This window comes from Kitasatospora sp. NPDC058115, assembly GCF_042884635.1.
Taxonomy (GTDB): Bacteria; Actinomycetota; Actinomycetes; order Streptomycetales; family Streptomycetaceae; genus Kitasatospora.
Genome location: NZ_JBHVTL010000037.1, coordinates 9,878 through 67,548, shown reverse-complemented (window position 1 = coordinate 67,548; position 57,671 = coordinate 9,878). Strand labels below are relative to the sequence as shown.

The 57,671-nt window shown below is 74.5% G+C and carries 45 protein-coding genes (1 of these 45 cut by a window edge); 10 read left to right on the top strand and 35 right to left on the bottom strand.

Features of this window, described 5'->3' with window-relative positions; all coding sequences use genetic code 11:
- From ACFVVL_RS31350 to nrdR, 6 genes are all read right to left on the bottom strand, one after another.
- Positions 1–286, bottom strand: the 5' portion of a protein-coding gene (locus tag ACFVVL_RS31350; RefSeq protein ID WP_380288444.1) for a roadblock/LC7 domain-containing protein. 161 nt of this gene lie to the left of the window's left edge; only the first 286 of its 447 coding nucleotides appear in the window; it begins with the start codon at positions 284–286; its stop codon lies off the left edge, out of view.
- Positions 286–1,923, bottom strand: a complete 1,638-nt coding sequence (locus ACFVVL_RS31345; RefSeq protein WP_387681171.1) for a sensor histidine kinase — start codon at positions 1,921–1,923, stop codon at positions 286–288. The genes ACFVVL_RS31350 and ACFVVL_RS31345 overlap by 1 nt, the downstream gene beginning before the upstream one ends.
- 188 nt (positions 1,924–2,111) lie before the next feature.
- Positions 2,112–2,675, bottom strand: coding sequence for a Clp protease N-terminal domain-containing protein (locus ACFVVL_RS31340; protein ID WP_387681168.1), 564 nt, complete (start codon positions 2,673–2,675; stop codon positions 2,112–2,114).
- Between the two features lie 3 nt (positions 2,676–2,678).
- Positions 2,679–2,918, bottom strand: coding sequence for a helix-turn-helix domain-containing protein (locus tag ACFVVL_RS31335; RefSeq protein ID WP_380288438.1), 240 nt, complete (start codon positions 2,916–2,918; stop codon positions 2,679–2,681).
- Between the two features lie 132 nt (positions 2,919–3,050).
- Complete coding sequence (locus tag ACFVVL_RS31330; RefSeq protein WP_387681165.1) at positions 3,051–5,933, bottom strand: vitamin B12-dependent ribonucleotide reductase; 2,883 nt, start codon at positions 5,931–5,933, stop codon at positions 3,051–3,053.
- Positions 5,934–6,149: 216 nt separating this feature from the next.
- Positions 6,150–6,647, bottom strand: coding sequence for a transcriptional regulator NrdR (gene nrdR / locus ACFVVL_RS31325; protein WP_380288434.1), 498 nt, complete (start codon positions 6,645–6,647; stop codon positions 6,150–6,152).
- 344 nt (positions 6,648–6,991) lie between these two features.
- On the opposite strand from nrdR, the gene lexA reads away from it, so the two are divergent.
- Positions 6,992–7,873: a transcriptional repressor LexA gene (gene lexA / locus ACFVVL_RS31320; protein ID WP_380288432.1), complete on the top strand. Its 882-nt coding sequence runs from the start codon at positions 6,992–6,994 to the stop codon at positions 7,871–7,873.
- Between the two features lie 77 nt (positions 7,874–7,950).
- Here lexA and ACFVVL_RS31315 read toward each other — a convergent pair whose 3' ends face one another.
- The 5 genes from ACFVVL_RS31315 to ACFVVL_RS31295 are packed head-to-tail and all read right to left on the bottom strand — an operon-like array spanning position 7,951 to position 15,737.
- On the bottom strand, positions 7,951–10,083 hold the full coding sequence (locus ACFVVL_RS31315) for an ATP-dependent DNA helicase (RefSeq protein WP_380288430.1): 2,133 nt from the start codon (positions 10,081–10,083) through the stop codon (positions 7,951–7,953).
- Between the two features lie 12 nt (positions 10,084–10,095).
- On the bottom strand, positions 10,096–11,919 hold the full coding sequence (locus tag ACFVVL_RS31310; RefSeq protein ID WP_380288428.1) for an IucA/IucC family protein: 1,824 nt from the start codon (positions 11,917–11,919) through the stop codon (positions 10,096–10,098).
- Entirely contained in the window at positions 11,897–13,285 is a 1,389-nt protein-coding gene (locus tag ACFVVL_RS31305; protein ID WP_387681159.1) for a lysine N(6)-hydroxylase/L-ornithine N(5)-oxygenase family protein, read from the bottom strand. The genes ACFVVL_RS31310 and ACFVVL_RS31305 overlap by 23 nt, the downstream gene beginning before the upstream one ends.
- 14 nt (positions 13,286–13,299) lie before the next feature.
- Positions 13,300–14,001, bottom strand: a complete 702-nt coding sequence (locus ACFVVL_RS31300) for a GNAT family N-acetyltransferase (protein WP_380288464.1) — start codon at positions 13,999–14,001, stop codon at positions 13,300–13,302.
- The gene (locus ACFVVL_RS31295; RefSeq protein WP_387681156.1) at positions 13,893–15,737 is read right to left on the bottom strand and encodes an IucA/IucC family protein; all 1,845 of its coding nucleotides are present in this window, start codon (positions 15,735–15,737) and stop codon (positions 13,893–13,895) included. Before ACFVVL_RS31295 ends, ACFVVL_RS31300 begins: the two co-directional genes overlap by 109 nt.
- Before the next feature lie 328 nt (positions 15,738–16,065).
- On the opposite strand from ACFVVL_RS31295, the gene ACFVVL_RS31290 reads away from it, so the two are divergent.
- A complete protein-coding gene (locus ACFVVL_RS31290; RefSeq protein ID WP_380288422.1) occupies positions 16,066–17,256 on the top strand; it encodes a trypsin-like serine peptidase in 1,191 nt (396 codons plus the stop codon).
- Positions 17,257–17,334: 78 nt separating this feature from the next.
- Here the strand turns inward: ACFVVL_RS31290 and hflX are convergent, their stop codons facing one another.
- The 5 genes from hflX to miaA all read right to left on the bottom strand — a co-directional run bounded on the left by hflX (position 17,335) and on the right by miaA (position 24,209).
- Complete coding sequence (hflX, locus tag ACFVVL_RS31285) at positions 17,335–18,843, bottom strand: GTPase HflX (protein ID WP_380288420.1); 1,509 nt, start codon at positions 18,841–18,843, stop codon at positions 17,335–17,337.
- Positions 18,844–18,995: 152 nt separating this feature from the next.
- Positions 18,996–21,296, bottom strand: a complete 2,301-nt coding sequence (locus tag ACFVVL_RS31280) for a RelA/SpoT family protein (protein ID WP_380288418.1) — start codon at positions 21,294–21,296, stop codon at positions 18,996–18,998.
- Positions 21,297–21,550: 254 nt separating this feature from the next.
- A complete protein-coding gene (dapF, locus tag ACFVVL_RS31275; protein WP_387681151.1) occupies positions 21,551–22,462 on the bottom strand; it encodes a diaminopimelate epimerase in 912 nt (303 codons plus the stop codon).
- Between the two features lie 71 nt (positions 22,463–22,533).
- The gene (locus ACFVVL_RS31270; protein WP_380288414.1) at positions 22,534–23,019 is read right to left on the bottom strand and encodes a hypothetical protein; all 486 of its coding nucleotides are present in this window, start codon (positions 23,017–23,019) and stop codon (positions 22,534–22,536) included.
- A 230-nt stretch (positions 23,020–23,249) separates the two neighbouring features.
- On the bottom strand, positions 23,250–24,209 hold the full coding sequence (gene miaA, locus ACFVVL_RS31265) for a tRNA (adenosine(37)-N6)-dimethylallyltransferase MiaA (RefSeq protein ID WP_387681147.1): 960 nt from the start codon (positions 24,207–24,209) through the stop codon (positions 23,250–23,252).
- 136 nt (positions 24,210–24,345) lie between these two features.
- On the opposite strand from miaA, the gene ACFVVL_RS31260 reads away from it, so the two are divergent.
- On the top strand, positions 24,346–24,603 hold the full coding sequence (locus ACFVVL_RS31260) for an antitoxin (RefSeq protein WP_380288410.1): 258 nt from the start codon (positions 24,346–24,348) through the stop codon (positions 24,601–24,603).
- Between the two features lie 52 nt (positions 24,604–24,655).
- Here ACFVVL_RS31260 and ACFVVL_RS31255 read toward each other — a convergent pair whose 3' ends face one another.
- Positions 24,656–25,354 (bottom strand): class III extradiol dioxygenase subunit B-like domain-containing protein, encoded by a 699-nt coding sequence (locus ACFVVL_RS31255; RefSeq protein ID WP_380288408.1) that lies wholly within the window; start codon positions 25,352–25,354, stop codon positions 24,656–24,658.
- A gap of 101 nt (positions 25,355–25,455) precedes the next feature.
- Entirely contained in the window at positions 25,456–26,958 is a 1,503-nt protein-coding gene (miaB, locus tag ACFVVL_RS31250) for a tRNA (N6-isopentenyl adenosine(37)-C2)-methylthiotransferase MiaB (protein ID WP_387681142.1), read from the bottom strand.
- A gap of 74 nt (positions 26,959–27,032) precedes the next feature.
- On the opposite strand from miaB, the gene ACFVVL_RS31245 reads away from it, so the two are divergent.
- A complete protein-coding gene (locus tag ACFVVL_RS31245) occupies positions 27,033–28,040 on the top strand; it encodes a TAXI family TRAP transporter solute-binding subunit (RefSeq protein ID WP_380288404.1) in 1,008 nt (335 codons plus the stop codon).
- Between the two features lie 51 nt (positions 28,041–28,091).
- Here ACFVVL_RS31245 and ACFVVL_RS31240 read toward each other — a convergent pair whose 3' ends face one another.
- Both ACFVVL_RS31240 and ACFVVL_RS31235 read right to left on the bottom strand, forming a co-directional pair.
- The gene (locus ACFVVL_RS31240) at positions 28,092–29,504 is read right to left on the bottom strand and encodes a sensor histidine kinase (RefSeq protein ID WP_380288402.1); all 1,413 of its coding nucleotides are present in this window, start codon (positions 29,502–29,504) and stop codon (positions 28,092–28,094) included.
- 6 nt (positions 29,505–29,510) lie between these two features.
- Entirely contained in the window at positions 29,511–30,266 is a 756-nt protein-coding gene (locus ACFVVL_RS31235; RefSeq protein ID WP_380288400.1) for a response regulator transcription factor, read from the bottom strand.
- Between the two features lie 440 nt (positions 30,267–30,706).
- On the opposite strand from ACFVVL_RS31235, the gene ACFVVL_RS31230 reads away from it, so the two are divergent.
- The 5 genes from ACFVVL_RS31230 (at position 30,707) to ACFVVL_RS31210 (ending at position 35,937) form a co-directional block, all read left to right on the top strand.
- Positions 30,707–31,480 (top strand): amino acid ABC transporter ATP-binding protein, encoded by a 774-nt coding sequence (locus ACFVVL_RS31230; protein ID WP_387681137.1) that lies wholly within the window; start codon positions 30,707–30,709, stop codon positions 31,478–31,480.
- A 128-nt stretch (positions 31,481–31,608) separates the two neighbouring features.
- A complete protein-coding gene (locus ACFVVL_RS31225; protein WP_380288396.1) occupies positions 31,609–32,520 on the top strand; it encodes a glutamate ABC transporter substrate-binding protein in 912 nt (303 codons plus the stop codon).
- Between the two features lie 59 nt (positions 32,521–32,579).
- Positions 32,580–33,230, top strand: coding sequence for an amino acid ABC transporter permease (locus tag ACFVVL_RS31220; protein ID WP_387681133.1), 651 nt, complete (start codon positions 32,580–32,582; stop codon positions 33,228–33,230).
- The gene (locus ACFVVL_RS31215) at positions 33,227–34,078 is read left to right on the top strand and encodes an amino acid ABC transporter permease (protein WP_380288392.1); all 852 of its coding nucleotides are present in this window, start codon (positions 33,227–33,229) and stop codon (positions 34,076–34,078) included. Before ACFVVL_RS31220 ends, ACFVVL_RS31215 begins: the two co-directional genes overlap by 4 nt.
- A 134-nt stretch (positions 34,079–34,212) precedes the next feature.
- Complete coding sequence (locus ACFVVL_RS31210) at positions 34,213–35,937, top strand: FAD-dependent monooxygenase (RefSeq protein ID WP_387681129.1); 1,725 nt, start codon at positions 34,213–34,215, stop codon at positions 35,935–35,937.
- Positions 35,938–35,991: 54 nt separating this feature from the next.
- On the opposite strand, the gene rny is transcribed toward ACFVVL_RS31210, so the two are convergent.
- The 7 genes from rny to ACFVVL_RS31175 all read right to left on the bottom strand — a co-directional run bounded on the left by rny (position 35,992) and on the right by ACFVVL_RS31175 (position 43,811).
- Positions 35,992–37,443 (bottom strand): ribonuclease Y, encoded by a 1,452-nt coding sequence (rny, locus tag ACFVVL_RS31205; protein WP_387681126.1) that lies wholly within the window; start codon positions 37,441–37,443, stop codon positions 35,992–35,994.
- Between the two features lie 220 nt (positions 37,444–37,663).
- Positions 37,664–38,734 carry a regulatory protein RecX gene (locus ACFVVL_RS31200; protein ID WP_387681123.1) on the bottom strand — a complete coding sequence of 357 codons (1,071 nt, stop codon included), beginning with the start codon at positions 38,732–38,734 and terminating at the stop codon, positions 37,664–37,666.
- 4 nt (positions 38,735–38,738) lie between these two features.
- Positions 38,739–39,851, bottom strand: coding sequence for a recombinase RecA (gene recA / locus ACFVVL_RS31195; protein WP_380288384.1), 1,113 nt, complete (start codon positions 39,849–39,851; stop codon positions 38,739–38,741).
- Between the two features lie 200 nt (positions 39,852–40,051).
- Entirely contained in the window at positions 40,052–41,329 is a 1,278-nt protein-coding gene (locus tag ACFVVL_RS31190; protein ID WP_387681119.1) for an AI-2E family transporter, read from the bottom strand.
- Positions 41,330–41,408: 79 nt separating this feature from the next.
- Positions 41,409–41,603 (bottom strand): DUF3046 domain-containing protein, encoded by a 195-nt coding sequence (locus ACFVVL_RS31185; RefSeq protein ID WP_380288380.1) that lies wholly within the window; start codon positions 41,601–41,603, stop codon positions 41,409–41,411.
- Positions 41,604–41,642: 39 nt separating this feature from the next.
- Complete coding sequence (locus ACFVVL_RS31180) at positions 41,643–42,194, bottom strand: GNAT family N-acetyltransferase (RefSeq protein ID WP_380288378.1); 552 nt, start codon at positions 42,192–42,194, stop codon at positions 41,643–41,645.
- A 54-nt stretch (positions 42,195–42,248) separates the two neighbouring features.
- Positions 42,249–43,811, bottom strand: a complete 1,563-nt coding sequence (locus ACFVVL_RS31175; RefSeq protein WP_387681115.1) for a S8 family serine peptidase — start codon at positions 43,809–43,811, stop codon at positions 42,249–42,251.
- A gap of 242 nt (positions 43,812–44,053) precedes the next feature.
- Between ACFVVL_RS31175 and ACFVVL_RS31170 the strand changes: the two genes are divergently transcribed.
- Positions 44,054–48,739 carry an ATP-dependent helicase gene (locus ACFVVL_RS31170; RefSeq protein WP_387681112.1) on the top strand — a complete coding sequence of 1,562 codons (4,686 nt, stop codon included), beginning with the start codon at positions 44,054–44,056 and terminating at the stop codon, positions 48,737–48,739.
- A gap of 63 nt (positions 48,740–48,802) precedes the next feature.
- Here ACFVVL_RS31170 and ACFVVL_RS31165 read toward each other — a convergent pair whose 3' ends face one another.
- The 8 genes from ACFVVL_RS31165 to ACFVVL_RS31130 form a co-directional block, all read right to left on the bottom strand.
- A complete protein-coding gene (locus tag ACFVVL_RS31165) occupies positions 48,803–49,039 on the bottom strand; it encodes a hypothetical protein (protein ID WP_387681109.1) in 237 nt (78 codons plus the stop codon).
- 100 nt (positions 49,040–49,139) lie between these two features.
- Positions 49,140–49,508 carry a helix-turn-helix transcriptional regulator gene (locus tag ACFVVL_RS31160; RefSeq protein WP_350551437.1) on the bottom strand — a complete coding sequence of 123 codons (369 nt, stop codon included), beginning with the start codon at positions 49,506–49,508 and terminating at the stop codon, positions 49,140–49,142.
- Positions 49,509–49,890: 382 nt separating this feature from the next.
- The gene (locus ACFVVL_RS31155; RefSeq protein ID WP_387681106.1) at positions 49,891–50,418 is read right to left on the bottom strand and encodes a CinA family protein; all 528 of its coding nucleotides are present in this window, start codon (positions 50,416–50,418) and stop codon (positions 49,891–49,893) included.
- Between the two features lie 94 nt (positions 50,419–50,512).
- Positions 50,513–51,151: a CDP-diacylglycerol--glycerol-3-phosphate 3-phosphatidyltransferase gene (pgsA, locus tag ACFVVL_RS31150; protein ID WP_380288368.1), complete on the bottom strand. Its 639-nt coding sequence runs from the start codon at positions 51,149–51,151 to the stop codon at positions 50,513–50,515.
- The gene (rimO, locus tag ACFVVL_RS31145; protein WP_380288366.1) at positions 51,148–52,620 is read right to left on the bottom strand and encodes a 30S ribosomal protein S12 methylthiotransferase RimO; all 1,473 of its coding nucleotides are present in this window, start codon (positions 52,618–52,620) and stop codon (positions 51,148–51,150) included. Before rimO ends, pgsA begins: the two co-directional genes overlap by 4 nt.
- A gap of 96 nt (positions 52,621–52,716) precedes the next feature.
- Positions 52,717–53,589 carry a helix-turn-helix domain-containing protein gene (locus ACFVVL_RS31140; protein WP_387681102.1) on the bottom strand — a complete coding sequence of 291 codons (873 nt, stop codon included), beginning with the start codon at positions 53,587–53,589 and terminating at the stop codon, positions 52,717–52,719.
- A gap of 286 nt (positions 53,590–53,875) precedes the next feature.
- Positions 53,876–56,563, bottom strand: a complete 2,688-nt coding sequence (locus tag ACFVVL_RS31135) for a DNA translocase FtsK (RefSeq protein WP_387681099.1) — start codon at positions 56,561–56,563, stop codon at positions 53,876–53,878.
- 122 nt (positions 56,564–56,685) lie between these two features.
- The gene (locus ACFVVL_RS31130) at positions 56,686–57,324 is read right to left on the bottom strand and encodes a response regulator (protein WP_380288360.1); all 639 of its coding nucleotides are present in this window, start codon (positions 57,322–57,324) and stop codon (positions 56,686–56,688) included.
- Positions 57,325–57,671: the final 347 nt, after the last annotated feature.

Genomic DNA, 57,671 nt, shown 5'->3' with positions numbered 1-57,671 from the left:
CGCCCTCCCCGGCCGCCACGATGCACAGCACGCCGCCGTGGAACTCGGTCATCGACTGCCGGACCCCGCCGGTGCCGTCGCCGAACTCGATGGACGCGCCGTGCGCCAGGCTCTGCAGGCCGGAGGCGATGGCGGCGAGCTGGTCGGCCCGGTCGTCGCCGAGGCCGGAGGTGTGGCAGAGCTTGAGGCCGTCGGCGGAGAGCACCAGGGCGTGCCGGGTGCCGGGGGTGTTGGTCAGCAGGTTTTCCAACAGCCAGTCGAGGTCGCGGTCGGTGACACTGCTCATCAGGAGTCCTTCTCGGTGACGGGGGGAACGTCGGACGCGGGGTCGGCGGCGGACCGGGTGCCCGGGGTCTCCGCGGCCGGTGCGGTGTCCACGGCCGGCCGGGCTGCCCGGCGGAACGCGCCGAACCGGGCGGCGGCATCCGCCGCGCCGGGGCGGGCGGTCCGCTCGGCCGGGGCGGCCGCGGGGGCGGCCGCGAGCGTCTGGCCGCGGCGGCGCTGCGGCAGGCCGCTGTCGGTGACCCTCGGTGCGGGGGCCGGAGCGGGAGCGGGGGGCGCGGCGGGGGTGAGCACGGGGCGCGCGGCCCGTTCGGCGGGCGTGGGTGCGGGTGCGGACACGGGTGCGGCGAGCGGCGCCGACGCGGGCTGGGTGACCAGCTGCTGCGGGATCAGCATCACCACGCCGGTGCCGCCGCGCGCGGACGGCCGGAACGAGATCTGCAGCCCGTGCTTGCGGGCCAGCACCCCGACCACCGCGAGGCCGATCCGGGTGCCCGCCGACAGCGTGGTGAGGTCCAGCGGCTCCGCCGAGACGGCCCGCTCGGCACGGCGCAGCCAGCTGTCGCTCAGGCCCAGGCCGCTGTCCTCGACGGTGATCGCCAGACCGGCCGGCACCTCCTCGACGTAGACGTGCACCTCGGCCGGCGGGGCGGAGAAGGTGGTCGCGTTGTCCAGCAGTTCGGCCAGCGCGTGCATCACGCCCTCGGCGGCGAACCCGGCCACCGCGGCCGTGCTCGCGTTGTGCAGCCGCACCCGCCGGTAGGCGCCGATCCGGCCGAGCGCGCCGCGCAGCACCGACTCCACCGGGATCGGCCTGCCCCAGCGCCGGCCGGAGCGGGCGCCGGTGAGCACCGCGATGCTGTCGGCCATCCGGCCCGCCTGGGCGGTCGCGTGGTCCAGGCTCAGCAGGTCCCCGAGGACCTCCTCGTCGTGCCGGTGCTGCATCTCGCGCAGCTCCGCGTGCATGCTCGTGGCGAGCGCCTGGACCCGGCCGGCGGCGGTCGCGCAGACCGCCAGCGCGGCGGCCCGCTGCCGCTCGCCGCGGCCGATCTCCTCGGCGACGGCACGCAGCAGCGCGCGCTGGGGGTGCTCACGGTGAGCGGCCAGCGCGCCGTCCACGGTCGCGCCGGTGCGCAGCCGCTTCACCACCTCGGGCAGCACCTCGTCGGCCAGCCGGTCCAGGACGGCCCGCTCGGCGCGCTCCGCCGCGGCCTCCGCGCGGGCCCGGGCCGCGTCCGCGCGGGCGGCCGTGACCTCCTCCTCGGCCCGCCCGAGCGCGGTCCGCGCCTCGTCCCGCTCGGCCTCCGCGGCGGCGGCCCGCGTCCGGGCGGAGGCCTCGCCCTGCCGGGCGGCCCCGGCGACGACCAGCGCCGCCATGGCCTCGTCGTCCTTCCCGGCCAGTTCCGCCTCCAGCCGCCGGGCCCGCTCGGTGGCGCTGCCGGCCTGCCGGACGGCGATCAGCCAGAGCACGGCGGCCGCCGCCACGGCGACCGCGGTCAGCGGCTGCCCGGCGTCGACCGCCCGCATCATCCCGACCGGCCCGACCACCGCCGCCAGCAGGGCGGCCGCCGCCGTCAGGGCCTTGGTGCGCGCGTCGGGTCGACGGAGCGGCCCGCCGTCGGGGTGGGAGGGTTCTGTCATCGGTGCGGTGTCCTCGGCAGAAGTCGGGCGAATGCGCGACCGCCCGGCCGACGTCGTGGAACGTCTCCGGGCGGCAATTCGGTTCACGCAGTCGGCCGATCATATCCATTCAGACGATGCACTCAACCGATAAGTTGACGGTCAGTCTCCTCTCGCAACGCTCCGTATACCGCGCCGCCCCTCCCGTCTCACCTCATCGCCGCCTCCACCGCGCGCCGCACGGCGGCGAAGTCCAGGCCGTGCGCGGCGATCACCCGCGCCCCCAGTCCCTCGCCCTCGCGGAGCAGACCGAGCAGCAGGTGACCCACCGCGATGTGACCGGACTTCAGCCGCAGCGACTCGCGCAACGACAGCTCCAGCACCTTGCGCCCCCGCGAGGTGAACGGACTGCGGCCCGCCCGGCCCTCGGACCGGAACCACCCGCGCCGCCTCGGCTCCTGCTCCGGCGGCGCGTCCAGGGCCCCGGCCCCGAAGACGGACTCCACCGCCTCGCGCACGGCGTCCAGGTCCACCCCGATCGTGGCGAGCGCCCGCGCGTCGTCGCCCTCCCCCAGCAGCCTCCGGACGGCGTGCCGGGCCGCGGCGCGGTCGAGCCCCGCCTCGATCAGCACCCGCGCCGCCGGGTCCGCCGGCTCGGCCAGGACCGCCAGCAGCAGGTGCTCGGTGCCGACGTGGCCGTGCCGCAGCTCCGCCGACTCCTGGCCGGCCCGGACGACCACCCGCCGGGCCTCCTCGGTGAAACGCTCGAACATCGTTCAGTCCCCGCCCTTCCCGCTTCCGTCGAGCCCGCGCTTCGCGTACTTCTTGTGCACCGCCTGCCGGGTCACCCCCAGGCAGGTCGCGATCTCCTGCCACGACCAGCCCTGCCCCCGCGCGCTCGTGACCTGCAGCGCCTCCAGCCGGTCCGCCAGGTCCCGCAGGGCCCGGACGGCCCGGAGCCCCACCGCCGGATCCCGGCTGCCGGCCGCGGCCGCCAGCTCTCCGCTCTCGCTCATGCTGTCAACCTAGGTTGACATCGGACCGGCGTCAACCCTGGTTGACGCAAACGACTGAAGGCGGGGCGAGGACGTCATGTCCTCGCCCCGCCTTCAGCGGTGGCTCACCTCACCGGGAGGTGCGGGCCGTGCTCAGCTGCAGCCGCTGGTGGAGCCGCAGCCCTCGCAGAGGTAGCAGCTGCCGGCGCGGCGCATCTTGGTGCCGCAGGAGAAGCAGAGCGGCGCGTCGGCGTTCAGGCCCAGCTGGATCTCGATCAGCTCGGTCGAGTTGTGGGCCTGGGCCGGGGTGGCCTTCGGGGCCGGGGCCGGGGCGGCGGCCGGCTTGACGGCGGGGGCGACCGGGGCGGACTGGGCGAGCGTCTCGGTGTCCAGCTCCTCCTCGGCCTCCAGCGGCTCGTAGGACCCGGTCTCCAGGTGACGCTGGCGCTCCTCGACGGAGTGGATGCCGAGCGCCGAGCGGGTCTCGAACGGCAGGAAGTCCAGCGCCAGGCGGCGGAAGATGTAGTCGACGATCGACTGCGCCATCCGCACGTCCGGGTCGTCGGTCAGACCGGCCGGCTCGAAGCGCATGTTGGTGAACTTCGAGACGTAGGTCTCCAGCGGCACGCCGTACTGCAGGCCGACCGAGACGGCGATGGAGAAGGCGTCCATCATGCCCGCGAGGGTCGAACCCTGCTTGGACATCTTCAGGAAGACCTCGCCGAGGCCGTCGTCCGGGTAGGAGTTGGCGGTCATGTAGCCCTCGGCGCCACCGACCGTGAAGGAGGTGGTGATGCCCGGGCGGCCCTTGGGCAGGCGCTTGCGGACCGGGCGGTACTCGACGACCTTCTCGACCGCGGCGGCCGGGGCCTCCTCGGCCTTCTCGTCCTTCTTCTTGGCCGAGAGCGGCTGGCCGACCTTCGAGTTCTCGCGGTAGATGGCGAGCGCCTTGACGCCCATCTTCCAGGCCTCGAAGTAGATCTCCTCGACGTCCTCGACGGTCGCGGAGGCCGGCATGTTCACCGTCTTGGAGATGGCGCCGGAGATCCACGGCTGGATCGCGGCCATCATCCGGACGTGGCCCATCGGGGAGATGGAGCGCTCGCCCATGGCGCAGTCGAAGACCTCGTAGTGCTCGGTCTTCAGGCCCGGCGCGTCGACCACGTTGCCGTGCTCGGCGATGTGCGCGACGACCGCCTCGATCTGCTCGTCCTGGTAGCCGAGGCGCTTCAGGGCGCGCGGGACGGTGCCGTTGACGATCTGCATCGAGCCGCCGCCGACCAGCTTCTTGAACTTGACCAGCGCGAGGTCCGGCTCCACGCCGGTGGTGTCGCAGTCCATCATCAGGCCGATGGTGCCGGTCGGGGCGAGCACCGACGCCTGGGCGTTGCGGAAACCGTTCTGCGCGCCGATCCGGAGCACGTCGTTCCAGGCCTCGGTGGCCGCGGCCCAGACCGGGGCGTCCAGGTCGTCGAAGGAGACGGCGGCCTTCGAGGCGTCCGCGTGCTGCTTCATGACCCGCTGGTGCGGGGCGGCGTTGCGGGCGTAACCGTCGTACGGGCCGACCACACCGGCGAGTTCGGCACCGCGGCGGTAGGCGGTACCGGTCATCAGCGAGGTGATGGAGCCGGCCAGGGCGCGGCCGCCCGCGCTGTCGTAGGCGTGGCCGGTGGCCATCAGCAGGGCGCCGAGGTTGGCGTAGCCGATGCCCAGCTGACGGTAGGCGCGGGTGGTCTCGCCGATCTTCTCCGTCGGGAAGTCCGCGAAGCAGATGGAGATGTCCATCGCGGTGATGACCAGCTCGACGACCTTGGCGAAGGTCGCGGCGTCGAACGAGTCGTCGTCGCGGAGGAACTTCATGAGGTTGAGCGAGGCGAGGTTGCAGCTGGAGTTGTCCAGGTGCATGTACTCGGAGCAGGGGTTGGACGCGTTGATCCGGCCCGACTCCGGGCAGGTGTGCCAGTGGTTGATGACGGAGTCGTACTGGATGCCGGGGTCGGCGCAGGCCCAGGCGGCCTCGGCCATCTTGCGGAAGAGCTTCTTCGCGTCGACGGTCTCGATGACCTCGCCGGTCATCCGGGCGCGCAGGCCGAATTCGGTGCCGTTCTCGACGGCGGTCATGAATTCGTCGCTGACGCGGACCGAGTTGTTGGCGTTCTGGTACTGGACGGAGGTGATGTCGTCCCCGCCGAGGTCCATGTCGAAGCCCGCGTCGCGCAGGGCGCGGATCTTCTCCTCCTCCTTCACCTTGGTCTCGATGAAGGCCTCGACGTCCGGGTGGTCGACGTCCAGGACGACCATCTTGGCCGCGCGGCGGGTGGCGCCGCCGGACTTGATGGTGCCGGCGGAGGCGTCGGCGCCGCGCATGAAGGAGACCGGGCCGGAGGCGTTGCCGCCGGAGGAGAGCAGCTCCTTGCTGGAGCGGATCCGGGAGAGGTTCAGGCCGGCGCCGGAGCCGCCCTTGAAGATCATGCCCTCTTCCTTGTACCAGTCGAGGATCGACTCCATGGAGTCGTCGACGGACAGGATGAAGCAGGCGGAGACCTGCTGGGGCTGCTTGGTGCCGACGTTGAACCAGACCGGCGAGTTGAAGCTGAACACCTGGTGGAGGAGGGCGTGGGTCAGCTCGTGCTCGAACACCTCGGCGTCGTCCGGGGTGGCGAAGTAGCCGTTCTTCTCCCCGGCGGCGCGGTAGGTGAGCACCACGCGGTCGATGATCTGCTTGAGGCTCCACTCGCGCTGCGGGGTGCCCACGGCGCCGCGGAAGTACTTGGACGTGACGATGTTGACCGCGTTCACCGACCAGAAGTCGGGGAACTCGACGCCGCGCTGCTCGAAGTTGATCGAGCCGTCGCGCCAGTTGGTCATCACGACGTCGCGCCGCTCCCAGCGGACCTCGTCGTACGGGTGCACGCCAGGAGTGGTGTAGATGCGCCCGATCTTCAGCCCGCCCTTGGGGGCCTTGCCGGCGCCGGCCTTGGCCGCCGTCTTGTCGGACTTCGACCCGCGTGCGGAACCGCTCGTGGTGTCTGTCACTTCTGTTCCTCCTCCTGGTTGGGCAAACGCCCGGAGTGCCCCGAAAAGTCCGGGCACGGCTGGTTCGCTCTTCCGGTGTGCGGGCAGGCGGGAGTCCTCGCCGGCCGCGCACGGTTTGTCATGGTCTGTGCGCCGTTTTCGGGCACACGTCGGCCCTTGCGGGGGCCGGGGGGTGCTGCCGACCCCGGGAAGGGGCCGGTGAAGGGTCCGGGCCTGCTAGGGCGCGGCGGCGGCGACGGACACCGGAGTGCCGTCCGCCGCGGGGGCGGGCCGCTCGGCGCGGAGTTCCGCGATGGCGGCCTCGAAGTCTTCCAGTCCGTCGTACGCCTGGTAGACGCTGGCGAAGCGCAGGTAGGCGACGACGTCGAGTTCCTTCAGCGGGCCGAGTATGGCCAGCCCGACGTCATGGGTGGTGAGCTCGGCGTTGCCGGTGGCCCGCACGCACTCCTCGACCCGCTGGCCGAGCTGGGCGAGGGCGTCCTCGGTGACCGGGCGGCCCTGGCAGGCCTTGCGGACGCCGGAGATGACCTTCTCCCGGGAGAACGGCTCGGTGACGCCGCTGCGCTTGATGACCATCAGGGCGGCCGTCTCCACCGTGGTGAAGCGGCGGCCGCAGTCCGGGCACTGCCGACGACGGCGGATGCAGCTGCCGTCCTCGGTGGTCCGGCTGTCGACGACGCGGCTGTCGGAGTGCCGGCAGAAGGGGCAGTGCACCTGAGGATCCCTCCCTGGCAGGACGTGCGGACTGGTCGAGTCTATGCGATCCGGGGGCGCTGGTAGCAACCCGATCTTGAGGCCTCGACCACAAGTACTGGGCCACGGAGAGGACTGTAGCCACTACATCTAGGTCTGTGGCGGAAGTCGGCCCACGGGCGTGTCGGCGCGGACTAAGATTCCGGGGACGCCTTCGGATCGAACATTTAATCGATGTACAACAAAGCCTTGATCGAGTCAGCCAACTCCCGAATAATTCACTCGAACGTGTGTTTGGCGCAACCTTTCGATACGAGGTGCGTTGGGCTGGAAAAAGGAGAGGACAGCCGTCGAGAGGGGCCGCCGTGAACACCGTCGAAAGCAACACCATCCCGGTGCAGGAACACTCCCAGCTCAAGGTGGGGCAGCGCACCACGAATCAGCAGAGTGTGGACATCACCATGGACCGTAGCGAAGACCACCGCCTCCCGGGCCCGGGCCTCGCCGGCGTCGGCCGCGTTCCGGACCAGCCCATCGAACACTCCCCCGCGCTGGACGACGCCCACCCCGCCCCCGCCCGCTCGGCGCCCGGCCGCCCGCCCGGCATCCGCACCGACGAGGCCGGCCTCACCGAGCGCCAGCGCCGGGTGATCGAGGTCATCCGGGATTCCGTCCAGCGGCGCGGCTACCCGCCGTCCATGCGCGAGATCGGCCAGGCCGTCGGCCTGTCCAGCACCTCGTCGGTGGCCCACCAGCTGATGGCGCTGGAGCGCAAGGGCTTCCTCCGCCGGGACCCGCACCGCCCGCGCGCCTACGAGGTCCGCGGCGTCGAGGTGGCCCGGCCGAACACCGCCGAGACCGCCGGGCGCCCCTCCACCTCCTACGTGCCGCTGGTCGGCCGGATCGCCGCCGGCGGGCCGATCCTGGCCGAGCAGACGGTCGAGGACGTCTTCCCGCTGCCGCGCCAGCTGGTCGGCGAGGGCGAGCTGTTCGCGCTCACCGTGCGCGGCGACTCGATGATCGAGGCGGCCATCTGCGACGGCGACTGGGTCACCGTCCGCCGCCAGCCCGTCGCCGAGAACGGCGACATCGTGGCCGCGATGATCGACGGCGAGGCCACCGTCAAGCGCCTCAAGCGCGAGGACGGCCGGATCTGGCTGATGCCGCACAACCCGGCCTACGAGCCGATCAACGGCGACAACGCGACCATCCTGGGCAAGGTCGTGGCGGTGCTCCGCCGGCTCTGACCGCCGCCCCCGGCCCACCAGGCCCCCCGGACGGGAAGGGGCTCCCCGCAGACCGCGCGGAGCCCCTCCGGCCCGTCTCAGCCCCGCTTCACCACCGGCCGCACCGGGGCCGCCGAGGCGTCGATCGCCGCGAGCGAGCGGCGCACCTGGTTGCGGTCCGTGGTGTACCAGAACTCCGGCATCGAGGAGCGGAAGAAGCCGCCGTACCGCTTGGTCTCCACCCGCGGATCGAGCACCGCCACCACGCCCCGGTCGTCCGCCGCGCGCACCAGCCGGCCCGCGCCCTGCGCCATCAGCAGCGCCGCGTGGGTGGCCGCGACGGCCATGAAGCCGTTCCCGCCGCGCTGTTCCACGTCCTTCTGCCGGGCGCTCATCAGCGGGTCGTCCGGACGCGGGAACGGGATCCGGTCCATCACCACCAGCTGGCACGCCGACCCGGGCACGTCCACGCCCTGCCAGAGCGACAGCGTGCCGAACAGGCAGGTGGTCGCGTCAGAGGCGAACTCGCGGATCAGCTCGCCCAGGGTGTCCTCCCCCTGGAGCAGGATCCGGTGGTCCAGCCGCTCCCGCATCGCCTCGGCGGCCGTCTGGGCACCGCGCATCGAGGAGAACAGCCCGAGCGTGCGCCCGCCGGCCGCGCCGATCAGCTCGGCCAACTCGTCCAGCATGTCCGGCCGTTCGGGATCCCGCCCGGGGTCGGCCAGATGCCTGGCGACGTACAGGATGCCCTGCTTGGGGTACTTGAACGGCGAGCCGACGTCGATCCCCCGCCAGTGCGGCACCGGCTCGTCGCCGAAGCCCGCGCCCGCCGCCTCCGGGTTGTCGCCCGCGGTGCGGACGTCCGGCAGCCGGGCCTCGGAGGGCAGGCCGACCGAGGCCGCCACGCCGTTGAAGTCCCCGCCGAGCTTGAGGGTGGCCGAGGTGAGCACCACCGAGCGTTCCTTGTACAGGCCCTCGCGCAGCAGCCCGGAGACGCTCAGCGGGGCGACCCGCAGTGAGGCGGTGCCCAGCCCGTAGCGGTCGCTGCGCTCGATCCAGACGACGTCGTACTCGGAGTCCTGGAGAAGCCGGTCGGCGGTCTCGTGCAGCGCCTCGGCGGAGGCCATCGCCTGCTTGCGCACGGCGTCCTCGTCGCTGAGCCCCTTGTCCCTGGTCTCGCCGAGCGAGGTGATCACCTGCCGGGCGGCGTCCCGGATCGCGGTGACGGCGTACCCGAGGTACTCGGGCAGCTCCTCGACCCGGCCGGGCTGGGCGGTCTCCATCAGGCCGTGGTAGTTCTCGGCGGCGGCCTGGAGCGCGTCCACGGCCTTCTCGTTGGCGAGCCGGGCGGCCCGCTTGACCGCGCGGTTCACCGCGCCGACGGTCAGCTCGGCGGTGGCCGCGCCGGTGACCCGGTTGACCAGCTCGTGGGCCTCGTCGATGATCAGCAGCCCGTGCTCGGGCAGCACCGGCGCGCCCTCGATCGCGTCGATCGCGAGCATCGCGTGGTTGGTGACCACCACGTCGGCGAGCTTGGCCCGCTCGCGCGCCTTCTCCGCGAAGCACTCCTGCCCGTACGCGCAGCGGGTGGCGCCCAGGCACTCCTTCGAGGTGACCGAGAGCTGGGCCCAGGCCCGGTCGGAGACGCCGGGGGTCATGTCGTCCCGGTCGCCGGTCTCGGTCTCGTCGGCCCAGTCGCGCAGCCGGAGCACCTCCTGGCCGAGCTTGCCGGCCGGCCCGCCCATCGCCTCGACCGGGTCGAACAGGCCCTCGCCCTCGTCGCTCGGGGTGCCCTCGTTGGCCCGGTGCAGGCACAGGTAGTTGGAGCGGCCCTTGAGCATCGCGAACAGCGGACGGCGCCGCAGCACCGGGTGGAGCGCCTCCACGGTGCGCGGCAAGTCCCGCTCGACGAGCTGGCGCTGGAGCGCCAGGGTGGCGGTCGCGACCACCACGCGGTCCCCGTGGGCGAGCGCCGGCACCAGGTAGGCGAGGGACTTTCCGGTGCCCGTGCCGGCCTGCACCAGCAGGTGCTCGTCGTGGTCGACGGCATCGGCGACGGCCTCGGCCATCCGGAGCTGGCCGGGGCGCTCGACGCCGCCGACGGCCGCGACCGCGGCGTGCAGCAGCTCGGGGACGCGGGCGCGGGGGACGGCCTCGACCGGGGCGTCCTCGGAACTCCCGGCCGGGTCGGCGTCCTCGGCGGGGAGCTGGGATTCGGAGTCGTTCGTCATGACCCTCCCACCCTACGGGGCGGGGGTGACAATCCGGTCCCGTTGTCCGGGCAACGGCGCCGCCCCGTCCTCGGCGAGCGGGTTGGGCACCGTGCCGTGCCGGGCGGCGTGCGGGCGGTGCGGGCGGTCCCCGTAGCCGTCCAGCAGCAGCCGGTTGCGGTTCAGGCAGAGCCGGTCGATCCTCGGCCGGAACAGGTCGAACAGCGCGAACCGGTCACCGAGTTCCGGGAATCGCGCCTGGTGGCGCAGCACCTCGGCGCGCAGCAGCGCCCAGAACTCCGCCTCGGCCAGGCCGGTCCGCGCCTCCAGCAGTGGCGCCAGGTAGCGGAACACCCCGATGAAGAGCCCGGAGTGCAGGAACTGGCACAGGCCCTGCGGGTCCTCGCGCAGCAGCACCTCGTCCACCTCGGCGGGCAGGCCGCGCAGCTCCGGGAGGTCCTGGTCGCTGAGGTTGACGTCGTCGACGAAGTCCTTGACCGCCAGCCGGACCGGCACGTCCCGCTCGTCGAAGACGACGATGGCGTTCTCGCCGTGCGGGGAGAAGACCAGGCCGTACCGGTAGAGGAAGTGCAGCAGCGGCGGCAGCAGCGCGGCGAACAGCCGGGCGGTCCACGCGGCGGGGGCGAGCCCGGAGCGGGCGATCAGCTCGGCGGCGAGCGGCCGCCCGTCGCGGCCGGTCTGCAGCAGCGCCGCCAGGGTGCGGGCGCGTTCACCGGGCGCCAGCGCGGGGCCGAGCGGCTCGCGCCAGATCGCGCCGAGCAGTTCCTTGTACTGGTACGGCGCCTCGGGCAGCTCGCGGTAGAGCGGGTGGTCGACGGTGACGGAGGCGATCTCGCCGAGCAGCACCACCCGGCACTCGTCGCGCAGGAACGGGTCGGCGTCGCGCAGCCCGTGGATCCAGGCGGTGACGGCGGGTGCGGCCCGGGTGCGCTCGGTGGGCAGGCCGCGCCAGACCAGGGTGTTGAGGATGGCGAGCGGCAGCTTGACGGTGCAGCGCTCCGGGCGGCTCTCGTTGAAGAACGAGCGGATCGACTGCTGGGGCAGCCGCAGGTCGCCGTCGGTGCCGAGCGGGACGATCTCGCCGGAGGCGATCCACGGCGCGAACAGCGGCAGCACGGTCTCGTCCCACTGCCAGGGGTGCACCGGCAGCAGCAGGTAGTCGTCGGCGGCGGCGCCGAGCGGGGCGCGCAGCGCGTCCGGGTCGTCGAGCTCGCGGCGGTACAGCGACGCGGGGTCGGCGAGGCCGGCCACGCCCCGGTACTCGGCGAGCCGGCGGTGGACGGCGATCCAGGGCAGTGGGCGCGGGGTGCGGGCCTCGGGGGCCCAGCGGGCGGCGTCCGCGGCGGAGAAGCCGATCCGGCCCTTGTTGGGGACGATCCACGGGTGGCCGCCCTGCCGGCCCTCCAGCTCGGTGTGGCCGAGGTCGGCGAGTTCGGCGGCGGTGAGCCCGGTGGCGAGCAGGTGGGCGTCGGCGGTCAGCGTGGCGGTGAGTTCGCGCAGCAGGTGGCCGGTGGTGTCGCCGCGCAGGCCGAGGGCGTGCCGGGCGTGGATGAGGAAGCGCAGCGGGTCGGGGCCGCCGGGCGCGTCGCAGCCGACGGAGCCGGGGTCGACGTGCCAGCTGTCGTAGGCGCCGCGCCGGGCGGTGAAGCGGTACTCGGCCCCGGGCAGCTTGAGCGCGTAGCCGTCGGGGCCGGTCCCGACGGGGGCGACGAGCTCCTCGTAGGCGAACTCGCCGAGCATCTTGGCCAGCAGTGCGCGGCCGGCCCGCTGCCAGGGCCCGGCGGTGAGCTGCGGCGGCAGGTACAGCGGCGGTTCAGCGGCCGGCGGTTGCGGCACGGGTCGGCTCCTGGGGTCGGGGGCGGGCGGGGACGGGAACGGGTGCGGCCGGCGGCGCGAAGCCGGTCCAGGCGGTGCGCTGCGGCAGCCGGTGGACGGTCCGCCCGGTGACGGCGTTGAGGATCACCGCGGCACGGTGCGCGCCGAGGCCCAGGTCGGGGGTGCCCACCCCGTGGGTGTGCAGCTCGCCGTTCTGGACGTACAGCCCGCCGGTAACCTCCGGCAGAGTGGCCACCCGGTGGTCCAGGCCGACCCGGTAGCGGCCCGCGGCGTCCCAGTCGACGAGGTGGGCGAGCGGTTCCAGGGCCGCCGGGCGGGCGGCCCGGTAGCCGGTGGCGAGCACCACGGCGTCGGTGCGCAGCACGTGACCGGTGCCGGAGTCGGTGTGCCGGCAGTCGAGTTCGAGCCCGCCGCAGGGCCCGGAGCGGGCGTCGGTGACGGCGGTGCCGGGGGTGATCTCGACCGGTGCCTCGCCGACCGCCCGGCCGACGGTGCGCGCGTAGAGGTGGTCGTGGATCTCGGCGAGGGTCTCGGCGGAGGCGGCCTTGTGCAGCTGCCACTGGGCCTCGACCAGGCCGTCGCGCACCGCCGCCGGCAGGCCGTGGAAGTACCGGGTGTAGTCGGGGGTGAAGTGCTCCAGGCCGAGTTTGGAGTACTCCATCGGGGCCAGCGCCCGGGTGCGGGTGAGCCAGCGCAGCCGCACGCCGTCGCCGTCGTGGCGGCGCAGCAGGTCGAGGAAGACCTCGGCGCCGGACTGCCCGCTGCCGACGACGGTGATGTCCCGGGCGCCGGCCAGGGCGGCGCGGCGGTCGAGGTAGTCGGCGGAGTGGAAGACCCGGGGGTGGCCGTCGAGGGCGGCGAAGGCGGCGGGCCGCACCGGCAGGGTGCCGACGCCGAGCACGACGTTGCGCGCCTCGACGGTGCGCACCCGCCCGCCCGCGCTCCCGCGCAGTTCGGCGCGGTACCGGTCGCCGGTCCAGTGCAGGGCGGTGACCTCGGTGCCGAAGCGGCAGTTGGCCAGCCGTTCGGCGGCCCAGCGGCAGTAGTGGTCGTACTCGTGACGGGTGAGCTGGAACCGTTCGGTGAAGTAGAAGGGGAACAGCCGGTCCTGCTCGCGCAGGTGGTTGAGGAAGGACCACGGGCTGGTCGGGTCGACCAGGGAGACCAGGTCGGCGAGGAACGGCACCTGCATCCGGGCGCCGTCGACGAGCATCCCGGGGTGCCAGCGGAACTCCGGGCGCCGGTCGCAGAAGAGGGTGCGCAGGCCGGGGACGGGCTCGGCGAGCGCGGCGAGCGAGAGGTTGAACGGGCCGATGCCGACGCCGAGCAGGTCGTACGGCCCGGGCGGGGGTGCGGGGGTGTCCATGAGGCGGTGCAGTCCTAGGCGGGGTGCGGGGTGCGGTCGCGGACCATCAGGGCGGCCCGTTTGCCGGGCAGGTCGAGTTCGGCGGCGAGCCGGAAGCCGGCCCGGCGGAAGGCGTGGACGGAGCGCCGGTTGCGGACGTCGGGTTCGGCGACCACCCGGGTGCAGCGCGGCCGGTCCCGCAGCAGGCGGTCGGCGAGGGCGGCGAGCAGGGTGGCGCCGAGGCCCCGGCCGCGGCTGCCGGCGGGGCCGAGCAGCAGGTGGAGGCCGGTGTCGTGGGGCAGGGCCGGGTAGTGCGCGGCGAGCGGGTCGAGGTCGGCCCGGTAGACCTCCCAGTAGCTCATCGGGGTGCCGTCGAGCAGGCCGAGGCAGGGCAGGCTGTGTCCGTCGCCGTCGAGTTGGCCGCGCAGGTGCCGTTCGGTGACGACGGGCGGGCCGGCGAGTTCCCAGAAGGCGGCGACCTCGGGGTCGTTCATCCAGCCGGTGAGCAGGGCGAGGTCGGCGGGGAGCCGGACGCCGCGCAGCCGGAACTCCCCGGCGGGGGTGGGCATCGGGCCCCACCCTGCCGGGTCCCCGGCCGTGCCCGGCCGGGCCGTCGTGCCGGTGGCGCTCATGCGCCGGCCACCGGGTTGGGGATGTCGACGTACACGGACTGGGTGGCGACCGGCCCGACCAGTTCGTCCAGTCCGTGGATCCGGGTGAGCAGGTTGGCCTTGCAGGGCAGGGTCGGCGCGTCCAGCAGCAGGCCGGGCAGCGCGGAGCCGGTGGCGGTGGCGGCGGGCCCGGCGAGGAAGCGCCGGAGCGCGGCCAGTAGGACGGCCTCGTCGGCGAGTTGCTGGGAGCCGAGCGCGCCGACCAGTCCGAGCACGTGGTTGATGCCCAGGTAGTAGGCGAAGTGGTGGTCGATCACCGGGTCGTCGAGGAAGGTGTCGCTGTGCGCGCCGAGGCCGGGCAGCCGGGCGGCGAGCCGGGCGGCGGCGCTCCGCCGGTAGTAGTAGCCCTGGTTGTCGCGGTAGCGGCCGCCCTCCGGCCAGCCGGCGGCGTCCAGCAGCACCAGGCTGTTCTGCTGGTGGGCCTCCAGGGCGATGCCGCCCACGCCGTCCAGCCAGAGGACGGGCAGGACGACGGCGTCGAGGTAGCGCAGGAACCATTCGGCGGTCACCGTGGGCAGTGGGCGTCCGGTGCGGGCGGCGAGCCGGCGCAGCAGGTCGCCCAGCCGGGAGGGGACGGCGGCGTCGGTGCCGGCGCGGGCGGTGTGCGGACGTTCGGCGACCAGCCCGGCCACGCAGTAGGCGCGGTCCCCGGGGGCGAAGGGCTGGGCCCGCAGCACGGTGTCCAGGCCGCCGGGGTCCCCGAGGCCGGGGTGGTCGACGCCGATCCAGGCGGGGTCGCGGACGATGTCGAAGCCGGGGTGGACGGCCCGCCACTCGGCGCCGAGGCCGCTCTCCAGCAGCCGGTGCATCTCCAGGCCGCGGTGCAGTTCCTTGCGGAGGTTCTCCCGGCGGGAGTTGGTGATCCGCAGGCCGAGGGAGAGCTTGAGCATCCAGGGGGTGCCGGGCCGGTAGACGGTGCGCACCGAGGAGGTGGGGTACCAGGGGTCGCCGGCCGGGCCGAGGTCGTGCAGCCGGCCCTCGGCGAGCAGCGCGGCGACGGCGGGGCGGTGGGCGAGTTCGCGGGCCTGCCAGGGGTGCAGCGGCAGGGCGGCGGTGCCGGGCGGCAGCAGGCCGGGGTCGTCGAGCAGCCGGGCGGTGATCCGCTCGGCGTCCTCGGCGACGGCGGAGCCGGCTGCGAGCAGCTCGCGGTCGACGGCCCACCAGTGCAGTTGGAAGGAGCCGTGCAGTTCGGGCGAGTAGGCGGCGCTCTGGGCGGGGCCGAGGCCGTCGCGGCTCTTCGGGGTGGGGTGCATCGGGTGGCCGAGCAGCAGGGACTGCTCGGCGGCGAGGAATTCCGAGCGCTCCGGTCCGCCGGGCACCGGGGCGGTGGCGGCGCGGTGGTGGGCGAGGATGTCGGCGGTGCGGACCACCGAGTCGGCGACCCGTGCGGCGAGGTCGGCGATCTGCCCGGGGTCGGGCCGGTCGGCGGCCGCGGCGGCGAGCAGGGCGGCGGCGGTGACGGCGTCCACCGGGGCGTCGTCGCCGAGGTCCCCGGCCTCGGCGGCCTCGCCGGCCGCGAGGGTGGCCGGGCCGAAGCGGTGCCAGCCGGCCGGCGACCAGTGCCGGACCGGGGCGGAGAGCCGGGCGGCGCCGCCGAGGACGGCGATCCGCAGGTACCCGTCGGGGCCGGGGGTGGCGCCGGTCTCGCGGGCCCAGCAGCGCAGCAGGGCCTCCAGGGCGGCCTGTTCGGCGGCGACGGCCGGGTCCGGGTGGAGCAGCCGGTCGCAGGGGGCCGGGGCCGCGGTGGCGGCGGGGCGGCGGGCCGGGAGTCGGGGCGGGGCTCCGGTCAGGGCGGTGCTCAATGCTGCTCCTTGAGACGCGTGGAGTGCCGACGCGCAGGGGGTGGAGGGAACTGCCGGGCGCTCGCACCGTCGCGTCAGGTAAGGGTTACCTATCCCTGAGGGGTGATCACAAGGACCGCTCACTCGTCCGGGTGAAGATCGGTGATTGTTCCGCCCGGAAGGGAAGGCGGGCCGTTCGCCGCGCGACGGGCCGCCCCTGCGGATCACGGATCGGTGACCCCCGCGCGGCGGCGGAACCCGGGGGCCGCCCGGGGCCGTCCTCGTGGCCAGTGGCAGACTCCAGGACGGCGGTCCGCCGCCCACACCGAACTACCAGGGGGACAGCACCATGCCAGCGATCCACCGGTCAGCCGCGGCGGCGCTCCTCGCCGCGGGGACCCTGTTCGCCGTCACCGCCTGCGGCCCGGACGGGCCTTCGGGCGGGGGCACCGCCGCGCCACCGCCCTCCGGCGGCTCCGGCACGTCCGCCTCCGCCACCGCCGCGGGGGGCGGCAGTGGCGTGATCGGCGGCATCACCCTGCCCTCGGGCCTTCCGACCGGCCTGCTGGAGGGCCTGCCGAAGAGCTGGGACGACCTGACGAAGTGGAAGTTCGAGGACTGGGACAACTGGGCGTCCAAGCACGTCTTCAACAACCCGATCGTCAAGGACTTCTGGAACCCGGACAAGATGGGCGACTCCAAGCCGGCCGACCCGGCGCCGCCCACCGCCAAGCCCGCCGACGACGCCGGGGTCACCGACCCCGAGCCGCCGGTGGTGAAGGCCGTCACGGTTCCGCGCCCGTACACCAAGCAGCCCTCCGGCAAGGTCTTCTTCTCGGCCGAGGGCGGCCGCGGCAACTGCTCGGCCACCGTGATCCAGGACCCGGCGCACCCCGGGAAGAGCAACCTGGTCTGGACGGCCGGCCACTGCGTCCACCCGGGCAAGGGCGGCAACTACTTCAAGGACCTCGTCTTCGTCCCCGCCTACAACAACTCGGGCGCCTCCAGCGGCGGGAAGAAGGCCCCGCTGGCCGAGCTGGCGCCGCTCGGCACCTGGTGGGCCAAGGACGTGGTGACCTCGCCGCAGTGGCTGGTCGAGGGCGGCGGCACCGGGGACGCGGCGAACCAGTACGACTTCGCGATCATGCGGGTGAGCAACCAGAACGACACCGGCAAGTCGCTGGAGGAGACGGTCGGCGGCGCCGTCCCGGTCTGGTTCGACGCGCCGCGCGACAAGCTCGCCGTCACGGCGGTCGGCTACCCGCTGTACAAGCCGTTCGACGGCCAGGAGCTCTACAAGTGCGAGGGCGGGAAGCCGACCCGGCTTTCCTTCGACCCGAAGCGCCCGTCGATGCTCACCATAGGCTGCAACATGACCCAGGGCTCCAGCGGCGGCGGCTGGTTCGCGCCGATGCCGGACGGGAAGCTCGCGCTGGTCTCCAACACCTCGATCGGCACCCAGGAGCACACCTCGCTGAGCGGGCCCTACCTGGAGACGGTCGCCAAGCAGGCGCTGGACTGGATCGCGAAGAAGAAGTAGCCGGGCCGCCGGCAACGGGACGGGCCCCGGTTCCCCCTCACGGGAGGGAACCGGGGCCCGTTCGCGCGGTGCGGCGGCTCAGCCCTGCGGCGTCAGCGCCACCGCGAAGTGCTCCAGCTCGGCGGCCAGCTCGGCCGGCACCTTGGCGTGCAGCAGGGTGCCCTCGCCGGTGTGCTCGGCGGAGAGCAGCTCGCCCTCGGCGTGCACCCGGGACACCAGCGCGCCCTGGGTGTACGGCACGAGCGCGTGCACCTCGACGGCCGGGCGCGGCAGCTCGTCGTCGATGAGCTTGAGCAGCTCGTCGATGCCCTCGCCGGTGCGGGCCGACACCACGATGGCGTGCGGCTCGCGGCGCAGCAGGCGCTGCAGGACGTGCGGATCGGCCGCGTCGGCCTTGTTGATCACCACGATCTCCGGCACGTTCTGCGCGTCGACCGAGACGACCACCTCGCGCACGGCGGCCAGCTGCGTCTCCGGCTCGGGGTGCGAGCCGTCCACCACGTGCAGGATGAGATCGGCGTCGCCGACCTCCTCCATGGTGGAGCGGAACGCCTCGACCAGGTGGTGCGGCAGGTGCCGGACGAAGCCGACGGTGTCGGCCAGGGTGTAGACCCGGCCGCTCGGGGTCTGCGCCCGGCGCACGGTCGGGTCGAGGGTGGCGAACAGCGCGTTCTCCACCAGCACGCCCGCGCCGGTGAGCCGGTTGAGCAGGGAGGACTTCCCGGCGTTGGTGTAGCCGGCGATGGCCACCGACGGCACCTGGTGGCGCCGGCGCTCCTGGCGCTTGGTGTCGCGGCCCTTCTTCATGTCGGCGATCTCCTTGCGGAGCTTCGCCATCTTCTCGCGGATCCGGCGCCGGTCGGTCTCGATCTTGGTCTCACCGGGACCGCGGGTCGCCATGCCGCCGCCGGACGAGCCGGAGCCACCGCCACCCATCTGCCGGGAGAGCGACTGGCCCCAGCCGCGCAGGCGCGGCAGCATGTACTGCATCTGCGCGAGCGAGACCTGCGCCTTGCCCTCGCGGGACTTGGCGTGCTGGGCGAAGATGTCCAGGATCAGGGCCGTCCGGTCGACGACCTTGACCTTGACCACGTCCTCCAGGTGGATCAGCTGGCCGGGGGTGAGCTCACCGTCGCAGACCACGGTGTCCGCCCCGGTGGAGGCGACGATGTCGCGCAGCTCCTGCGCCTTGCCGGAGCCGATGTAGGTGGCCGCGTCGGGCTTGTCACGGCGCTGGATGACGCCGTCCAGCACCTCGGAGCCGGCCGTCTCGGCCAGTGCGGCGAGCTCGGCCATCGAGTTCTCCGCCTCCTCCAGCGTGCCGTCGGTCCAGACGCCGACGAGCACCACGCGCTCCAGGCGGAGCTGGCGGTACTCGACCTCGGTGACGTCCTGGAGTTCGGTGGAGAGGCCGGCGACACGACGCAGCGCGGCGCGCTCGCTGCGGTCGTACTGGTCGCCGTCGAAGTGGTGGCCGAGGTCCTCGTCGATGGCCGCGAGGTCCTCGTCCATGAGGGCTTCCGCCCGCAGACCGTCGAGGCGGCGCGGGGCGTCGGCGTGGTCGCGGGTGTCGAACGTGGAGGTCATTCTGTCCTTTGGCTGCTGGGAACGGGTGGCCTGTGCGCGACCGTACGGACGGTCGTGCCCGGAGTCTGCCCAGCTGCCGCCCCGTCTACCACTCGGGCGAGGTGTGAGCTACCCCTCGGGGCCGCGGTCCGGGCTGAGACTCCTCCGCCCGGTCAACGCCGCGGTCCGGCCGTGAATTCCCCATGATGGTCGCACGCCGGGCGGGCGCGGGTCATCCGCATTTCCTCCGGCCGTGCCGGCGCGTCCGCCGGGGCGTGCGGGGCGCGGCCGGGGCCTCCGCCCGCGGGGGCGTGCGGGCGCTCCACGTCGTACACCCCGGAGACCCGCAGCATGGCCCGCAGCACGGCGGCCAGCGCGGCCGGGTCCGGCAGCTCGACGGTGTAGGTGTGCCGCACCCGCAGCTCCTGCGGCGGCTCCACCTCGGCCGCGACGATCCCGACGCCCTCCGCCGAGATGGCGGCCGTGAGGTCGGCCAGCAGCCGGGGCCGGTTCAGCGCCTCGGCCCGCAGGGTGGCCCGGTAGCCGTCCGCCGGGGCGCCGCCGGGACGCCAGCGGACCTCCAGGGCGCCGCGCCCGTCGGCCCGCATCCGCTCCCCCGCCGGACAGCCGGCCCGGTGCACGGCGACCGCGCCGCCGCGGATCGGGTAGCCGTCGATCTCGTCCGGCGGCACCGGGGTGCAGCAGCGGGCCAGCCGGACGGGCGCCCCGGGGCGGCCGGCCACGGTGACCGGGGCGGCGGGCCGGTCCCCGGCGACCGGGCGGCCGGGGGGCGCGGGCTGCCCGGCGGACGGTCCGGTGCGGACCACCGGACGGCGCGGCGGGTGGTCGCCCGGGTGGTCGGCCAGCCAGCGTTCGATGGCGAGCCGGGCGGCCGGGGTGCGGGCGTGCGCCAGCCACTCCGGTGCCGGACCGGCGGTCTCCTCGGTGAGGACGGCCACCCGGTCGCCGTCGTGGAGGACGGTGGAGAGCGCGGCGAGCCGGCCGTTCACCCGGGCCCCGATGCAGCGGTGGCCGGTCTGCTCGCCGAGCAGGTAGGCGGCGTCCACACAGGTGGCGCCGGCCCGGAGCTGAAGCGTTTCGCCGCGTTCGGTGACCACGGTGATCTCGCGGTCCCCGGCCAGATCGGCGGTGAGCGCGGACCAGAAGGCGTCCGGGTCCGGGGTCTCCTGCTGCCACTCCAGCAGGCGGGAGAGCCAGCCGGGCCGGGCCGGGTCGGTGCGGTCCAGCTCGTCGCGGGGCTGGTCGCCGCCGGTCCCGGGCTGCCGGGGGTCACCGAGCGCGACGACCCCGGTCTCGGCGACCTCGTGCATCCGCCGGGTGCGCACCAGCACCTCGACCACCTCGCCGCCGGCCAGCGCCACCGCGGTGTGCAGCGACTGGTAGAGGTTGAACTTCGGCGCGGCCACGAAGTCCTTGAACTCCCCCGGCAGCGGTGTCCAGCAGGTGTGCAGTTCGCCGAGCACCGCGTAGCAGTCGGCGTTCTCCTCCACCACCACCAGCAGCCGCCCGAAGTCGGCCGGCTGCGGCTCCTGCGGCCGGCCGTCCCGCCCGGGGGCGGCGTCCCGCTTGAGCAGCACCCGGTGCAGCGAGACGCAGTGCCGGGGGCGGACGGTGACCTCGGCGGCGATCCCGGCCTCGGCGAGCTGGCGGGCCAGGCTCCGGGCGAACGGCGCCAGCAGGGTGTCCGGGCCGGCCTCGTGCCGCCCGAGCAGGGCGCGGGTGCGGGCGTGCTCCTCGGGGTGCAGGGTGGCGAAGACGATGTCCTCCAGCTCCGCCTTGAGCACCTGGATGCCGAGCCGCTCGGCCAGCGGGATCAGCACGTCCCGGGTGACCTTGGCGATCCGCACCTGGCTGGCCGGCTTCATGTGCCGGATGGTGCGCATGTTGTGCAGCCGGTCGGCGAGCTTGATGACCATCACCCGGACGTCGTCCCCGGTGGCGACCAGCATCTTGCGGAAGGTCTCCGCCTCGGCCGCCGCGCCGAAGTCGACCTTCTCCAGCTTCGTCACCCCGTCGACCAGGTAGGCGACTTCGGGACCGAACTCCTCGGCCACCTGCTCCAGCGTCAATTCGGTGTCCTCGACCGTGTCGTGGAGCAGCGAGGCGACCAATGTGGTCGTCCCGGCGCCGAGTTGGGCCAGGATCACGGTGACGGCCAGCGGATGGGTGATGTACGGCTCGCCGCTCTTGCGCTTCTGGCCGCGGTGGCTCGCCTCGGCCAGCCGGTAGGCGCGGCCGAGCAGGCCGAGATCGGCCTGCGGGTGGTGCCGGCGGTGGGCCTGGACCAGCGGTTCGAGGGCGTCCGGCACCGGCGGGCGGCCGGTGGCCAGCAGCGCGGCCCGCCCGGCGCGGCCGAGCGCGGCCCGGCCGAGCCCGCCGAGCGGGCGCCTGGGCCCGGCTTGCCGTGCGGACGTCGGCTGCCCCGCCAGGGGCTGCCCGGCTTCGATGGTCATCGGCACCTCCGGCAGCAGTACCGGGGGCGTGGGCCGACCCGGTGGTCCATGCTACCGAGCAGAGCACGTTCCGCGAGGCCCCGCTTCCCGTCCGTCAGAGGTCTCACCCGAACGGGGGGATTCGATCCCGGACGAATTGGGCAAACGCGGTCCGGTTGTTGACCCGGCCCGCACGACCGGCCGCCCTCCCCCGGGTGACGGCGGGTCAGCGGGCCGGCCGGCCCCACGGGCCGGACCGGGTCGGGCCCGGAGGGTCAGGCCCTCCGGATCAGCGCCGACCAGGCCGGGTCCAGCTCGCCGCCGGCCACGATGACCGCCGGGCCGGTCTTCTCCACCCGGCCGTCCGGGTACTCGGTGATCGTCAGCCGGCCGCCCAGCACGTCCACCGTGTACGTCACCGCCTCGCCGGTGACCGCCGGGTCCACGCCGTCGCGGCGGGCGGCGGCCACCGCGACGGCGCACGCGCCGGTGCCGCAGGAGCGGGTCTCGCCGGAGCCGCGCTCGTGCACCCGCATCGCGACGTGCCGCGGGCCCCGGTCCACCACGAACTCGACGTTGACGCCCTCCGGGTAGACGCCCCCGGGGCTCACCGGCGGCGCGGTCCGCAGGTCCCCGGCGTGGTCCAGGCTCTCGACGAACGCGACCGCGTGCGGATTGCCCATGTTGACGTTCAGGGCCGGCCAGCTGCGTCCGCCGACCGACACCTCGATCCCGTCCGGACCGGGCAGCAGTGCCCGCCCCATGTCGACGGTGATCTCGCCGGGCGTGCCGTCCTCGGCGGTCTCGGCGACCCGCACGGTGCGCAGCCCGGCCCGGGTGGCCACCGGCAGCTCGCCCGGCTTCGCCAGCCCGGCGTCCACCAGGTAGCGGGCGAAGACCCGGACGCCGTTGCCGCACATCTCGCCGATCGAGCCGTCGGAGTTGCGGTAGTCCATGAACCACTCGGCGCGGTCGGCCTGGTCGGCCGCCACCAGGTCGGCGGCGGAGCGCACCACGCGCAGCAGCCCGTCGCCGCCGATGCCCGCGCGGCGGTCGCACAGCGCGGCCACGGCCTCGGGGCCGATGGCCAGCCGGCCGTCCGGGTCGGGGACGATCACGAAGTCGTTCTGGGTGCCGTGCCCCTTGAGGAAGGGGAGGCCGGCGGGCTGCGCGGAGGATGCGGTCACCCTCCCGATGGTACCGAGGTGCACCGGAGAGGCGCCGTCCGGTTCCGCTCCGCGGACCGGAACCGCCGCGCTCAGCCCCCGGAGAGCCGGACCACCCGGTACAGGGCCAGCGCACAGGCGGCCAGCACGATCAGCGTGTAGATCACGATCGCCTTCCACCCGGCCCGCTCGCCGGTGCCGCGGCGCGGCAGGCCGGGCCACTTGTACCCCGCGTGGCGGGCCGCCATCGCGCCCCAGCCGAGCGAGGCCGCGGTGAGCAGCAGGCCGAGCATCCCGATCATCGCCGACCCGGCCCCGGCCGAACCGAAGGCCAGCGGGAAGGCGAACATCAGCGAGCCGGCGGTGGCCAGCAGGGCGATCGGCAGGGTCTGCCACCAGCGGAGCCGGCGGCGCGGCCGGATCTCCCGCTCGTGCACCGCGCCGGCGGGGGCGCGGGTGTCCAGGGCCGGCAGTGCGACCGCGTAGGAGGTGGGCGCGTCCAGGCCGGGCAGCACCGGCAGGTCGGGCAGCGTCGAGGCGTCGAGGCCGCCGGTTTCGGGGCCGGTACCCGTGGACACGCGGCCTCCCCTGACAGTTCGACACGAGTGCGCGACTCGCGGCCGGACACGGCCGGCCCGCCCGGGCCGACCCTTACTGACATCGATGATGGCATGTCCAGCGTGGCGTTCCGGGCCTGACCGGGGCCGACGGGTGATCCGTGGCCATCACGTGATCCGGCCGTGACCGCCAAGCCGTCCTGCACGCCCGTCTGCGCGCGCAACTGCACCGCCGGATGGCCGGAAAGCGCCTACCGGACGGCGGATTCCTGACGGCCGATCAGCTCCAGCGAGCGGTCCAGCAGCTCCACCGGGTCGGTTCCGGCCGGCCGCGCCAGCCAGTGGATCCGGTCGTCGCGGCGGAACCAGGACTCCTGCCGGCGGGCGAACCGCTTGGTCGCGCGGACCGTCTCGGCGCGAGCCTCGTCCTCCGTGCACCCGCCCGCGAAGTGGTCCAGCACCTGCTGGTAGCCGAGCGCCCGGGAGGCCGTCCGCCCCTCGCGCAGTCCGGCCCCCTCCAGCTCCCGCACCTCCTCCAGCAGCCCGGCCCGCCACATCCGGTCGACCCGCAGGGTGATCCGCTCGTCCAGCTCGGGGCGCGGCACGGCGACGCCGATCTGCACCGCGTCGTACACGGCGGTGTTGCTCGGCAGGTTGGCGGTGAACGGCTGCCCGGTGATCTCGATGACCTCCAGCGCCCGGACGATCCGCCGCCCGTTGCTCGTCAGGATCGCCGCGGCCGCGGCCGGGTCCAGCTCGGCCAGCCGCCGGTGCAGCGCGTACGGGCCGGACTGCTCCAGCTCCGCCTCCAGCCGGGCGCGGACCGCCGGGTCGGTGCCCGGGAACTCCATCTCGTCGATCGCCGCCCGGACGTACAGGCCGGAGCCGCCGACCAGGACGGGGGTGCGGCCGGCCGCGAGCAGCCGGTCCGTCTCGGCCCGGGCCAGCCGCTGGTACTCGGCGACGCTGGCGGCCTCGGTGACGTCCCAGATGTCCAGCAGGTGGTGCGGGACGCCGCCGCGCTCCTCCTCGGTGAGCTTGGCCGTGCCGATGTCCATGCCGCGGTAGAGCTGCATCGAGTCGGTGTTGATCACCTCGCCGCCGAGGGCGCGGGCCAGGGCGACGGCCAGGTCGGACTTCCCGGCGGCGGTCGCGCCGACGACCGAGACGACGCGGGGACGGGCGGACGGGGCGGTGGTGGGGCTGCTCACCGGTCAAGTCTGCCAGGGAACGCCGGCCCGCCGTCGGCCCGGCCGGTTGCACCCGTTTTCGACCGGCCCGTCCCGTTGCGAACGGTTCCGCCCCGGCGGACGTTGTGAGGGGGACAGAGAGGAAGGGTGAGGCGTCATGGGTCTGATGGACAACCTCAAGGGCAAGGCCGAGGAGCTCAAGGACAAGGCCAGCGAGTTCACCGGCAAGCACAGCGAGCAGATCGGGAACGCGGTGGAGAAGGCCGGCGGCGCGATCGACAAGGCCACCAAGGGCAAGTACACCGAGAAGATCGAGCACGGCACCAGCAAGGCCAAGGGCGCCGTGGACGACTTCGCCCACAAGCCCGGCGGTCCCGGCACCCCGGCGGACGGCGCCCCGGGCCCGAGCGCCTGACCCGTTCGGCGGTGCCGCTGGCCGGGCCCCGGGCGACCGGGGTCCGGCGGGCTCAGCCCCAGGAGGCGACCAGGTACCCCACGCCGTACGGCGCGTCCTGGTAGCCCAGCCGCGCGGTGAGGCCGGCGCCCTCGGCGGCGCCGGCCAGCACCTGCCAGGGCGCCCGGCCCTCGGCCTTCAGCTCGGCGGCCAGGCCCGCGTCCAGGGCGGCCAGCGCGGCGGTGTCCGCCGAGCCCAGCGCCCGGGCGATCCCGGCGTCGAAGCCCTCGGCGCGCTCGTCCAGGTAGCCGGGCGCCTTCAGCGAGCGGCAGGCGCTGCCGTCCCCCATCACCAGCAGCCCGACCCGGTCGGCCAGCCCGGCCAGGCCCCGGCCCAGCCCGAGCATCCGGTCGGCGGGCGCGTCGGCGGGCACCGCGCAGGCGTGCGTCGGCAGGGTCACCCCGGCCCGCCCGAGCAGCCAGGCGCCGACGGTCAGCGAGGGCGCCAGCTCCGGCCCCTCGGCCCGGCCGCCCGGCAGCGCGGCCACCAGCGGCACGCCGTACCGGTGGAACGAACCGGCGCCGCCCTCGGTCCACACCTCGGCCCCGGCCCCGGTGCCGACCACCACCAGCAGCTCCGGCGCGGCCGCGAGCACCACCCCGAGCGCCTCGTCGCAGGCCGCGCGCAGCGGCTCCAGCTCGGCCGCCGCCCCGGCGGCGACCTCCGGGACGAGCAGCGGCGGACAGGGGCAGACGGCGGCGGCAACCAGCATGTGGATCACTCTAGCCAAGAACGCCGGACGGCCCGGCAGGACCGGAAGGTCCCGCCGGGCCGCACCCGCACCCGCGCCACGGCGCGGTCGGTCGGTCGGGGTCAGTCCCCGCAGCAGGCGCCGCCGGCCGGAGCGGCGAGCGGGAGGGCCGCCGGGGCGCCGATCGACGGCAGGCCCAGCATCACGCCGGCCGGCTTGGCGGCGGGCACGGCCCGGCGCTTCTCCCAGGCGTCGCCGGCCCGGGTGCGGCGCACCGCGAGCGCCGGGCCCTCGGCCAGCAGGTGGTGCGGGGCGGCGTAGGTGATCTCCACGGTGACCATGTCGCCCGGGCGGACCGGCTCGGCGGGCCGGGTGAAGTGCACCAGCCGGTTGTCGGGGGCGCGCCCGGAGAGCCGGTCGGTCCGGTCGTCCTTCTTGCCCTCGCCCTCGGCGACCAGGATCTCCAGGGTGCGGCCGACCTGCTTCTTGTTCTCCTCCCAGGAGATCTCCTCCTGGAGGGCGATCAGCCGGTCGTAGCGGGCCTGGACGACCGCCTTCGGGACCTGGCCGTCCATCTCGGCGGCCGGGGTGCCCGGGCGCTTGGAGTACTGGAAGGTGAAGGCGTTGGCGAAGCGGGCCTCGCGGACGACCTTCATGGTCTCCTCGAAGTCCTCCTCGGTCTCGCCGGGGAAGCCCACGATGATGTCGGTGGAGATGGCCGCGTCCGGCATCGCCTCGCGCACCTTGCGGATGATGCCGAGGAAACGCTCCTGCCGGTAGGAGCGGCGCATCGCCTTGAGGACGGTGTCGGAGCCGGACTGCAGCGGCATGTGCAGCTGGTGCATCACGTTCGGGGTCTCGGCCATCGCGGCGATCACGTCGTCGGTGAAGTCGCGCGGGTGCGGCGAGGTGAAGCGGATCCGCTCCAGGCCCTCGATCTGCCCGGCGGCGCGCAGCAGCTTGGAGAACGCCTCGCGGTCGCCCAGGTCGGAGCCGTAGGCGTTGACGTTCTGGCCGAGCAGGGTGACCTCGATGACGCCCTCGTCGACCAGCGCCTCGATCTCGGCGAGGACGTCGCCGGGGCGGCGGTCCTCCTCCTTGCCGCGCAGCGCGGGGACGATGCAGAACGTACAGGTGTTGTTGCAGCCGACCGAGATCGCGACCCAGGCGGCGTAGGCGGACTCGCGGCGGGTGGGCAGCGTGGAGGGGAAGGTCTCCAGCGACTCCAGGATCTCGACCTGCGCCTTGCGCTCGACCGCGGCCCGCTCCAGCAGGGCCGGCAGGTGGCCGATGTTGTGGGTGCCGAACACCACGTCGACCCAGGGGGCCTTGCGGACGATGGTGTCGCGGTCCTTCTGCGCCAGGCAGCCGCCGACGGCGATCTGCATGCCCCGGTGCCGGCTCTTGACCGGTGCCAGCTGCCCGAGGTTGCCGTACAGCTTGTTGTCGGCGTTCTCCCGCACCGCGCAGGTGTTGAACACCACCAGGTCGGGGTCGCCGTCCTTCCCCGCCTTGACGTACCCCGCGTCCTCCAGCAGCCCGGAGAGCCGCTCGGAGTCGTGGACGTTCATCTGGCAGCCGTACGTGACGACCTTGTAGCTCTTCGATCCGCTGTCACCGCTCACCCGACCAGGGTACGGGCAGCCGTGGAGCAACTTTCCCCTCCCGTTCTCCCCGGGCGCCTGGCACTATCCCTTCCATGGCCCCCCGTACCCCCTCCCGTCTCCGCGCCGCGGCCCGCCGGCCGCTGTGGCGGATCGTGCTGGCCCTGGTGCTGGTGCTCACAGGGCTCGGCGGCTGGTGGCTGTCGGAGACCGGCTCGACCGGCCACCCGCGCGGCGAGACCAGGCTGGCCACCGGCGTCAAGCAGGGGGTGTACGACCGGTACGGGCAGCTGCTGGACGCCCACCTCGCCCGGGCGATGCCGGGGGTGCGGCTGGAGCTGGACAACTCCGAGGGCTCGATCGACAACCTGGGCCGGGTCACCTCCGGCCGGGACGACTTCGCGATCGCCACCGCCGACTCGGTGGCCCAGTACACCGGCCCCGGCCGGGAGAAGCTGCGGGCCATCGCCCGGCTCTACGACGACTACCTGCAGCTGATCGTGCCGGCCGACTCCCCCGTGCAACGCGCCGCCGACCTCAAGGGCCTGCGGGTCGGCGTCGGCCAGTCGCTCTCCGGCGTGAACCTGGTGACCCGGCGGCTGCTGGCGGCGGCCGAGCTGGACCCGGACCGCGACATCAAGCCGGCCTTCCTGGGCATCGGCGACGCGGCGAACGGGCTGCGGACCGGGCAGCTGGACGCGTTCTTCTGGTCCGGCGGCCTGCCGACCAGCGCGCTCACCGAGCTGTCCGAACACGTCCGGATCCGGATCGTGCCGCTGGGCGACCTCGCCGAGGCGGTCCACCTGGTGGAGGGCGGCGGCACGGACGCCTACCGGGCGGCCACCATGCCGAAGGGCACCTACCCCAACGCCGAGCCCAAGGACGCGGTCGCCACCGTGGCCGTGCCCAATCTGCTGATCACCCGGGCCGACGTGGACGACGACCTGGTCCAGGGCATGACCCGGGCGGTGATCGACAGCCGTGACCAGATCGGCGCCCAGGTGCACGCCGCCCAGCTGGTCGACCTGCGCACCGCTGTCTACACCGACCCGCTGCCGCTCCACGAGGGCGCGGCCCGCTACTACCGCTCGGTGAAGCCCTAGTAGGGCTCGTCTTCAAACCCCTAAGGCCCTCCCGCTCGGCCGCGCCCCGCGCTAGGTGCGGCCGGGCCGGGGCACCGCGAGGGTGACGGCGAGGCCGGAGGGGGTGGCGGTGCCGAAGGTGAGCGAGCCGCCGGCCGCCTGGAGCAGGGTGCGGGCGATCGACAGGCCGAGGCCCGAGCCGTCCACGTTCTGGTGGCGGGCACTGCGCCAGAAGCGGTCGCCGGCCCGGGCCAGCTCCTCCTCGGTGAGGCCGGGCCCCTGGTCGGAGACGGTCACCGCGACCTCCTCGCGCCGCACCGCCACCAGCACCCGCACCCGGCTCCCCGCGGGCCCGAACTTCAGCGCGTTGTCGAGCACCGCGTCCAGCGCGCTGCCGAAGCCGATCGGGTCGGCCAGGCCGAGCGCCAGCACCGGGCCCTCCCGGACCAGCTCGATCCCGCGCTGCCCGGCCAGCGGCCGCCAGGCGTCCACCCGCTCCAGGGTGAGCACGGCCAGGTCGGTGGGCTCGGGTTCGGGCCGGGCGTGCTCGGCGGTGGCCAGCCCGAGCAGGTCGTCCAGCACCCGGGCCAGCCGGACGCCCTCCTCGCGGACCCCGCCGAGCTCCTCCTCGTGCCCCTCCGGCAGCTCCAGGCCCAGCACCTCGACCCGCAGCAGCAGCGCCGCCAGCGGGTTGCGCAGCTGGTGCGAGGCGTCGGCGACGAAGGCCTTCTGCTGGTCCAGGGCGAGCACCACGTGGTCGGCCATCTCGTTGAACGAGCGGGCCAGCCGCTGCAGCTCGGGCGGCCCGCCGCCGGGCGCCACCCGGGCGTTCATCCGGCCGGTGGCGATGTCGTGGGTGGCCCGGTCCAGGGTGCGCACCGGGCGCAGCACCCATTCGGTGAGCCGGGCGGCGAGCAGCACCGCGACGATCATCGCGGCGGCCTCGCCGGCCCCGATCACCAGCCAGCTGCGCACCACCCGGGCGCGCAGCGCGCCGGTCGGGGACTCGCTGAGCACCACGGCGACCACGTCGCCGTCGCGGACCACCGGGGTGGCGACGGTGAGCGTGCGGTCCGGGGTCCACGGCCAGACCTGCGGCGGGTTGTGGCTGCGCCGGCCGTCCAGCGCCTCCTGGAAGGCCTGCTCGCCCCAGCCCTCGGTGGGCACCCGCCAGTCGGCCGGGGCCACCGCGATCGGCATGCCGTCGCGCTGGAAGATGCCGATCCGCACCCCGTAGAGCTCGTGGTAGCGCGCCACCTCGGCGTCCAGCGCGTGCCGGCGGCTGAGGTCGCCCTTGAGCGCCGACTCCAGGCCGGAGAGGCCGGAGGTCGGCAGGTCCTGGGCGAACCGGGCGGCGTCGTCGAGCCGGTCGACGACCACCCGGCTCTGCTCGGCGGCCGCGAACGCCGCCGCGAGCGGCAGTCCGAGCGCGGCGAGCACGCAGAGCATCAGCGCGAGCAGGATGCCGAGCAGGCGGGTGCGCACGTGCGGTCAGCGCTCCGCGCGGGCCGGGGGCGCGGTGTCGGCGGCGGGGGCCGGGCACTCGGGTATCAGCCGGTAGCCGACGCCCCGGACGGCCTCGACCAGGCCGGGCAGGGCGAGCTTGGTGCGCAGCGAGCCGATGTGCACCTCCAGGGTGCGGCCGTTGCCCTCCCAGCCGCTGCGCCAGACCTCGCTGAAGATCTGCTCGCGGCGGTAGACCACGCCGGGGCTCTGGGCGAGCAGCGCCAGCAGGTCGAACTCCTTGCGGGTGAGCGGCACGTCCCGGCCGTCGACGCTGACCCGGCGGCGTTCGCGGTCGATCGTGATGCCGCGCGACTCCAGCGGGCCGCGCTGCTGCGGGACGGCGTCCGGGGCGGGCACGGCGACGGCGGCGGGCGCGGCGCCGCGGCGGGCCACCGCGTGGATCCGGGCGAGCAGTTCGCCCATGTCGTAGGGCTTGGTCACGTAGTCGTCGGCGCCGAGGTTGAGGCCGTGGATCCGGGAGCGTATGTCGGCGCGGGCGGTCACCATGATCACCGGCACGCCGCTGCCGGCCCGGATCCGGCTGCAGACCTCGAAGCCGTCCCGGTCGGGCAGGCCGAGGTCGAGCAGGACCACCCGGTAGGGCTCGTTGCCGTCCGGCACCAGGGCGTCCAGCGCCTCGTGGCCGCTGCGGGCGTGCCGGACCTGGAAACCGTGCCGGCCCAGGACCGCGACCAGCGCGGCGGCCACGCGTTCGTCGTCCTCGACGAGCAGCAGTCGCATGTGTCTCCTCCTCTCCCGGACGGTGCTCCGGGGGTCTCGCCCGCGGCCCCTGCCGCGGCCGTCGTGCGATCGTGACGGCTCCCCCTGCCGGGCAGGTCCCGGTTCTGCGCAGTATGGGCCAGGGACGGCCCGGACGCCAGGCTCGGCCGGCGGCGGCGGTGGGGCCGGCGGGCCCCGCCGGGGCTCCGCGATCACGCCCGCCGCGGCGCCGGACGCTGCCACTGTGCCCGGATCGGGGCCCGGTGAACAGCGGCCGCCGACCGTGTGACGGGATCGTGATCCTCAAGTTCCGCTCAGATCGGCTGACGTGGCACCGTCAGGCCTCCTATGGTCACCCCACCGAGGGCCGTGACTCCGCCGGTTGCGGCCCTCGGATTTCTACCACCATTGCCGCCCAAGGGAGTTCATCCCCTGCGGGCCGACCCGAGGGAGCCGGCGCGATGACCACGAGCCTCGACAAGGACTCCCCTGCCGGCGCCGCCCCGCTGGTGGTCCTGAGCAACGTGAACAAGCACTTCGGCGCGCTGCACGTGCTCCAGGACATCGACCTGGAGATCCGGCAGGGCGAGGTGGTCGTGCTGATCGGCCCGTCCGGCTCCGGCAAGTCCACACTGTGCCGCACGATCAACCGGCTGGAGACCGTCGACTCCGGAACGATCACCATCGACGGCCGCCCGCTGCCCGCCGAGGGCCGCGAGCTGGCCCGGCTGCGGGCCGAGGTCGGCATGGTCTTCCAGAGCTTCAACCTGTTCGCCCACAAGACCGTGCTGGAGAACGTGGTCCTCGGCCAGGTCAAGGTCCGCGGGATCGCCCGGGACAAGGCCGCGGCGACCGCCCGGCAGCTGCTGGAGCGGGTCGGCGTCGGCGCCCAGGCCGACAAGTACCCCGCCCAGCTGTCCGGCGGCCAGCAGCAGCGCGTCGCGATCGCCCGGGCGCTGGCGATGAACCCGAAGGTGATGCTCTTCGACGAGCCCACCTCGGCGCTCGACCCCGAGATGATCAACGAGGTGCTGGAGGTCATGCGCCAGCTGGCCGCCGACGGCATGACGATGGTCGTCGTCACCCACGAGATGGGCTTCGCCCGCTCCGCCGCCAACCGGGTGCTGTTCATGGCCGACGGCCGGATCGTCGAGCAGAACACCCCCGAGGCCTTCTTCACCGCGCCGCGCTCCGAGCGCGCCAAGGACTTCCTCTCCAAGATCCTGCACCACTGATCCCCCCGGGGCCGGATCCCGGCCGACGGCGGCAAGGGCGCCGCCGCGCGCCCGCCCGCCCGCTCGTCCGCCAGAACTTCCCTTCGCCAGAGCCCGGTTGACCCGTGGCCCAGCCCGAGGAGACCCTCATGAGGACCCGTCGCACCCTTGCCGTCGCGCTCTGTGCCGTCGCGCTCACCGCCACCGCCGCCTGCGGCAAGGACGGCACCCCCGGAGCCGCCTCCGGCACCGGCACCGGCGGCAGCGCCGCCCCGGCCCTGCCCACCTACACCGTGAAGACCGACGTCAAGGTGGACTCGGCGGTGCTGGCCGCCGCCAAGCAGCGCGGCCAGCTGATCATCGGCGCCAAGGCCGACCAGCCCTTCCTCGGCTTCGAGGACCTCGCCAGCGGCGACCGCAGCGGCTTCGACATCGAGATCGCCAAGATGGTCGCCGCCGACCTCGGCTTCACCCCGCAGCAGATCAAGTGGCAGACGCTGGTCTCCTCGCAGCGCGAGCCGGCCATCTCCAAGGGCCAGATCGACTTCTACGTCGGCACCTACAGCATCAACGACGAGCGCAAGAAGACCGTCTCCTTCGCCGGCCCGTACTACATCGCCGGCCAGGACCTGCTGGTCAAGGCCGACAACACCACGATCACCGGCCCGGACTCCCTCAACGGCAAGAACGTCTGCACCGCCACCGGCTCGACCTCGATCAAGAACATCGAGAAGTACTCGCCGAAGATCACCCAGTTCGACACCTACTCGGCCTGCGTCGAGAAGCTGATGTCGGGCGAGGTCGACGCGGTCACCACCGACGACGCCATCCTCAAGGGCTACGCCTCCAAGTACGCGCCCAAGCTCAAGGTGATCGGCCAGCCCTTCACCAAGGAGAACTACGGCGTCGGCCTGAACAAGGACGACAAGGCGCTGCGCGACGCGATCAACGACGCGATCAAGGCCCACCAGGACAACGGCGACTGGAAGAAGGCCTACGACGCCACCCTCGGCCTCTCCGGCTCCACCGCGCCGCAGCCGCCGGCCCTCGACCGCTACTGATCCGCCCGCTCCCGGGTCGACGGACCCCTGGGACCAACCCCTGAGAGGAGGGCCGCCGGATGGGCTTCCTGTTCGAGGACGGCAACTTCGCGCTGTTCCGCGACGGCTTCCTGCAGACGATCGAGCTGAGCGCGCTCAGCGCGCTGCTCGCCCTGCTGCTGGGCACCCTGCTGGCGGCCTTCCGGGTCTCCCCGATCCCGGTCCTGCGGGCCTTCGGCACCGGCTGGGTCACGCTCTTCCGCAACACCCCGCTGACCCTGCTGTTCTTCGCCGTGACCTTCGGCCTCCCGCCGCTCGGCGTGCACTTCGGCCACCTCACCTTCGCGGTGCTGGCGCTCGGCGGCTACACGGCGTCGTTCGTCTGCGAGGTGCTGCGCTCCGGCATCAACACGGTGCCGCTCGGCCAGGCCGAGGCCGCCCGCAGCCTGGGCATGACCTTCGGCCAGACGCTCACCCTGGTCGTCCTGCCGCAGGCCGCCCGCACCGTGCTGGCGCCGATGAGCAGCGTCTTCATCGCCCTGCCCAGGAACTCCGCGATCGCCGGCGCGTTCAGCGTCAGCGAGCTGTACAGCACCCAGCAGACCTTCTCGGAGCGCGGCTACTCGATCTTCGCGATCTTCTTCTGGGTGGCCTGCGCCTATCTGCTGATCAGCGCCGCCGTCTCCCTGCTGTTCCGCTTCCTCGAAGACCGACTGGCGGTGGCCCGATGAGCTCGCTGTTCAACCGCTCCGCCGCACCGGGCGTCCTCTACGACGCCCCCGGCCCGCGGGCCCGCGCCCGCTACCGGGTCTTCGGGGTGCTGTCGCTGATCGGCATCGCCGGGCTGCTCTGGTACGCGTACAGCGCGCTGAACGACAACGGCCAGTTCGACCCCGGGCTGTGGGACGCGTTCCAGTACACGACCATCCAGCAGCGGATCGTCGACGGCCTGCTCTCCACCCTGGAGGCCTTCGGGCTGGCCGCGGTGTTCTCGCTCGCGCTGGGCGCGCTACTCGCCGCCGGACGGCTCTCCGACCACCGGCCCGTCCGCTGGGCGGCCACCGCCTTCGTCCAGTTCTTCCGGGCGATGCCGCTGCTGATCCTGATCGTCGCCCTCTACTACGCGTTCTTCGCCAAGCAGCCGATGTGGGCGCTGGTGCTCGGCCTCACCCTCTACAACGGCTCGGTGCAGGCGGAGATCATCCGCACCGGTGTGAACGCGGTGCCGCGCGGCCAGGGCGAGGCGGCGTACGCGCTCGGCATGCGCAAGACCCAGGTGATGACGACCATCCTGGTCCCGCAGGCGGTCCGCTCGATGCTGCCCTCGATGATCGGCCAGCTGGTCGTCACGCTCAAGGACACCTCGCTCGGCTTCGTCATCACCTACCACGAGCTGCTCTTCGTCGGTAAGGCCATCGCCAGCCAGCCGATCAACGCCGCGGGCTTCCCCTACATCCCCGTCGTCCTGGTGATCGGGCCGATCTACATCGCGATGTGCCTGCTGCTCACCGCGCTCGCCCGGTGGATCGAGGCACGCGGCCGGGGCGGCGCGAACCGGCGCACTTCATCTGCTGCTTGACGGACACGCAGGCGAACTGTTGCATTGCTGTTCGTGACACCATCCGGGAGCATCCACGCGGCATATGACGGCAGCCCGACGGCCGACCCGTGCTCCGGCCTCCGCGGCACCCGCCCGGGCCCGGAGGGTGCGTCATGGACCCGGTGATCGTGGTCGGGGCCGGGCCGGTCGGCCTGGCCCTGGCGCTCGCGCTCGCCCGGCAGGAAGTGCCGACCGTCGTCCTCGACGAGGGCTCCGGGCTCTGCCCCGAGAGCCCGCGCAGCGTCGTCCTCGGCACCGACACCGCCGCCTTCCTCACCAGGATCGGCTACCCCCGGGCGGTCGCCGACGCCGCCCGCTGGGACGCCTTCACCGTCTGGCGCCGCCGCCAGGAGGTGCTCCGGATCGACCTCGCCGACACCCCCGTGCTGCACCTGCCCCAGCACCGCCTGCAGCGCGGGCTGCAGGACGCCCTCACCGGCACCCCGCTGGTCAGGCTGGTCCCGCTCAGCCGGGTCACCCGGCTCGAACAGGACCGCGACGGCGTCAGCGTGCTCACCCGCAGCCCCAAGGACGGCACCGAGACCTGGTGGCGCGGCAGCCACCTGGTCGGCTGCGACGGCGCCCGCTCGGCCGTCCGCAAACTGCTGAAGATCCGCTTCCCCGGCCGGCCCGCCGTCGACCGCAGCGCCGTCGCGACCGTCCGGGTCGACCTGCCGTTCACCGAGCCCCGGCTGCACCGCGAGCCGCCGTGGCGCGGCGACCGCGAGGCCACCGCCCGCCCGCTGCCGCACGGCGTCTGGCGGCTCGACTGGCGGCTGCCCCCGGGCCGGCCCGCGGTCACCGAACCGGTCGACCCGCACGCCACCTGGCCCGGCATCGTCACCGGCGACACCCTGCTCACCCGGGTCACCGCCACCCTCACCGGCTGGTGCGGCGAACTCCCGACGTTCGACCTGCTCGCCGCCGCCGACCACACCGCCCAGCAGCGGCTGGCCGCCCGGTTCCGGGTCGGCCGCTGCTTCCTGGCCGGCGACGCCGCCCACCTGCACGGCGCGCTCGGCATGCAGAACCTCGCCGACGGCCTGCGCGACGCCGACAACCTGGCCTGGCGGCTCGCCCTCGCCTGGCACCTCCACTCCGGCGGCCCGCAGCCCGGCGGCTCCCTGCTCGACGGCTACGAGGCCGAGCGGCGCGGCGCGGTCGGCGCCCGGCTGCGCGCCGTCGACCAGTCCATGCCGCTGCTGCGCCCGCTGCGCGGCTGGGCGCAGACCCGGCGCTCGCTGTTCACCGGCTCGTTCCGCAAGCACGCGCCGCTGCTCGCCGACGGCCACCTCGGCACCGGACGCTTCGGCGGCGCCCCCGCCTACCCGGCCGCCCCCTCCGGCGTGCCCGGGCGGGTCCCGGTCCAGCGCGGCACCCGCAGCGCCACCTCGCTCAGCGAACTGCTGCCCGCCACCGCGCCCGGCGTGCTCGTCCCGGACCTGCCGGTGCTGGCCACCGACGGCACCCCGGACCAGCTGCACGCCCGGCTCGGCTCCGGCTTCCTGCTGCTGCTGGTCGCCCCCGGCACCGCCGTGTGGTCCGCGGAACACTGGCTGGGCGCCGGGCTGATGCCCCGGCTGGCCGAGGTCGCCGCCGCGCTGCCGGTGCCGGCCGAGGTCCTGGTCACCGAGGCCTACCCGGGCGCCGGCCCGCACACCGTGCTGCTGATCCGGCCCGACGGCCACCTGGTCGGGGTCACCCAGGGCGTGGACGGCGAGGACCTCCAGGAACTGGCCGACCGGGCCCGCGGCGGCCCGGCCTCGCTGACCGGCGGACCCGAGCCGGAGCCGCCGGCCGCCCAGCCGGCCGGGGCCCAGGGCGCCGAAGCGCCGTAGCGCGGCCCCGTCCTGCGTCCGACGCCCCCGTCGGGCGGCCCCGCCGGGCTCGCCCTACCGGGCCACCTCGGTGACCCGGCTCTCCCGGACCACCGTGACCCGGATCTGGCCCGGGTAGGTCAGCTCCTGGGCGACCTGCTTGGCGACCTCGCGGGCGATCACCTGCGCCCCGAGGTCGTCCACCACCTCGGGGCGGACCATCACCCGCACCTCCCGGCCGGCCTGCATCGCGTAGACGTCCGCCACGCCGTCGTGCGCCCGGGCGATCTCCTCCAGCCGGGCCAGCCGTCGCACGTACGTCTCCAGGGACTCCTTGCGGGCGCCCGGCCGGCCGCCCGAACAGGCGTCGGCGGCCTGCACCAGCACCGCCTCCACGGTCTGCGGCTCCACCTCGCCGTGGTGCGCGGCGATCGCGTGCACCACGTCCGCCGGTTCGTCGTGCCGCCGGGCGAAGTCCGCGCCGACCGCGGCGTGGCTGCCCTCGACCTCGTGGCTCAGCGCCTTGCCGATGTCGTGCAGCAGCGCCGCGCGCCGCACCGGCTCCGGGTCCACCCCGAGTTCGGCGGCCATCATCCCGGCCAGGTGCGCCGACTCCACCAGGTGGCCGAGCACGTTCTGCCCGTACGAGGCCCGGTAGCGCAGGGTGCCCAGGGTGCGGACCAGCTCCGGGTGCATGCCGCCGATCCTGGTCGCGAGCAGCGCGTCCTCACCGGCCCGCACGCAGCGGCGTTCGACCTCCGCGCGGCTGCGCGCATGGACGTGCTCGATCCGCAGCGGGTGGATCCGGCCGTCCTCGACCAGCTGTTCCAGGGTGAGCCGCGCGGTCTCCCGGCGGACCGGGTCGAAGCAGGAGAGCTGCACCACCGCCGGGGTGTCGTCGATGATCAGATTGACGCCGGTGACGGCCTCGAAGGTCTTGATGTTGCGGCCCTCGCGCCCGATCACCCGGCCCTTCATCTCCTCGGTGGGCAGCCGGAACACCGACACCGCGGTCTCCGCGGTCTGCTCGGCCGCCAGCCGCTGGATCGCCCCGGCCACGATGGCACGGGCCCGTTGCTCGCCCTCCTCCCGGGCGGCGCGCTCGATCTCCCGGACGGCGACCGCCGCCGCGCGGTGGGCCTGCGCCTCGGCCATGCGCACGAGTTCGGCACGGGCCTGGTCCGCGGAGAGCCCGGCGGTCCGCTCCAGCTCGGCCGCCCGGCGGCGGACCAGTTCCTCCGCCTCGTCCCGGGCGCGCGCCACCTCGGCCGACCGCTCGGCCAGTTCGCCCTCGCGGACCCGCAGCCGGTCGAGCTCGCCCGTCAACCACTCCTCGCGACGGTCGAGTTCGGCGCGCAGCCGGTCCGCCTGCCGCTCGGTCTCGCGCCGGGCCCGCTCGGCCTCGGCGGCGGCCCGGCGCTGGGCGCCGCGCAACCGCCGGGCCAGCAGCCAGGCGGTCACCAGGGCCACCAGCACGGCCGCCGCCAGCAGGGAGGCGGCCGGTCCTGCGCTCACCGCGATCCTCATGCTGCCCACTCCCCGTCCCACCGCGGCACGCCGCCCGGGACCGTCGCGCGCCAGGCCCCGAACCGCCCGGTCGCAGGCATGACCGGGAGCGCGGCCGGGGGTGGCCGAGGGATGATCGAGGTGCTCCCGCACTGAGTGCGAGGCTAAGCGCGGGTTACGAAACGGTCAAGACTGGCCAGGCAGTTGACCAACCCTCGGGTAACCTCCGGTGACCCGGGCGTCAGTCCTCGTACGCCGTGTCCCCGTACGCCGCGTCCTGGTCCGAAGCCCCCGCCTCCTCCTCGTCCAGCGCCTCCCGGACCACCCGGAAGGCCAGCCCTTCGGAGTAGCCGCGACGGGCCAGCACGCCGACCAGCCGGCGGGTGCGGGTCTGGCGCTCCAGGCCCCGGGTGGTCCGCAGCCGGCGCTCGACCAGCGCGCGGGCGGCCTCGGTCTCGTCGTCCGGGTCGAGCTGGGCGAGGGCCCGCTCGGCGAGCTCCCCGGCGATCCCCTTGGTCCGCAGCTCCTGCGCCAGCGCGCGCCGGGACAGACCCCGGACGCTGTGCCGGGACTCCACCCAGGCCGCGGCGAAGGCCGCGTCGTCGATCAGCCCGACCTCCTCCAGCCGGGTCAGCACCTCCTCGGCGACCTCGTCCGGGATCTCCCGCTTGCGCAGGGCGTCGGCGAGCTGTTTGCGGGACTTCGCCGCGCCGGTGAGCAGGCGCAGGCAGATGTCCCGGGCCCGGGTCTCCGGGTCGGCCGGTTCCTCGGCCCGGCCGCGCCGGGAGGCCCCGGCGGCCCGCTCCGGGAGACCGCCGCCGTCCGCGTCGTCCGCGGTGTCCGCGCCGTCCGTACCGGCCGCACGGTCCGTTACGGCCGCGCCGCGCCGGGTGCGTCCGGATCGCCGCGCCGGCCGCTCCTGCGGGAACGCCGGGGCGGAGGCGGCCGCACCCCCGTGACCGGCCGCTCCCGCCCCGTCGTCCCCGTCGCCCTCACCGGCCGGCCGGCCGGGGGGCTGCTCCGCCGCCAGCGCCGAGCGCCGCCGGCGCCGGCCCGAGGGCAGCTCGGAGGCGGAGACCAGTCCGAGCTCCCCGACGTCCGCCGGGCGTGCCGCGGGCCGTCGCGCGGGCCGGGCGCGCTCCGGCGCGGCCGTCCGCGCGGACCCGCGCGCCCGTCCTGGGCGCGGGCCGCGCTCCGGTACGGACCCGGGTTCCGGTGCGGCCTGCGGTGCCGGGTCCGCCACGGCCGCGAACCAGTCGGGCGGCCCGTGGTCGTCGTCCTCCGGGCCGGCCGGCCCACTGTGCTGCGTCAACGGTTCAGGCCTTGGCGGCCGCCGCGGTCTTCTTCGCCGCGGCCGTCTTGGCGGCGGTCGCGGTGATCGGCTTGGCGGCCGCGCCCTCGGCGGCACCCGCCGCCTCGGCCGGCTCCTCCACCTTCGGGCCGATGCCGAGCTTGCCCTTGATCTTCCGCTCGATCTCGTCGGCGAGCTGCGGGTTGTCCCGCAGGAAGTTGCGGGCGTTCTCCTTGCCCTGGCCGAGCTGGTCGCCCTCGTAGGTGTACCAGGCGCCCGACTTGCGGATGAAACCGTGTTCGACGCCCATGTCGATCAGGCCGCCCTCGCGGCTGATGCCCACGCCGTAGAGGATGTCGAACTCGGCCTGCTTGAACGGCGCGGCGACCTTGTTCTTCACGACCTTGACGCGGGTGCGGTTGCCGACCGCCTCGGTGCCGTCCTTCAGGGTCTCGATCCGGCGGATGTCCAGGCGGACCGAGGCGTAGAACTTCAGCGCCCGGCCACCGGTCGTGGTCTCCGGCGAGCCGAACATCACGCCGATCTTCTCGCGCAGCTGGTTGATGAAGATCGCGGTGGTGTTCGACTGGTTCAGCGCACCGGCGATCTTCCGCAGCGCCTGGCTCATCAGCCGGGCCTGCAGACCGACGTGCGAGTCGCCCATCTCGCCCTCGATCTCCGCGCGCGGGACGAGCGCCGCGACGGAGTCGATGATCACCAGGTCGATCGCGCCGGAGCGGATCAGCATGTCGGTGATCTCCAGCGCCTGCTCACCGGTGTCCGGCTGGCTGACCAGCAGGGCATCGGTGTCCACGCCGAGCTTCTTGGCGTACTCCGGGTCGAGGGCGTGCTCCGCGTCGACGAAGGCGACCGTGCCGCCGGCCTTCTGGGCGTTGGCCGCCAGGTGCAGGGTCAGCGTCGTCTTGCCGGAGGACTCGGGGCCGTAGATCTCGATCACCCGGCCGCGCGGGATGCCGCCGACCCCGAGGGCGACGTCCAGGGCGGTGGACCCGGTGGAGATCACCTCGACCGGCTCGTTGGCCTTCTCACCGAGGCGCATCACCGAGCCCTTGCCGAACTGCCGCTCGATCTGGGCGAGCGCCGTCTCAAGGGCCTTCTCGCGGTCCGTACCTGCCATGGCTTCCACCCTCGGGTTCTGTGCTGTGCGCTTCATCGTCCTCGACGCTAGCGCGTCCCACCGACAATCGGCTCCGACCCGGCTCTGCCTGGGGAGAACTCTGCGCCGGAGAGTACAAAGAACAAGTGTTCGAATCAAGCCCGGCCCGTTCGAGCCGTGATCACCCCGGGCCGGACCGCCGCCCGCGGAGGCCGTTCCGGCTACCGCCGGTCCGAGTCCCCGCCGACCATCCGCCGCAGCCGGCGCGCCGCCTCCCGGCGCAGCTCCCGCCGCTGCCGGCGCTGCTCGCCGCGGTCGACCCGCGGGTCGGTCACCTCGTAGCGCCGGACGTACGTGCCGACGAAGCCCTGCAGGGTGGCCGCCGCCGGGATGGCGATCAGCGCGCCGACCCCGCCGAGCAGCGCCGCACCGGCGATCACCGCGCCGAACGCCACCGCCGGGTGCACGTCCACCGTCTTCGCGGTGATCCGCGGATGCAGCAGGTAGTTCTCGATCTGCTGGTAGACGGTCACGAACACCAGCACCCAGAGCGCGTCCACCGGCTCGTCGGTGGTGAGCGCCACCAGCACCGGAAGCGCCCCCGCCAGATAGGTGCCGATGGTCGGCACGAACTGCGACATGACGCCGACCCAGACCGCCTGCGCCGCCGCGTACGGAAGGTCCAGCAGGGTGAACATCACCCAGTGCGCGAGCGCCGAGGCGACCGCGAGCAGGGCCCGGGAGTAGAGGTAGCCGCCGGTCTTGGCCAGCGCGATCTCCCAGGCCCGCAGCACCTCGGCCTGCTTGGCGGGCGGCAGCATCGAGCAGACGGTCCGCCGCACCCGGGGGCCGTCGGCGGTGAAGTAGAAGGTGAAGAGGCCGACCGTGAACGCCTGGAACAGCCCGCCGATCAGGGTCGAGGAGACGCCCCAGACGTTGTCCGCGGCCTGCTGGGCGTAGGTCTCGATCGCCCCGGAGTCCTTGAGCAGCTTCTTCTGCAGCTCGTCCAGCGAGAGTTCCTGGTGGAAGGTGCTGTTGATCCAGGTGATCAGGTTGTCGAGCAGGTGCGGGAGGTCGCTCGCGATCTTCGCCACCTGGTCGACCAGCAGGGTGCCGAGCGCGGTCAGGAAGCCGCCGACGGCGATCGCCACCGCGACGAAGACCAGGAAGGTGCCGACCCCGCGGCGCACCCCGCGGGCGGCCATCCGGTCCACCGCCGGCTCCAGCGCCAGTGACAGGAAGAAGGAGACCAGCAGCATCACGAAGAGGTCGATCAGCTCGTGGAAGGCCCAGTCGGCGAGCTGGAACAGCCCGACCATGACCAGCGCCAGCACCATCGCCCGGGGCAGCCAGCGCGGCATCCCGGAACCCCAGAGGCCGTCCCCCGCGGTGCGGGCCGGCGGCGGTCCGGGCGGCGGGGAGGCGGGCGTAGGGCCCGCGGCCTCGTCGGCGACCTGCGCCGACCTGTCCGAATTCTGCTGTTCTGCACTGCTTGCCACCCGCACAGTCTGACCCATGCCCGACGCGCGTTCGAGCATCGGGCGGGGGTCGCGGTACGGCGGCCGGGGCCGGACCGGGTCAGCGGAGCACGGAGGAGACGCCCTGGGTGTCGCAGACCACCCGCCAGACGTCCTTGGCCTCCCAGCCCGCCTCCAGCGCCTGGCGGACCGTCCGTCCGCCGAGCTCGCTCATCACGTGGTCGCTCGCGAAGGACTCCGCGTACCCCTCGCCGAAGTGCGCGTACATCCGCCGCCAGAACTCCGTCAGCCTCATGCCCCCCAGTATCCCGGACCGCCCGGCACGGCCCGCCCGCTACGGGTGCCAGTCGCCCGCCGTCACGGCGTACTCGACCTCGCCGTGCTCGGTGCCCGGGATCGGATCCGGGTGGTCCTCGTGGAAGGTCCGCACGTACGAGAGCCCGGACTTCTCCATCACCCGCCGCGAGCCGCGGTTGACCGCCATGGTGTACGCCACCACCCGCTCGACGCCGAGCCCGGTGAAGCCCCGGCGGATCAGTGCCCGGGAGCCCTCGGTCGCGTAGCCCCGCCCCCAGGCCGGGCGGCGCAGCCGGTAGCCCAGCTCGACCTCGGTGCGGTCGCCGGCCGGCGGCCGGAACTCGAACCAGCCGAGGAAGGCCCCGCCGGCCCGCTCCTCGGCGGCCCACCAGCCGAGGTCGCCGTAGCGCCGGTAGTGGTCGAGGTAGAGCGGCAGCAGGGCGGACTCCACCACCTCGCGCGGGGTGGGCCGCCCGCCGGTGAGGTAGCGGGTGACCTCCGGGTCGGCGTCCAGTTCGACGAGGGCGTCCACGTCGTCGGCGGTGAAGCGGCGCAGCACCAGCCGCTCGGTGGTGAGGAAGACGTCCATCCGCCGATCCTCGCCCGTCCGCCCCGGTCCGTCACCCGGTTTTCCCGGCCCCGCTCAGCGCGGCAGGACGAGCGCCCCGGCGCCCGCGTACTCGTGGTCGGCGCAGGCGTGCGGGCCCGGCGGGCAGGCGGCGTCCGCGGTGGTGGCCAGCAGGGCGGCGAGCCGGTCGGAGTCCCAGTCCGGGTGCAGCGCGGCGGCCACCGCGACCGCGCCGGTGACGTGCGCGGCGGCCATCGAGGTGCCGGCCAGCGCGGCGTAGCGGCCACCGGGCCAGTCGGAGACCACCGCCCCCTGCGAGCCGCCGTCCGGGTCCCCGCCGGGGGCGGCCAGCGAGACCCGGCCGCGCCCGTGGTTGGTGTAGGCGGACGGGCGGCCGTCGCGGTCGACGGCGGTCACCGTGACCACGCCGGGCAGTTCCCCGGGCAGCCGGACGCACTCGGGGCCCAGGGAGCGGGACTGCGGCGCTCCGGTGGTGCGGTCGTTGGGGCTGCGCTCGTCGGTGCGGACGGCGCCGAGGTCCTGCGCGTCGTTGCCGGCCGAGGCGACCACCACCGCGCCCCGCCGGCGGGCGTAGTCGACGGCCCGGCCGACGGCGGCGGTCAGCGCGGCCTGGTCGGGGTCGTCGGGGCAGTTGTACTTCCAGGGGTCGGCGAAGTAGCTGTTGTTGATCGCCCGGGCGCCGTGGTCGGCGGCCCAGAGCAGGCCGCAGACGATGTTCTCGGCGTAGTACTGGCCGAGCGGGCCGAGCAGCCGGACGGCGGCGATCCGCACCCCGGGGGCGACCCCGCTGACGCCGTGGCCGTCCCGGGCGGCGCCGACGATCCCGGCGACGTGCGTGCCGTGACCGCTCTCGCCGACCCCGCTGTCGGGGCGCCAGGAGCCGGTGCGGGCGTCGGGGCGGCCGTCGGCGCAGGAGGCTGAGCTCTTCGGGTCGACGGCGGCCCGCAGGTCGGGGTGGGTGTCGTCGACGCCCGAGTCGAGGACGGCGACCAGCACCTTGCGCAGGGCCGCGGCGCCGGGGGCGTCCGGGGCGCGCGGCGGACCGGGGGCGGTGTCGGCGACGCCGAGCAGCGCGAGGTTCCAGGCGTCGCGCTCGCCCGGGTCGGCGACCGTGGCGGTGCTGTCGTCCCCGCCGTCCCCGCCGCCGGGTCCGCGGGGGCCGCCCGCGCGGTCGCCGCCGTCCGTCCCGGTCCGGAAGTCCCCGGCGCCGTCCACCGACCGGGGCGGTCCCGGCACCGGCGAGGTGCGGGTGGCGCCGACCGCCGCCACGCCCGGCCGCCCGCGCACCCGCTCCGCGAATCCCCCGGCGGCGTACGCGAGCACCGCCCCGATCTGCGGGTACTCCTGGACGACCTGCCCGCCGGCCGCGCGGGCCTCCTGCGCGGCGCGCCCGGCCCCGTCGGGATCCGCCCGCTCGGCGAGGACCAGGTAGCTGAGGTAGGCCCGCCCCGGCCCGGCGACGTACGGCACGGCGCCCCCGGCGACCAGCGCGGTGAGCAGCATCGCGAGCACGACGCGCAGCGGCCCCCGGCCGCGGCGCCGGGCGCCCCCGGCCGGACCGGCCACCCGCAGGGGGACCGGGACGGGACCGCGGCCGGACGGGTCCGCCTGTGCCATGGCACGGTCTCCGCTCGTCGGGCCCGGCGGCCGCACCGGGGCGGCCGGCCGCGGGAGGGCTGGTCTTCACAGGGGCATCACAATGACTGAATCATCACCATATGATCCGCTTGTCCGTTCTGCCTTCCCGATTGCCCCGAACGGCCAACGCCCCGGCCGGCCGGCCCCGGACGACCGCGCCCGGACGACCGCCGCCCCGCCGGACCCGCCCCCTTGTCGGTGCCACCCGGCACCATGGGGGCATGGCGACCGCGCACCCGACCCCCTCCCCGGCCGACCCGACGGCCGGCTTCGCCCCCGCCACCCGGGCCTGGTTCGGCGGCGCCTTCTCCGCGCCCACCTCCGCCCAGGCCGAGGCCTGGCGCGCCATCGCCCGGGACAACGACGTCCTGGTGGTCGCCCCCACCGGCTCCGGCAAGACCCTCGCCGCCTTCCTGTCCGCCCTGGACCGGCTCAGCAGCACCCCGCCCCCCGCCGAACCCGGGCGCCGTTGCCGGGTCCTCTACATCTCCCCGCTCAAGGCCCTCGCGGTGGACGTCGAGCGCAACCTCCGCGCCCCGCTGACCGGCCTGCGCCAGGCCGCCGTCCGGCTCGGCCTGCCCGAACCCGACGTCCGGGTCGCCATCCGCTCCGGCGACACGCCCGCCGCCGACCGCCGCCGCTTCGCCACCCATCCGCCGGACATCCTCATCACCACCCCCGAGTCGCTCTTCCTGCTGCTCACCTCCGCCTCCCGGGACGCCCTGCGCGGCATCGACACGGTGATCCTGGACGAGGTGCACGCCGTCGCCGGCACCAAGCGCGGCGCCCACCTCGCACTCTCCCTGGAACGGCTGGACGAACTGCTCGACCGCCCGGCCCGCCGGATCGGCCTGTCCGCCACCGTCCGCCCGGTCGAGGAGGTGGCCCGCTTCCTCAGCCCCGGGCGCGGCGCCGAGGTGGTCCAGCCGGCCGCCGCCAAGGAGTTCGACCTCTCGGTGGTCGTCCCCGTCCCGGACCTCGACGACCTGCCCGCCGCCCCCGCCGCGGCCGGCGCCGCCGACGACGACCCGCAGCGCCAGTCGTCCATCTGGCCGCACGTCGAGGAGCGGATCGTCGACCTCGTCCAGGCCCACCGCTCGACCATCGTCTTCGCCAACTCCCGGCGCCTCGCCGAACGGCTCTGCAACCGGCTCAACGAGATCGCCCACGAACGCGCCACCGGCGCCGCGCTGCCCGAGGCGCACGCCCCCGCCCTGCTGATGGGCGGCTCCGGCGCCGCCAGGGGCGCCCCGGCGGTGATCGCCCGCGCCCACCACGGCTCGGTCTCCAAGGAACAGCGCGCCCTGGTCGAGGAGGAGCTCAAGGCCGGCCGGCTGCCCGCCGTGGTCGCCACCTCCAGCCTGGAGCTGGGCATCGACATGGGCGCCGTCGACCTGGTGGTCCAGGTGGAGTCCCCGCCCTCGGTCGCCTCCGGCCTCCAGCGGGTCGGCCGGGCCGGCCACCAGGTCGGCGCCGTCTCCACCGGCGTCGTGTTCCCCAAGTACCGGGGCGACCTGGTGCAGTCCGCCGTGGTCACCGAACGGATGCGGGCCGGACGGATCGAGGCGCTGCGCATCCCCCGCAACCCGCTCGACGTGCTCGCCCAGCAGCTGGTCGCGATGACCGCGATGGACACCTGGCAGGTCGACGAACTGCTCACCGCGGTCCGCCGGGCCGCGCCGTTCGCCACCCTCCCACAGTCCGCGTTCGACGCCGTGCTCGACATGCTGGCCGGCCGCTACCCCTCGGACGCCTTCGCCGAGCTGCGCCCCCGGCTGGTCTGGGACCGCGTGGCCGGCACCGTCAGCGGCCGCCCCGGCGCCCAGCGGCTCGCCGTCACCTCCGGCGGCACCATCCCCGACCGCGGCCTGTTCGGCGTCTTCATCGCCGGCGCCGATCCCAAGAAGGGCGGCGGCCGGGTCGGGGAGCTGGACGAGGAGATGGTCTACGAGTCCCGGGTCGGCGACGTCTTCACCCTCGGCACCACCTCCTGGCGGATCGAGGACATCACCCACGACAAGGTGCTGGTCACCCCCGCCCCCGGCGTCCCCGGGCGGCTGCCGTTCTGGAAGGGCGACAGCCTCGGCCGCCCGCTCGAACTCGGCCGCGCCCTCGGCGCCTTCACCCGCGAACTCGGCGCGCTCGACCCGCAGACCGCCACCGCCCGGCTGAAGCAGGCCGGCCTGGACGACTGGGCCGCCGGCAACCTGCTCGACTACCTCGCCGAGCAGCGCGCCGCCTGCGGCCACCTCCCCGACGACCGCACCATCGTGGTCGAACGCTTCCGCGACGAGCTCGGCGACTGGCGGATCGTCGTGCACTCCCCCTTCGGCGCCCAGGTGCACGCCCCCTGGGCACTCGCCCTCGCCGCCCGGCTGCGCGAGAAGCACGGCCTCGACCCCCAGGTGATGCACGCCGACGACGGCATCGTGCTCCGGCTCCCGGACGCCGACCTGCTGGCCCCCGACTTCGACTTCGCGAGCCCCACCGACCGGCCGGTCACCGACGACGCCCCGGTCGGCGCCGACGCCGCCCTGTTCGACCCGCAGGAGATCGAACAGCTGGTCACCGACCAGGTCGGCGGCTCCGCGCTGTTCGCCTCCCGCTTCCGCGAGTGCGCCGGGCGCGCCCTGCTGCTCCCCCGCCGCAACCCCGGCAAGCGCACCCCGCTCTGGCAGCAGCGCCGGCGCGCCGCCCAACTGCTGGAGGTCGCCGCCGAGTACGGCTCCTTCCCGATCGTGCTGGAGGCCGTCCGCGAGTGCCTCCAGGACGTCTTCGACGTCCCCGGCCTGGTCGAGCTGATGGGGGACCTCGAATCCCGCGCCGTGCGGCTGGTCGAGGTCACCACCCCCGAGCCCTCCCCGTTCGCCCGCTCCCTGCTCTTCGGGTACGTCGCCCAGTTCCTCTACGAGGGCGACTCCCCGCTCGCCGAACGCCGCGCCGCCGCGCTCTCGCTCGACTCCCGGCTGCTGTCCGAACTCCTCGGCCAGGCCGAACTGCGCGAACTGCTCGACCCGCAGGTCCTCGCCGACCTGGAGGCCGAGCTCCAGCGGCTCACCCCCGAACGCCGGATCAAGGACGCCGAGGGCGTCGCCGACGCGCTGCGCCTGCTCGGCCCGCTCAGCGAGGCCGAGCTGACCGCCCGCGGCGCCGAACCCCTCTGGGCCCTGGAGCTGGAGGCCGCCCGCCGGGTGATCCAGGTCCGGATCGCCGGCGACCAGCGCTGGGCCGCCGTCGAGGACGCCGGCCGGCTGCGCGACGCCCTCGGCACCCCCCTGCCGGTCGGCGTGCCGGAGGCCTTCACCGAACCCGTGAAGGACCCGCTGGGCGACCTGCTCGCCCGGCACGCCCGCACCCACGGCCCGTTCACCGCCGCCGAGGCCGCCGCCCGCTTCGGCCTGGGCTCCGCCGTGGTCACCGGCACCCTGCACCGCCTGACCGCCACCGGCCGCCTGGTCCAGGGGGAGTTCCGGCCGGTCGAGGGCCACACCGCCACCGTCGAGTGGTGCGACGCCGACGTCCTGCGCCGCCTGCGCCGCCGCTCACTGGCCGCGCTGCGCCAGGAGGTCGAACCCGTCCCGCCCCGCGCCCTGGCCGCCTTCCTCCCCCAGTGGCAGCACCTGGCCGGCCACCGGCTGCGCGGCCCGGACGGCCTGCTCCGGGTCGTCGAACAGCTCCAGGGCACCGCCCTGCCCGCCTCCGCCCTGGAGAAGCTGGTCCTCCCGGCGCGGCTCGCCGACTACTCCCCCGGCCTGCTGGACGAACTGACGGCAGCCGGCGAGATCGGCTGGGCCGGCGCCGGGGCCCTGCCCGGCAAGGACGGCTGGATCAGCCTGCACCTGGCCGAGAACGCCCACCTGCTGCGCCCCGAACCGGTGCCGCCCACCGTCACCCCGGTGCACACCGCGCTGCTGGAGGCACTGAGCGGCGGCTACGGGCTGTTCTTCCGCCAGCTGGTCGCCCAACTGCCGCAGACGCCCGAGGCGGAGGTCGTCGAGGCCCTGTGGGACCTCGTCTGGGCCGGGTACGTCAGCAACGACACGCTGGCCCCGCTGCGCGCCCTGCTCGGCTCCGGCCGGACCGCCGGCGCCACCGCCCACCGGGCACCCCGGGCCACCCCGCGCGGCCGCTTCGGCGGCGCCGGACGCCCCTTCGGCCGGCCCGGCGGCACGCTGCGCGGCGGCCCGCCGACGGTCGGCGGCCGCTGGTCGCTGCTGCCCCCGTTCGCCGCCGACCCGACCGTGCGGGCCACCGCCCAGGCGCAGAACCTGCTGGACCGGCACGGGCTGCTCACCCGGGGCGCGGTCGCTGCCGAGCGGATCCCGGGCGGCTTCGCCGGGGTCTACCGGGTGCTCGCCGCCATGGAGGAACGCGGCCGCACCCGCCGGGGCTACTTCGTCGAGGGGCTGGGCGGCGCCCAGTTCGCCATGGAGGGCGCGGCCGACCGGCTGCGCTCGGTCAGCGGACGGCTGGAGCGGGCCCGGGGCGCCGAGTGGCCGGCCGCGCCGTCCGCCGAGCCTCCGCAGGCCCTGGTGCTGGCCGCCGCCGACCCGGCCAACGCCTACGGCGCCGCCCTGCCCTGGCCCGAGCCGCCCGCAGGCTCCGCCGAGGCGGCGGGCAAGGCGCACCGGCCCGGCCGGAAGGCCGGCGCCCTGGTGGTGCTGGTCGACGGCGAGCTGTGCCTGTACGTCGAGCGCGGCGGCAAGTCGCTGCTGGCCTGGGTGCAGGACGAGGCCACCCTCGCCGCGGCGGCCGAGGCGCTGGCCGGGGCGGCCCGGGCGGGGGCGCTGGGCAGCGTCACCGTCGAGCGGGCCAACGGAGCGCCGGCCCTCGGCTCGGCGCTCGGCACCGCGCTGGAGCAGGCGGGCTTCCACGCCACCCCGCGCGGTCTGCGGCTGCGCCCCTGAGCCGTCGGGAGGACGACGAGGGCCGTGGGACCGATCGGTCCCACGGCCCTCGTCCGCGTCGTGTCACCCGGCCGGAGGTTCGGCCTCCCACCGCGGCTCCGCCCGGGCCGGCTCACCCGTCCGGCGTCGCACCGGCCCGGTGGACCGCCAGTCGGCGTGGACCGGGATCAGCCCGAGCCCCCAGCCGCCGGCCGCCAGCAGGCCCAGCACGGCCCCGCCGGGCAGGCTCCCGGGTCCGGCCGTCAGCCACCAGCCGAGCCCGCACGCCAGGAGCACCAGGAACCCCAGGGCCCGCCGCACCCGCCGGGACCGTATTCGGGCCCCGGCACACGTCGCCGCCGCACTGCGCACGACCGCCTCCTTCGCTCAACCGGGCCGCAGGGCCCGTACCGAGGCCAGGTCAGGCGGCGACCACGTCCATCGCGGCGGCCTTGGGCGACATGTTCGCCCGGTCGGTGCCGGGGGCCGGCAGCGGAACCGGTTCGAGCACCGGCCTCAGCAGTTCACCTTCGGAGAGGGTGGCCATCGCCGCAAGTTCGGCGAGCGACAGTTCGTCGCTGACCTCGCGCATGACCTCGGACATCCGGACGTCGAGCGCGTCGCAGATGGCGGAGAGCAGCTCCGAGGAGGCCTCCTTCTGTCCCCGCTCGACCTCGGAGAGGTATCCGAGCGAAACCCTGGCGGCCGCCGACACCTCGCGGAGTGTGCGGCCCTGGCGCTGGCGCTGCCGACGCAGTACATCGCCCAGTAGGCGACGGAGCAGGATCATCGGTGCCTCCCTCCTCGGACTGCGGATCGAGATGTCACGCCCCCACCGTACCGCCTTGCCCGCTTCGCGTGCGGGGACCATGGTCGTGTTCACTCTGGGCTGCAAGGCTGTCCCCTCCCCAATTTCGGTGTCGCACCCGGGTCCGCGGGCACCTCGTCGTACCCTCCGGGCGGCACTCGGCCACCGCCACGCCACTCGTTCGCCACCTGGTTTCTGCCCAACCAGGCCCTCCGATGTAACACGATCCTCCAGGTGTGCGATGCCCGCACGCCAGTTCGGCAGATCTCGGTTCGGTGGAGATCTCGGCGGGCGGCCCCGGCGGAGGCCGGGGAGCGGGTGACGGGTGGCTGGCGGGGCGGACGGCGACGGGGCGGACGACGGCTCAGTGCGCGGGCGTACCGGACGGGAGCCGCCCGACGAGCAGCTCCAGAGCGGCGGTCACCGCCCTGTGACGGATTGTGGCACGCTCTCCCGACAACCGTGGCGAACTGACCAGAGTTCCCCCCGGACCGGCGACGGCGAGGTGTACCGTGCCGACCGGCTGCCCGTCCTGGGGTTCCGGGCCGGCCACCCCGGTCGTCGCGACCCCGTAGGTCGCCCCGAGCAACTGGCGCACGCCCTCGGCCATCTGCCGCGCCACCACCGGGTGGACCGGGCCGTGGACGTCCAGCAGCCCCTCGTCGACGCCGAGCACCGAGGCCTTCAGCTCGGTCGCGTAGGCGGTCACCGAGCCCCGGAAGGTCGCGGACGCCCCGGGGACGTCCACCAGCGCGGCCGCCAGCAGCCCGCCGGTCAGCGACTCCGCGACCGCCACCGTGCCGCCCCGGGCCCGCAGCGCGGCGTGCGCCCGCTCGGCCAGCCCGTAGTCGCCCCGCCCCTGCTCCGGGCCGGCCTCGGATCCAGCACCCATCCGGTGTCCCTCCCTCGCGCTCCCCGGGCCCGCCCCGGGGTCCCCGCCATTGTGCGCGGCCCGGGGACCGCCCGGGGCCGGCATCCGCGCGGTTTCACCCCTGCGGGCGTTGCGCGGCCAGCCCCTCCCGGCGCAGGCGCAGCGCCTGGCCCACGTAGTCCAGCGCGGTGCCGATGGTCAGCACCACCGCGACGCCCATCAGCACGGCCCGGGCGGTGGCCAGCCAGCCGGTCAGCTCCAGGACGTACATACCGACGGCGATGCCCTGGGTGAGCGTCTTGAGCTTGCCGCCCCGGCTCGCCGGGATCACCCCGAAGCGGATCACCCAGAACCGCATCAGCGTGATGCCGAGCTCCCGGGCCAGGATCACCACGGTGATCCACCACGGCAGGTCGCCCAGCACCGACAGCCCGATCAGCGCCGCGCCCATGATCGCCTTGTCGGCGATCGGGTCGGCGATCTTGCCGAAGTCGGTGACCAGGCCCTTGCGCCGGGCCAGCTCGCCGTCGAACAGGTCGGTGATCATCGCGATCGCGAAGGAGGCCCAGGCCACCGAGCGCCACTTGGGGTCGTGGCCGCCCTCGGCGAAGAGCAGGCCGACGAAGACCGGGACCAGCAGCAGCCGGACCATGGTCAGCATGTTCGCGATGTTCCAGATCCCCGGCGCCGGGGGCACCGCGGCCGCCGGTCTGCCCGGGTGGGCCGCGGTCGGGGCGCCGGGCCCCTGGGTCATGCCCCGGCTCCCGGTGCCCGGCGGACCCGCACCTGCTCCAGCGCCTCGGCGACGAGGTCGACGCCCTCGCTGGCGACGACCTTGGCCCGGTAGAACCGCCCGACCTCGGCGTCCTCGACGCCGGTGAGCGTGGTGAGGCCGTCCGTCTCGGGCGCCTGGTGGGCGGCGCGGCCCTCGACCAGGTCGCCGTCGACCGACTCGACCAGCACCTCGACCTCGGTGCCGATCCGCTGCTCGGCCCGCTGGGCGGTCATCTCCTCGGCGAGCCTGCTGAGCCGGGTCAGCCGGTCGGCGACCACGTCCTCGGGCAGCTTGTCGCCGTACGTCGCGGCCTCGGTGCCCTCCTCGTCGGAGTAGCCGAAGACGCCGATCGCGTCCAGCCCGGCGTGCGTGACGAAGCGCTCCAGCTCGGCGAAGTCCTCCTCGCTCTCGCCGGGGAAGCCGACGATGAAGTTGGACCGGGCGCCGGCCTGCGGGGCCTTGTCGCGGATGGTCTTCAGCAGCTCCAGGAACTGGTCGGTGGAGCCGAAGCGGCGCATCCGGCGCAGCACGGCCGGCGCGGAGTGCTGGAACGACAGGTCGAAGTAGGGCAGCACGCCCTCGGTGCCGGTCATCGCGTCGATCAGCCCGGGGCGCATCTCGGCGGGCTGCAGGTAGGAGACCCGGACCCGCTCGACGCCGTCGATCCCGGCGATCTCGCCGAGCAGGGTCTCCAGCAGCCGGATGTCGCCGAGGTCCTTGCCGTACGAGGTGTTGTTCTCGCTGACCAGGACGACCTCGCGGACGCCCTGCCCGGCCAGCCACTGGGCCTCGTGCAGCACGTCGGAGGGGCGGCGGGAGATGAACGAGCCACGGAAGGCCGGGATGGCGCAGAACGAGCAGCGCCGGTCGCAGCCGGAGGCGAGCTTGACCGAGGCGACCGGGCTGTCGTCCAGGCGCTTGCGCAGGGTGCGCGGCCCGGAGGCGGGCGCGAGGCCCTCCGGCAGGTCCTCGGGGGCGCCGTGGCCGGGCAGCGCGACCTCGGTGGCGGCGGCCTGGCGCTCGACGGGGCTCAGCGGCAGCAGCTTGCGGCGGTCGCGCGGGATGTGCGGGGCGTGGTGGCCGCCGGACAGGATGGTCTGCAGGCGGTCGGAGATGTCGGCGTAGTCGTCGAAGCCGAGCACGCCGTCGGCCTCGGGCAGCGCGTCGGCGAGCTCCTTGCCGTAGCGCTCGGCCATGCAGCCGACCGCGACCACGGCCTGGGTGCGGCCGTGGTCCTTGAGGTCGTTGGCCTCCAGCAGGGCGTCGACGGAGTCCTTCTTGGCGGCCTCGACGAAGCCACAGGTGTTGACGACGGCGACGTCGGCGTCGGCGGCGTCGTCCACGAGCAACCAGCCGTCGGCTTCCAGTCGCCCGGCGAGTTCCTCGGAGTCCACCTCGTTGCGGGCGCATCCGAGCGTGACAAGGGCGACAGTACGGCGTTCAGGCATAGGGCCAAGATTAACGCGCGACCGCCGGAGCCGTTCGCCCCGGAGGGCGTGCTCGCCCTCCGGCCGGTTCCGCCCGGGGGCGGCCGGCCCCGCCGATCAGCCCGCCTGCGGGTCGCCGGGGGTGTACGTGACGTGCACCACCTGGCCGTTCTTGCCCGCCGGGCCGAGGTCCTTGCCGTTGACGTACACGTGCACGGCGCCCGCGTTGCCGATCACCAGCTTGATCTGCTTGGGGTCGGTGAAGGTCTGGTCCTGGCCTTCCTCGATGTTGTTCTGGAACAGCGACTTCCCGGCGCCGTCCACCGCCGAGACCCAGCTGGTGTCCTTCTCGGCGACCAGCTTCACGGTGACCTTGTCGGCCGGGGCGGCGGCGATCGCCGGGGCGCTTGGCGCCGGGGCGGGCGGCTGCACGGCCGGGGTGGCGGCGGGGGCCGCCGGGGCGACCGAGCCGGTGCCGGAGCCGGAGGGCAACGGGGCGCTGGCCGAGCCGGTGGTGCCGGTCCCGGTCTTGCCGTTCACCAGGTTGAAGCCGATGATCCCGACCACCGCGACGATCGCGGCGACCATCGCCACCGTCCAGTTCGGCCGGCCCCGGCCGGGGACCTTGATCGGGCCGCTCTCGATCAGCTCGGTGGGCCGCTTGGAGGCCGGCGAGCCGCCGTGCGCGGCGTCGTAGCGGGCCACCAGCGCCTCGCCGTCGACGCCGACCAGCCGGGCGATCGCACGGATGTGGCCGCGGGCGTAGAAGTCGCCCCCGCACCGGCCGAAGTCGTCCTCCTCGATGGAGTGCACGATCGGCACCCGGACCCGGGTGGCACTGCTCACCTGATCCACCGTGAGTCCGGCCGCGATCCGGGCGGCGGACAGCACCCGGCCGATGCTCGGGGCATCGGCCGCCGGTTCCGCGGCGCCGGCGGGCGGGGCGGGGATCGGGGCGTTCTCGCGGTCGGGGGACTTGCCGATGGTCACGGTGCACGCCTTTCGAGCGGTGGGCCACCTGCTGGGGAACAGTCTAGGGGCGCGGGCGGATCGTTTCTCAAGCGGAACAGGCCCGAATGCGCTCGGCCGCCCCGGCCCGGGGCCGGGCGTGCACTGACCGCCCGTCAGTGCGGGGGGCCGCCGTCCCCGGGGCCCCCGCACCGCCGCCCGCGCGTCCGGTGTCGCTCATGGGACGCGGTGCGCACCCGATCGGTTCCGTACCCGGCCGCCTACCCCCCTCCGGCCGGGTGAACACCCGTCAACGGTCACGGCCGCCTCAGCCGCGGATGGAGACGATCACCCCGTCCAGCTCCTCCGGCTTCACCAGGACGTCGCGGGCCTTGGAGCCCTCGCTCGGACCGACGATGCCGCGCGACTCCATGAGGTCCATCAGCCGCCCGGCCTTGGCGAAGCCCACCCGCAGCTTGCGCTGGAGCATCGAGGTGGAGCCGAACTGGGTGGAGACGACCAGCTCGGCCGCCTGGATCAGCAGCTCCAGGTCGTCGCCGATCTCCTCGTCGATCTCCTTCTTCGGCCCGCCGCCGACCATCACGTCGTCCCGGTAGACGGCGGACAGCTGGTCCTTGCAGTGCTTGACCACGGCGGCGATCTCGGCCTCGGTGACGAACGCGCCCTGCATGCGGATCGGCTTGCTGGCGCCCATCGGCAGGAACAGCGCGTCACCCTTGCCGATCAGCTTCTCGGCGCCGGGCTGGTCCAGGATGACCCGGGAGTCGGCCATCGCCGAGGTGGCGAAGGCGAGCCGGGAGGGCACGTTGGCCTTGATCAGACCGGTGACCACGTCGACCGAGGGCCGCTGGGTGGCCAGCACCAGGTGGATGCCGGCCGCGCGGGCGAGCTGGGTGATCCGGACCACCGAGTCCTCGACGTCGCGCGGGGCGACCATCATGAGGTCGGCCAGCTCGTCGACGATCACCAGCAGGTACGGGTACGGCGTCAGCTCGCGCTCGCTGCCGAGCGGCGGGGTGACGGTGCCGGCCCGGACCGCCGCGTTGAAGTCGTCCACGTGCCGGAAGCCGAACGCGGCGAGGTCGTCGTAGCGCATGTCCATCTCGCGGACCACCCACTGGAGGGCCTCGGCGGCCTTCTTCGGGTTGGTGATGATCGGCGTGATGAGGTGCGGGATGCCCTCGTAGGCGGTCAGCTCGACCCGCTTGGGGTCGACCAGCACCATCCGCACCTCGTCCGGGGTGGCCCGGGCGAGGATCGAGGTGATCAGGCAGTTGATGCAGGACGACTTGCCGGCGCCGGTCGCGCCGGCCACCAGGATGTGCGGCATCTTGGCGAGGTTGGCCATCACGGTGTGGCCCTCGACGTCCTTGCCCATGCCGACGACCATCGGGTGGGTGTCCTCGGCGGCGGTGCGCGAGCGCAGCAGGTCGCCGAGGTTGACCATCTCGCGGTCCCGGTTGGGGATCTCGATGCCGACCGCGGACTTCCCCGGGATCGGGCTGATGATCCGCACGTCCGGGCTGGCCACCGCGTAGGCGATGTTCTTGGCGAGCGCGGTGATCCGCTCGACCTTGACCGCGGGGCCGAGCTCGACCTCGTAGCGGGTGACCGTCGGGCCTCGGGTGAAGCCGGTCACCCGGGCGTCCACCTTGAACTCGGAGAAGGTCCCGGTGAGCTGGGCCACCACCTCGTCGTTGAGGGCGCTGCGGGCCTTGGCGGGGCCGCCGCGCTCCAGCAGGTCGAGCGAGGGCAGGGCGTAGGTGAGGCCCTCCGCGAGCTGGAGCTGCTCCATCCGGACCGGCGCGGGGCCGTGCTCCTCGGGCGCGCCGGCGCCGGCGCCGCCGGTGCGGGCGGCCGGGACGGCGGCCTCCTCCGGCGGGGCGGTGCGGTCCTGCACCTGGTGCATCATGTCCGCCACCGCCGAGGAGGCGGGCACGCCGTAGACCAGCGCGCCGTCCAGGTCGGCGGCGGCGCCGGCGGCGAGGTTGCGGGTGGTGTACGGGTCCAGGGGCTCCTTGGCGAACATGTCCGGCTCGTCCGCGGGCGCCTCGTCGGGCTTGCGCCTGCGGCGGCGCCGACGGGCGGCCACCTCGTCGGAGGGGTCGTCACCGTCCGTGTCCACGGTGAACGGCAGCGCGGCGGGGTCGGCGTCCTCGGGGGGTTCGTTGGAGAGTTCGCGCTCCGGCGCACGCCCCTCGGCGAGGTCCTGCGGTCCGGGTTCGACCACGCCCAGCCGGACACCGACCGCGCGCATCCGCTCGGGGATCCGGTTGACCGGGGTGGCGGTGGTGACGAGCAGGCCGAAGAAGGCCAGCAGCAGGAGCAGCGGCACCGCGAGGGCCGGCCCGGCGGCGGCCATCATCGGGGTGGACGCGGCCCAGCCGATGATCCCCCCGGCCGTCCTTATCCGGGTCGCGCCGCTGCCCATCACGGGCGCGCCGCAGCCGATGTGGACCAGGCCGAGCACGCCGACCAGCAGGGTGGTCAGGCCGATCATGATCCGGCCGTTGGCCTCCGGCAGCTCCGGGTGGCGCATCAGCCGGATCGCGACGGCCGCCAGCAGGAACGGCACCAGCACGTCGAGCCGGCCGAACAGGCCGGAGACCACGTTGGTGGCCGCCTCGCCCAGCCAGCCCTGCGGGCTGAACCAGGTGCCGGCGGCGGTGACCAGCGCCAGCGCGAGCAGCAGCAGGCCGAGGCCGTCCTTGCGGTGCGCCGGGTCCAGGTTCTTCGCGCCGTCGCCGAAGCCCCGAAAGACGGCGCCGATCGCGTGCGCCGCGCCGAGCCAGACGGCGCGCACGGCGCGCAGGAGTATCGGCCGGGGGGCGGGGGGCGGTGCGGCGGCCTTCCTGGCCGCGGTCTTCTTCGCCGGGGCGGCCTTCTTCGCGGCCGCCTTCTTGGCGGGCGGCTTGGCCGGAGCCTTCGCCGCGGCCTTCTTGGACGGTCCCGGACTCGAATTGCGTGCCGCGCTTCCGGGCGTACGTGTGGCCATGGGTCAGCAGCCTACCGGGGCGCACGAGCTGTGCCCACGTCGTGCGACCGGGGTCCGGAACGTGTCGCCGACACACCGTCACCCCGTCCGGGTTCACCCGGACGGGCGAACCGGGACCGCGCTCAGTCCGTGCCGGGGCGCAGCGCGTCCAGCGCGCGCCGCAGACCGGCCAGCTTGCGCTCCAGGTGCGCCGCGGTGGCCGCCGCACCGCCGTCCTCGGTGCCGTCCAGCTGCTTGGTCAGCGACTCGGCCTGCTCCTCGACCGCCGCCAGCCGGGCCGACAGCTCGCCGAGCAGCGCGCCGCCGATGGCCGGCTCGTTGCCGCTCGCCTCCAGCTGCAGCCGCAGCAGCGCGGCCTGCTCCTTCAGCTGGCAGTTCTTCATGTAGAGGTCGACGAAGACGGAGACCTTGGCGCGCAGCACCCAGGGGTCGAACGGCTTGGAGATGTAGTCCACCGCGCCGGCCGCGTAGCCGCGGAAGGTGTGGTGCGGACCGTGGTTGATCGCGGTCAGGAAGATGATCGGGATGTCCCGGGTGCGCTCGCGGCGCTTGATGTGGGCGGCGGTCTCGAAGCCGTCCATCCCGGGCATCTGGACGTCCAGCAGGATCACCGCGAAGTCGTCGGTGAGCAGCGCCTTGAGCGCCTCCTCGCCGGACGCCGCCCGGACCAGGGTCTGGTCCAGCGCCGAGAGGATCGCCTCCAGCGCCAGCAGGTTCTCCGGCCGGTCGTCGACCAGGAGGATCTTCGCCTTCTGCATCACGACGCGCCCTCCTGTCGCCTGCCTACCTGGGGAAGGCACCCGCGTACTGCCCACCACTACCCCGGTCATGCTAGCCGCACCCCCTCGCCCGGCACATCGCTCCGTCGCGTCCGGATCCGGAGCGGCGCGCAGTCAGTGCACCGGCGTACGCTCACCAGCGAGTCGCCACTCGGTCACTGTTCGCAACGATCGGTGACCCTACCGGGTTCCCGGCCCTCCCCGCCAGCAAACCGCCCGCCCCACCGGCGTGGGTGGCGGCGGGGGCACCGTGGGTGAAACCCACCCCACAGCAGCCGGGAGGAAAACCGCGCGGGGGGGGGGCGGGGGGGGCCCGGCCGGGGGGCGCC

Bases quoted from the DNA above. Each gene is read 5' to 3' on its own strand.
- ACFVVL_RS31290 (WP_380288422.1), top strand. From the start codon at position 16,066: ATGCCAGCGATCCACCGGTCAGCCGCGGCGGCGCTCCTCGCCGCGGGG.
- ACFVVL_RS31185 (WP_380288380.1), bottom strand. From the start codon at position 41,603: ATGAGGCTGACGGAGTTCTGGCGGCGGATGTACGCGCACTTCGGCGAG.
- rny (WP_387681126.1), bottom strand. From the start codon at position 37,443: ATGAGGATCGCGGTGAGCGCAGGACCGGCCGCCTCCCTGCTGGCGGCG.
- ACFVVL_RS31225 (WP_380288396.1), top strand. From the start codon at position 31,609: ATGAGGACCCGTCGCACCCTTGCCGTCGCGCTCTGTGCCGTCGCGCTC.
- ACFVVL_RS31230 (WP_387681137.1), top strand. From the start codon at position 30,707: ATGACCACGAGCCTCGACAAGGACTCCCCTGCCGGCGCCGCCCCGCTG.
- recA (WP_380288384.1), bottom strand. From the start codon at position 39,851: ATGGCAGGTACGGACCGCGAGAAGGCCCTTGAGACGGCGCTCGCCCAG.
- ACFVVL_RS31340 (WP_387681168.1), bottom strand. From the start codon at position 2,675: ATGTTCGAGCGTTTCACCGAGGAGGCCCGGCGGGTGGTCGTCCGGGCC.
- rimO (WP_380288366.1), bottom strand. From the start codon at position 52,620: ATGCCTGAACGCCGTACTGTCGCCCTTGTCACGCTCGGATGCGCCCGC.
- ACFVVL_RS31160 (WP_350551437.1), bottom strand. From the start codon at position 49,508: ATGATCCTGCTCCGTCGCCTACTGGGCGATGTACTGCGTCGGCAGCGC.
- ACFVVL_RS31135 (WP_387681099.1), bottom strand. From the start codon at position 56,563: ATGGCCACACGTACGCCCGGAAGCGCGGCACGCAATTCGAGTCCGGGA.
- ACFVVL_RS31170 (WP_387681112.1), top strand. From the start codon at position 44,054: ATGGCGACCGCGCACCCGACCCCCTCCCCGGCCGACCCGACGGCCGGC.
- ACFVVL_RS31235 (WP_380288400.1), bottom strand. From the start codon at position 30,266: ATGCGACTGCTGCTCGTCGAGGACGACGAACGCGTGGCCGCCGCGCTG.
- ACFVVL_RS31335 (WP_380288438.1), bottom strand. From the start codon at position 2,918: ATGAGCGAGAGCGGAGAGCTGGCGGCCGCGGCCGGCAGCCGGGATCCG.
- ACFVVL_RS31180 (WP_380288378.1), bottom strand. From the start codon at position 42,194: ATGGACGTCTTCCTCACCACCGAGCGGCTGGTGCTGCGCCGCTTCACC.
- ACFVVL_RS31245 (WP_380288404.1), top strand. From the start codon at position 27,033: ATGGCCCCCCGTACCCCCTCCCGTCTCCGCGCCGCGGCCCGCCGGCCG.
- hflX (WP_380288420.1), bottom strand. From the start codon at position 18,843: ATGACCTCCACGTTCGACACCCGCGACCACGCCGACGCCCCGCGCCGC.
- ACFVVL_RS31260 (WP_380288410.1), top strand. From the start codon at position 24,346: ATGGGTCTGATGGACAACCTCAAGGGCAAGGCCGAGGAGCTCAAGGAC.
- ACFVVL_RS31175 (WP_387681115.1), bottom strand. From the start codon at position 43,811: ATGGCACAGGCGGACCCGTCCGGCCGCGGTCCCGTCCCGGTCCCCCTG.
- ACFVVL_RS31315 (WP_380288430.1), bottom strand. From the start codon at position 10,083: ATGACGAACGACTCCGAATCCCAGCTCCCCGCCGAGGACGCCGACCCG.
- ACFVVL_RS31215 (WP_380288392.1), top strand. From the start codon at position 33,227: ATGAGCTCGCTGTTCAACCGCTCCGCCGCACCGGGCGTCCTCTACGAC.
- ACFVVL_RS31280 (WP_380288418.1), bottom strand. From the start codon at position 21,296: ATGACCATCGAAGCCGGGCAGCCCCTGGCGGGGCAGCCGACGTCCGCA.
- ACFVVL_RS31155 (WP_387681106.1), bottom strand. From the start codon at position 50,418: ATGGGTGCTGGATCCGAGGCCGGCCCGGAGCAGGGGCGGGGCGACTAC.
- ACFVVL_RS31220 (WP_387681133.1), top strand. From the start codon at position 32,580: ATGGGCTTCCTGTTCGAGGACGGCAACTTCGCGCTGTTCCGCGACGGC.
- ACFVVL_RS31345 (WP_387681171.1), bottom strand. From the start codon at position 1,923: ATGACAGAACCCTCCCACCCCGACGGCGGGCCGCTCCGTCGACCCGAC.
- ACFVVL_RS31210 (WP_387681129.1), top strand. From the start codon at position 34,213: ATGGACCCGGTGATCGTGGTCGGGGCCGGGCCGGTCGGCCTGGCCCTG.
- ACFVVL_RS31255 (WP_380288408.1), bottom strand. From the start codon at position 25,354: ATGCTGGTTGCCGCCGCCGTCTGCCCCTGTCCGCCGCTGCTCGTCCCG.
- ACFVVL_RS31305 (WP_387681159.1), bottom strand. From the start codon at position 13,285: ATGGACACCCCCGCACCCCCGCCCGGGCCGTACGACCTGCTCGGCGTC.
- pgsA (WP_380288368.1), bottom strand. From the start codon at position 51,151: ATGACCCAGGGGCCCGGCGCCCCGACCGCGGCCCACCCGGGCAGACCG.